This window comes from Curvibacter sp. GW821-FHT09D12 (genome assembly GCF_059416245.1).
Genome location: NZ_JBWKOU010000003.1, coordinates 463,813 through 519,914, shown reverse-complemented (window position 1 = coordinate 519,914; position 56,102 = coordinate 463,813). Strand labels below are relative to the sequence as shown.

51 protein-coding genes (1 of these 51 running past the window's edge) are annotated in these 56,102 nt (G+C 62.9%); 24 read left to right on the top strand and 27 right to left on the bottom strand.

Annotation, left to right across the window (positions count from 1 at the left end; translation table 11 throughout):
* The 6 genes from AC07PT_RS07180 to AC07PT_RS07155 form a co-directional block, all read right to left on the bottom strand.
* Positions 1–746, bottom strand: partial view of an acyltransferase family protein gene (locus AC07PT_RS07180; protein WP_494656269.1) — the 5' portion only. 295 nt of this gene lie to the left of the window's left edge; 746 of the gene's 1,041 nt are visible here — the first part of the coding sequence; it begins with the start codon at positions 744–746; the stop codon falls past the left edge of the window.
* Between the two features lie 113 nt (positions 747–859).
* Complete coding sequence (locus AC07PT_RS07175; protein ID WP_494656268.1) at positions 860–2,041, bottom strand: acyltransferase family protein; 1,182 nt, start codon at positions 2,039–2,041, stop codon at positions 860–862.
* Positions 2,042–2,150: 109 nt separating this feature from the next.
* Positions 2,151–3,287 (bottom strand): GDP-mannose 4,6-dehydratase, encoded by a 1,137-nt coding sequence (gene gmd, locus AC07PT_RS07170; RefSeq protein ID WP_494656267.1) that lies wholly within the window; start codon positions 3,285–3,287, stop codon positions 2,151–2,153.
* A gap of 139 nt (positions 3,288–3,426) precedes the next feature.
* On the bottom strand, positions 3,427–4,404 hold the full coding sequence (locus tag AC07PT_RS07165; protein ID WP_494656266.1) for a GDP-L-fucose synthase family protein: 978 nt from the start codon (positions 4,402–4,404) through the stop codon (positions 3,427–3,429).
* Between the two features lie 65 nt (positions 4,405–4,469).
* Positions 4,470–5,039 carry a GDP-mannose mannosyl hydrolase gene (locus AC07PT_RS07160; RefSeq protein ID WP_494656265.1) on the bottom strand — a complete coding sequence of 190 codons (570 nt, stop codon included), beginning with the start codon at positions 5,037–5,039 and terminating at the stop codon, positions 4,470–4,472.
* 194 nt (positions 5,040–5,233) lie between these two features.
* Positions 5,234–5,545: a hypothetical protein gene (locus AC07PT_RS07155; protein WP_494656264.1), complete on the bottom strand. Its 312-nt coding sequence runs from the start codon at positions 5,543–5,545 to the stop codon at positions 5,234–5,236.
* 913 nt (positions 5,546–6,458) lie between these two features.
* Between AC07PT_RS07155 and AC07PT_RS07150 the strand changes: the two genes are divergently transcribed.
* Entirely contained in the window at positions 6,459–7,073 is a 615-nt protein-coding gene (locus AC07PT_RS07150; protein ID WP_494656263.1) for a Fic/DOC family protein, read from the top strand.
* Here AC07PT_RS07150 and AC07PT_RS07145 read toward each other — a convergent pair.
* On the bottom strand, positions 7,070–7,237 hold the full coding sequence (locus tag AC07PT_RS07145) for a hypothetical protein (RefSeq protein WP_492346590.1): 168 nt from the start codon (positions 7,235–7,237) through the stop codon (positions 7,070–7,072). The two genes, AC07PT_RS07150 and AC07PT_RS07145, sit on opposite strands and share 4 nt — an antisense overlap.
* A gap of 586 nt (positions 7,238–7,823) precedes the next feature.
* A complete protein-coding gene (locus AC07PT_RS07140; RefSeq protein ID WP_494656262.1) occupies positions 7,824–8,072 on the bottom strand; it encodes a helix-turn-helix domain-containing protein in 249 nt (82 codons plus the stop codon).
* Positions 8,073–8,293: 221 nt separating this feature from the next.
* Between AC07PT_RS07140 and AC07PT_RS07135 the strand changes: the two genes are divergently transcribed.
* From AC07PT_RS07135 to AC07PT_RS07090, 10 genes are all read left to right on the top strand, one after another.
* Positions 8,294–9,817: a carboxylesterase family protein gene (locus AC07PT_RS07135; protein WP_494656261.1), complete on the top strand. Its 1,524-nt coding sequence runs from the start codon at positions 8,294–8,296 to the stop codon at positions 9,815–9,817.
* Positions 9,818–9,852: 35 nt separating this feature from the next.
* The gene (locus AC07PT_RS07130; protein WP_494656260.1) at positions 9,853–11,211 is read left to right on the top strand and encodes an MFS transporter; all 1,359 of its coding nucleotides are present in this window, start codon (positions 9,853–9,855) and stop codon (positions 11,209–11,211) included.
* A 151-nt stretch (positions 11,212–11,362) separates the two neighbouring features.
* On the top strand, positions 11,363–12,844 hold the full coding sequence (locus AC07PT_RS07125; RefSeq protein ID WP_494656259.1) for a DcaP family trimeric outer membrane transporter: 1,482 nt from the start codon (positions 11,363–11,365) through the stop codon (positions 12,842–12,844).
* Positions 12,845–13,329: 485 nt separating this feature from the next.
* Positions 13,330–14,226 carry an amino acid ABC transporter substrate-binding protein gene (locus AC07PT_RS07120; RefSeq protein WP_494656258.1) on the top strand — a complete coding sequence of 299 codons (897 nt, stop codon included), beginning with the start codon at positions 13,330–13,332 and terminating at the stop codon, positions 14,224–14,226.
* Between the two features lie 7 nt (positions 14,227–14,233).
* Entirely contained in the window at positions 14,234–14,479 is a 246-nt protein-coding gene (locus AC07PT_RS07115; RefSeq protein WP_494656257.1) for a hypothetical protein, read from the top strand.
* Positions 14,480–14,515: 36 nt separating this feature from the next.
* Positions 14,516–15,019, top strand: coding sequence for a hypothetical protein (locus AC07PT_RS07110; protein WP_494656256.1), 504 nt, complete (start codon positions 14,516–14,518; stop codon positions 15,017–15,019).
* A 177-nt stretch (positions 15,020–15,196) separates the two neighbouring features.
* A complete protein-coding gene (locus AC07PT_RS07105; RefSeq protein ID WP_494656255.1) occupies positions 15,197–16,579 on the top strand; it encodes an O-antigen ligase family protein in 1,383 nt (460 codons plus the stop codon).
* Positions 16,576–18,516 (top strand): bifunctional diguanylate cyclase/phosphodiesterase, encoded by a 1,941-nt coding sequence (locus tag AC07PT_RS07100; protein ID WP_494656254.1) that lies wholly within the window; start codon positions 16,576–16,578, stop codon positions 18,514–18,516. Before AC07PT_RS07105 ends, AC07PT_RS07100 begins: the two co-directional genes overlap by 4 nt.
* Before the next feature lie 21 nt (positions 18,517–18,537).
* Entirely contained in the window at positions 18,538–19,560 is a 1,023-nt protein-coding gene (galE, locus tag AC07PT_RS07095; RefSeq protein ID WP_494656253.1) for a UDP-glucose 4-epimerase GalE, read from the top strand.
* 158 nt (positions 19,561–19,718) lie between these two features.
* Complete coding sequence (locus tag AC07PT_RS07090; protein WP_494656252.1) at positions 19,719–21,224, top strand: putative bifunctional diguanylate cyclase/phosphodiesterase; 1,506 nt, start codon at positions 19,719–19,721, stop codon at positions 21,222–21,224.
* Between the two features lie 32 nt (positions 21,225–21,256).
* Here AC07PT_RS07090 and AC07PT_RS07085 read toward each other — a convergent pair whose 3' ends face one another.
* Positions 21,257–22,051, bottom strand: coding sequence for a DODA-type extradiol aromatic ring-opening family dioxygenase (locus AC07PT_RS07085; RefSeq protein WP_494656251.1), 795 nt, complete (start codon positions 22,049–22,051; stop codon positions 21,257–21,259).
* Between the two features lie 189 nt (positions 22,052–22,240).
* On the opposite strand from AC07PT_RS07085, the gene AC07PT_RS07080 reads away from it, so the two are divergent.
* Entirely contained in the window at positions 22,241–23,440 is a 1,200-nt protein-coding gene (locus AC07PT_RS07080; protein ID WP_494656250.1) for a tetrahydrodipicolinate N-succinyltransferase N-terminal domain-containing protein, read from the top strand.
* 147 nt (positions 23,441–23,587) lie between these two features.
* Here the strand turns inward: AC07PT_RS07080 and AC07PT_RS07075 are convergent, their stop codons facing one another.
* The 5 genes from AC07PT_RS07075 to AC07PT_RS07055 form a co-directional block, all read right to left on the bottom strand.
* On the bottom strand, positions 23,588–24,007 hold the full coding sequence (locus AC07PT_RS07075) for a hypothetical protein (RefSeq protein ID WP_494656249.1): 420 nt from the start codon (positions 24,005–24,007) through the stop codon (positions 23,588–23,590).
* Position 24,008: 1 nt separating this feature from the next.
* On the bottom strand, positions 24,009–26,486 hold the full coding sequence (locus AC07PT_RS07070; RefSeq protein WP_494656248.1) for a M30 family zinc metallopeptidase: 2,478 nt from the start codon (positions 26,484–26,486) through the stop codon (positions 24,009–24,011).
* 205 nt (positions 26,487–26,691) lie between these two features.
* Positions 26,692–27,147, bottom strand: a complete 456-nt coding sequence (locus AC07PT_RS07065) for a hypothetical protein (RefSeq protein ID WP_492346623.1) — start codon at positions 27,145–27,147, stop codon at positions 26,692–26,694.
* 106 nt (positions 27,148–27,253) lie between these two features.
* Positions 27,254–28,168, bottom strand: a complete 915-nt coding sequence (gene yihG / locus AC07PT_RS07060; protein WP_494656247.1) for a 1-acylglycerol-3-phosphate O-acyltransferase, YihG family — start codon at positions 28,166–28,168, stop codon at positions 27,254–27,256.
* Positions 28,169–28,259: 91 nt separating this feature from the next.
* Positions 28,260–29,318, bottom strand: a complete 1,059-nt coding sequence (locus AC07PT_RS07055; RefSeq protein ID WP_494656246.1) for a quinone-dependent dihydroorotate dehydrogenase — start codon at positions 29,316–29,318, stop codon at positions 28,260–28,262.
* 74 nt (positions 29,319–29,392) lie between these two features.
* Here AC07PT_RS07055 and rpiA point away from each other — a divergent pair, with 74 nt between their 5' ends.
* The 4 genes from rpiA to AC07PT_RS07035 all read left to right on the top strand — a co-directional run bounded on the left by rpiA (position 29,393) and on the right by AC07PT_RS07035 (position 33,151).
* Positions 29,393–30,079 carry a ribose-5-phosphate isomerase RpiA gene (gene rpiA, locus AC07PT_RS07050; RefSeq protein WP_494656245.1) on the top strand — a complete coding sequence of 229 codons (687 nt, stop codon included), beginning with the start codon at positions 29,393–29,395 and terminating at the stop codon, positions 30,077–30,079.
* 171 nt (positions 30,080–30,250) lie between these two features.
* Positions 30,251–31,237 carry a TRAP transporter substrate-binding protein gene (locus AC07PT_RS07045; RefSeq protein WP_494656244.1) on the top strand — a complete coding sequence of 329 codons (987 nt, stop codon included), beginning with the start codon at positions 30,251–30,253 and terminating at the stop codon, positions 31,235–31,237.
* Between the two features lie 95 nt (positions 31,238–31,332).
* Positions 31,333–31,848, top strand: a complete 516-nt coding sequence (locus AC07PT_RS07040; RefSeq protein WP_492346632.1) for a TRAP transporter small permease — start codon at positions 31,333–31,335, stop codon at positions 31,846–31,848.
* 19 nt (positions 31,849–31,867) lie between these two features.
* Entirely contained in the window at positions 31,868–33,151 is a 1,284-nt protein-coding gene (locus AC07PT_RS07035; RefSeq protein ID WP_494656243.1) for a TRAP transporter large permease, read from the top strand.
* A gap of 72 nt (positions 33,152–33,223) precedes the next feature.
* Here the strand turns inward: AC07PT_RS07035 and AC07PT_RS07030 are convergent, their stop codons facing one another.
* The 7 genes from AC07PT_RS07030 to AC07PT_RS07000 all read right to left on the bottom strand — a co-directional run bounded on the left by AC07PT_RS07030 (position 33,224) and on the right by AC07PT_RS07000 (position 43,189).
* Positions 33,224–35,182: an ATP-binding protein gene (locus AC07PT_RS07030; RefSeq protein WP_494656242.1), complete on the bottom strand. Its 1,959-nt coding sequence runs from the start codon at positions 35,180–35,182 to the stop codon at positions 33,224–33,226.
* Entirely contained in the window at positions 35,179–35,997 is an 819-nt protein-coding gene (locus AC07PT_RS07025) for a phosphate/phosphite/phosphonate ABC transporter substrate-binding protein (RefSeq protein ID WP_494656241.1), read from the bottom strand. Before AC07PT_RS07025 ends, AC07PT_RS07030 begins: the two co-directional genes overlap by 4 nt.
* Before the next feature lie 282 nt (positions 35,998–36,279).
* A complete protein-coding gene (locus tag AC07PT_RS07020; protein WP_494656240.1) occupies positions 36,280–36,981 on the bottom strand; it encodes a DUF4124 domain-containing protein in 702 nt (233 codons plus the stop codon).
* Positions 36,982–37,017: 36 nt separating this feature from the next.
* Positions 37,018–39,039: a M3 family metallopeptidase gene (locus AC07PT_RS07015; protein ID WP_494656239.1), complete on the bottom strand. Its 2,022-nt coding sequence runs from the start codon at positions 39,037–39,039 to the stop codon at positions 37,018–37,020.
* A 31-nt stretch (positions 39,040–39,070) separates the two neighbouring features.
* Positions 39,071–39,928, bottom strand: coding sequence for a bifunctional methylenetetrahydrofolate dehydrogenase/methenyltetrahydrofolate cyclohydrolase FolD (gene folD, locus AC07PT_RS07010; RefSeq protein WP_494656238.1), 858 nt, complete (start codon positions 39,926–39,928; stop codon positions 39,071–39,073).
* Between the two features lie 87 nt (positions 39,929–40,015).
* Positions 40,016–40,642 (bottom strand): response regulator transcription factor, encoded by a 627-nt coding sequence (locus AC07PT_RS07005; RefSeq protein WP_019576848.1) that lies wholly within the window; start codon positions 40,640–40,642, stop codon positions 40,016–40,018.
* Positions 40,643–40,645: 3 nt separating this feature from the next.
* A complete protein-coding gene (locus AC07PT_RS07000; RefSeq protein ID WP_494656237.1) occupies positions 40,646–43,189 on the bottom strand; it encodes a PAS domain S-box protein in 2,544 nt (847 codons plus the stop codon).
* 166 nt (positions 43,190–43,355) lie between these two features.
* Here AC07PT_RS07000 and aceE point away from each other — a divergent pair, with 166 nt between their 5' ends.
* The 6 genes from aceE (at position 43,356) to AC07PT_RS06970 (ending at position 51,059) form a co-directional block, all read left to right on the top strand.
* On the top strand, positions 43,356–46,070 hold the full coding sequence (aceE, locus tag AC07PT_RS06995; protein ID WP_494656236.1) for a pyruvate dehydrogenase (acetyl-transferring), homodimeric type: 2,715 nt from the start codon (positions 43,356–43,358) through the stop codon (positions 46,068–46,070).
* A gap of 19 nt (positions 46,071–46,089) precedes the next feature.
* Entirely contained in the window at positions 46,090–47,739 is a 1,650-nt protein-coding gene (gene aceF, locus AC07PT_RS06990; protein WP_494656235.1) for a dihydrolipoyllysine-residue acetyltransferase, read from the top strand.
* Positions 47,740–47,824: 85 nt separating this feature from the next.
* The gene (locus AC07PT_RS06985; RefSeq protein WP_492346642.1) at positions 47,825–48,415 is read left to right on the top strand and encodes an MFS transporter; all 591 of its coding nucleotides are present in this window, start codon (positions 47,825–47,827) and stop codon (positions 48,413–48,415) included.
* A complete protein-coding gene (gene lpdA / locus AC07PT_RS06980) occupies positions 48,412–50,223 on the top strand; it encodes a dihydrolipoyl dehydrogenase (RefSeq protein ID WP_494656233.1) in 1,812 nt (603 codons plus the stop codon). Before AC07PT_RS06985 ends, lpdA begins: the two co-directional genes overlap by 4 nt.
* Positions 50,224–50,445: 222 nt before the next feature.
* Positions 50,446–50,769 carry a type II toxin-antitoxin system RelE/ParE family toxin gene (locus AC07PT_RS06975; protein ID WP_494656231.1) on the top strand — a complete coding sequence of 108 codons (324 nt, stop codon included), beginning with the start codon at positions 50,446–50,448 and terminating at the stop codon, positions 50,767–50,769.
* Positions 50,766–51,059 carry a helix-turn-helix domain-containing protein gene (locus AC07PT_RS06970; RefSeq protein ID WP_492346644.1) on the top strand — a complete coding sequence of 98 codons (294 nt, stop codon included), beginning with the start codon at positions 50,766–50,768 and terminating at the stop codon, positions 51,057–51,059. The genes AC07PT_RS06975 and AC07PT_RS06970 overlap by 4 nt, the downstream gene beginning before the upstream one ends.
* A gap of 114 nt (positions 51,060–51,173) precedes the next feature.
* Here the strand turns inward: AC07PT_RS06970 and AC07PT_RS06965 are convergent, their stop codons facing one another.
* From AC07PT_RS06965 to AC07PT_RS06955, 3 genes are all read right to left on the bottom strand, one after another.
* Complete coding sequence (locus AC07PT_RS06965) at positions 51,174–51,593, bottom strand: toxin-antitoxin system HicB family antitoxin (RefSeq protein ID WP_494656229.1); 420 nt, start codon at positions 51,591–51,593, stop codon at positions 51,174–51,176.
* On the bottom strand, positions 51,590–51,838 hold the full coding sequence (locus AC07PT_RS06960; protein WP_494656227.1) for a type II toxin-antitoxin system HicA family toxin: 249 nt from the start codon (positions 51,836–51,838) through the stop codon (positions 51,590–51,592). Before AC07PT_RS06960 ends, AC07PT_RS06965 begins: the two co-directional genes overlap by 4 nt.
* Before the next feature lie 90 nt (positions 51,839–51,928).
* Positions 51,929–52,774 (bottom strand): sterol desaturase family protein, encoded by an 846-nt coding sequence (locus AC07PT_RS06955; protein ID WP_494656283.1) that lies wholly within the window; start codon positions 52,772–52,774, stop codon positions 51,929–51,931.
* 140 nt (positions 52,775–52,914) lie between these two features.
* Between AC07PT_RS06955 and AC07PT_RS06950 the strand changes: the two genes are divergently transcribed.
* Positions 52,915–53,826 carry a LysR family transcriptional regulator gene (locus AC07PT_RS06950; RefSeq protein WP_494656226.1) on the top strand — a complete coding sequence of 304 codons (912 nt, stop codon included), beginning with the start codon at positions 52,915–52,917 and terminating at the stop codon, positions 53,824–53,826.
* On the opposite strand, the gene AC07PT_RS06945 is transcribed toward AC07PT_RS06950, so the two are convergent.
* Positions 53,815–54,294 (bottom strand): EVE domain-containing protein, encoded by a 480-nt coding sequence (locus tag AC07PT_RS06945; RefSeq protein ID WP_494656225.1) that lies wholly within the window; start codon positions 54,292–54,294, stop codon positions 53,815–53,817. The two genes, AC07PT_RS06950 and AC07PT_RS06945, sit on opposite strands and share 12 nt — an antisense overlap.
* A gap of 127 nt (positions 54,295–54,421) precedes the next feature.
* On the opposite strand from AC07PT_RS06945, the gene AC07PT_RS06940 reads away from it, so the two are divergent.
* A complete protein-coding gene (locus AC07PT_RS06940; RefSeq protein ID WP_494656224.1) occupies positions 54,422–55,003 on the top strand; it encodes an NADPH-dependent FMN reductase in 582 nt (193 codons plus the stop codon).
* Between the two features lie 51 nt (positions 55,004–55,054).
* On the opposite strand, the gene AC07PT_RS06935 is transcribed toward AC07PT_RS06940, so the two are convergent.
* Both AC07PT_RS06935 and AC07PT_RS06930 read right to left on the bottom strand, forming a co-directional pair.
* Positions 55,055–55,525, bottom strand: coding sequence for a GNAT family N-acetyltransferase (locus tag AC07PT_RS06935; protein ID WP_494656223.1), 471 nt, complete (start codon positions 55,523–55,525; stop codon positions 55,055–55,057).
* Positions 55,522–56,001, bottom strand: a complete 480-nt coding sequence (locus tag AC07PT_RS06930; RefSeq protein WP_494656222.1) for an OsmC family protein — start codon at positions 55,999–56,001, stop codon at positions 55,522–55,524. Before AC07PT_RS06930 ends, AC07PT_RS06935 begins: the two co-directional genes overlap by 4 nt.
* Positions 56,002–56,102: the final 101 nt, after the last annotated feature.

Genomic DNA, 56,102 nt, shown 5'->3' with positions numbered 1-56,102 from the left:
AATTCAACTTGGCTTGTGTTGAGTCTGGAGTAATCCATGCAGTATGCGATTGGGATTAGTGCTGTGCTCGCAATAATTACAAATTCTCCAGGCACTTTGAATTTTATATTGATGATTTTCTTGTTTGTGAGTATGGCGACCAAACCGCCTGCCAAAAATAATATGTTGAGTGGGTTTATTAGGAATCTTATTATTTCCGGAGCTGTCGTGGACGAGTCCGTTGAGAGTAAGCTTTGTATTATTGGTGCGACTCCCCAGGCAGGCAGTAGCAGGTATCTAAAGAAACTCTTGCTGAATAATGAAAGGCACAATAGATAGAACAAAAACTCATGCCTTAATGTCCAAACTGAATTTGGTTGAACATCACCTATCGGAAACAGTATGAGTGACCTAAGGTAGGGTGCGATTTCTATATTGCCCCGCCCAATGTATTTGAGTAGGCCGTATGATATGACGCAAAGCCATAAAAAAGGAATTATTCTGATGAATCGCCTTTTGACGAACTCTTGAGGTGATATTTTTGGATGGGCACTAATGTTAGGGCAGGTTGTGTGGATTATTATAAAGCCGCTTATGCAGAAGAATAAATCTACACCAATCGATCCAAACTCTAAAAAACTGCCGAATGGACTGACGCCATAATATTTACCTAGTCCAATCATGCCAGATGAATGATCCAATACGACCAAAAGCGCGGCAACTGCTCTGAGGTACTGAATACCAGTAATCTCTTTTGTCGGTGTCATGATTTGAATAATACCATTTCTAATTGTTATGAGGTGCTTGGGTATTCTTTGTCAGAGGTGGTGTGTATTTGGTTGTTTATGACTGCAGCTGCCATGGCACCCCAGTGCATAGATTAATTTGACGATCGAGGCTCAAGTTTTGAGATGAGTGAGCGTAAGGCTGCTGTTAGTTTGTTTGTTTGTTGCATGGCTGGATATTCTATGAATTTATTGGCTGCGAAGCCAGCTATAACCACTACCGGCGTTATTCCAATGATGATTGTCCAGTGTTGGATTGGGGTAAGCGAGCTTGCGGAGGCTATTCCTGTTTGGGTATTGAAGACCAAAAAAAGTAATAGCCCGTGAATTAAGTAGATTCCATATGCGAATTCCCCAAGCAAGCGAGATGTTGGGTTGCTTAGAATTCCGAATAAACTATTTCCTGATGCAATCAGCGTGAAAAATATAGTCAATAAGACGAGTTGGATTGGCCCATTCCCAAGTGGGAAACATGAGACCGTTACAGATATGCATAGAATGCATACGATTGATGAGAGCTTGTTAGATGCAAAATTTGTGAAATTCTCTGATCTCACAAAGAAAGCAGCAATCATCCCACCAATAAAGGCAAGATAGCGAATGTCTGGGTGTCTTGCTATAAAGATGATCGATAATAGTCCAAGAGCCAAGCATGCTACTGGAGCTCGTATCGAGCGGGTCAAGGCCATAATTGGGAGGAGTAGATAAAATGCCCACTCATATGGTAAGGACCAAGTTACACCCGCGATAATTGTGAAGGTGTTGTCTACTCCGTTAAGGTCTGGTGCACCAAACGCTGTAAAAATTAGCCATTTAAACAGTCCAAGACCAAGTTTTGGGATGGATTCATTTAATTGCCAATTGCTAACTGTAAAAGTCAGCAGAAATACAATTATTAGCGCAGAGAAATACAAGGGCGTGAGCCTTAGAAATCTCGATGAATATAATTTCAACCAGTCTATTTTATTATCTTTTGCATCTAATATTTTTTTTGTAAATAAAAATGCTGTTATCATGAAAAATAATGAGACCGCGCTTTGCCCGAAATGTGTGTAAAGCCTTGAGGGGGGGGGTTCCCATTTCCCCGTTCGCAAGTAAAAGTACCAAATGCATGCGTGGTGTAGAAAAACGAAAAATGCCAAAAATCCACGTAACCCATCTATTGACAAAAATCGGCCGCTATTTTCTGGTGGGCCGAATATTTTTCTTAAAATAAATACGGTAAGTACGGCCATCGCCAGAGCAAATATGGCAGGTATTGAGCTGGCTGGGTCCATTGGATCCCTCTCCCTTGAGGTCTTTTTTGATATTCTGAATTAATAAGCAAAATCTAAGTTTTGCTTATTAATGTGGCATTTTTCGGGTCGTATAAATCTAGTCGATTTATCACTCGTGGTGATCGTATGCCTTGAACCCAGCCATCTTCACCAGCGCATCCTTGCGTGCCGAGTCGTAGTCTGAGATCACCATCTCTTTGACCAGCTCCGCCAGCGTGATCTTCGGCTTCCAGCCCAGCTTGGCGTGCGCCTTGGTGGGGTCACCCAACAGCGTTTCCACCTCGGTCGGGCGGTAGTAGCGCGGGTCAACCCGCACCACGACGTCGCCCACCTTGCATTTGGCCTTGTCGCCGGTCACGGCGGTCACCACGCCCACTTCGGCTTCCCCTTCGCCCTCAAAGCGCAGCGTCACGCCCAGTTCGGCCGCTGCAAACTCCACAAACTGGCGCACGCTGTATTGCACCCCGGTGGCAATCACAAAGTCTTCGGCCTGTTGTTGTTGCAGCATCAGCCACTGCATTTCTACATAGTCTTTGGCGTGGCCCCAGTCGCGCAGGGCGCTCATGTTGCCCAGGTACAGGCAGTCTTGCAGGCCCAGGGCAATGCGGGCAATGGCGCGGGTGATTTTGCGGGTAACAAAGGTTTCGCCACGCACGGGGCTTTCGTGATTGAACAAAATGCCATTGCAAGCGTAAATGCCATAGGCCTCACGGTAGTTCACCGTGATCCAGTAGGCATACAGCTTGGCCACTGCGTAGGGGCTGCGGGGGTAAAACGGGGTGCTTTCCTTTTGCGGAATCTCTTGCACCAGGCCGTACAGCTCGCTGGTGCTGGCTTGGTAAAAGCGGGTTTTCTTCTCCAGCTTCAAGATGCGAATGGCCTCCAGAATGCGCAGGGCGCCAATGCCGTCGGCGTTGGCCGTGTACTCGGGCTCTTCAAAGCTCACACCCACATGGCTTTGGGCGGCCAAGTTGTAGATCTCGTCGGGCTGCACCTGCTGAATGATGCGAATCAGGCTGGTCGAATCGGTCAGGTCGCCATGGTGCAAGATGAACTTGCGGTTGCTTTCATGCGGGTCTTGGTACAGGTGGTCAATGCGGTCGGTGTTGAACAGGCTGCTGCGGCGTTTGATGCCGTGCACCTCGTAGCCTTTTTCAAGCAGCAGCTCGGCCAGGTAAGAGCCGTCTTGGCCCGTCACGCCGGTGATCAGCGCTACTTTGCGATTGGTTTGACCCTGATTTGCCATTTTGTGTTCTCTCTTTTCTATCTCTTTGATTCAAAAAATTGAAACCGCTGTGTCCAATGCGGTCAGGTGTTGCTTGGCGGTTGCCTTTGGCTGCCTATTTGCCAGGGCTCGGCCTTGGTCACGAAAGCTTGGGCCTGGCTCAGCTGTTGAATTCGCCAGCGGCCTGGCGCTGCAAAAAGTCGGCATAGGCGCGGGCAATGCCGGCGCGCAAATCCACCTGGGGCTGCCAGCCCATGCTGGTCAGGCGGCCCACGTCCATCAGCTTGCGGGGGGTGCCGTCGGGCTTGGTGGTGTCCCACACCACTTCGCCGTTGAAGCCCACCACCTCGCGCACCAACTCGGTCAGGGCCTTGATACTCAGGTCGTGCCCGCAGCCCACGTTCACCAGGGGCGGGTACACCGACAGCAGGCTGTCAAAGCGCTCATCGGGCAGGTTCATCAGGTACACGCAGGCGTCGGCCATGTCGTCGCTGTACAAAAACTCGCGCAGCGGCGTGCCCGTGCCCCAGGCGGGCACCGTGGCGTCGCCACGTTGCTTGGCTTCGTGAAACTTGCGGATCAGCGCGGGCAGCACATGGCTGTTTTGCAGGTGGTAGTTGTCGCCCGGGCCGTACAGGTTGGTGGGCATGGCCGCCAAAAAGCGGGTGCCGTATTGGCGGTTGTAGGCCGAGCACATCTCGATGCCGGCAATTTTGGCCAGTGCGTAGGGGCGGTTGGTGGGCTCCAGCGGGCCGGTCAGCAAGTATTCTTCGCGCATGGGCTGCGGGCACTCGCGTGGGTAAATGCAGCTGCTGCCCAAAAACAGCAGGCGCTGCACGCCGTGGCGCCAGGCCGAGTGGATCACATTGGTTTGAATGGCCAGGTTGTCGCGAATGAACTCGGCGGGGTAGCTGTTGTTGGCCACAATGCCGCCCACCTTGGCCGCGGCCAGGTACACCTGGGTGGGCTTTTCGGTGGCAAAAAAGGCCTCTACCTGGTCGGCCTGGGTCAGGTCCAGCTCGGCATGGGTGCGGGCCAGCACCTGCTCGCCTTGTGCCTGCAGGCGCCGCACCAGGGCCGAGCCCACCAGGCCACGGTGGCCCGCCACGTAAATACGCTGTTCGTTGCCAGAACTCATCCCTGATTCCCTTGATTTTGTTGAAAATTTCACGCTGCGCCATTATTACCAAAGTCTGTGCACTCTTACTTACAAACCCTAGGTTGTTGTAAATCGCGCAGGTAACTTTGGCTGAAGTAGTGCACCTCGCTGCTGGCCAGGGCCTGCTGCAGCGGCCACCAGCGCCAGGCTTGGTGCTGGGCGTCGCGGTGGGCGGGCTCAAAGCTTTCGGGTACATGCAGCAAATGGGCCAGCGCCACATAATGCGTGCTGGCTGCCTCTTGGGCAGCAAAGCTATCAGCATAAAAATGCTCATATGCCCCAAGCCACTGCGGTTTAAAGCTGTTTTGTATCAAATCGGGCGTAATGCCAATTTCAGATTCAGCAATGCGCTGCGTGGCTTGCTGCATGGTTTCATTTTTATAGATTCGGCCCCCGGGCACAAACCAGTAGCCTTGGGCAGGTCGATTGTTGCGCTGGCCCAGCAACACTTGGCTGTGGTTGCGCACCACAACCAGATCGATCGACACCAATGGTGCAGACTGCACCACGGTGGCAAAGTCGCCCAAGGGCAGATGACCCAGGATGGGGCCTTGGGGGGCGCCGATTGGTGGCGCCGAGGCGATGGTGGCATCTGTTGGGATGGGGGCGGTCATGGTGATGTTCTACCAGAACAAGATGGCCAAGTGGTGAGGGGGGCAGGCGCTGGGGCTTTCAATCAACGCTGGTGGGTTGCCGGCGGGTTGTCGGGTGGTCAGTGCACACAACTGCGAAGCAGGGTTGTGGCCCCAGAGGCCATTGATTGTTGAATGGTGGCCAACAATAATTTGAATTGTTTTGGCTTGAGCCATCAGTCTTCAAGAAAAGTGGTGTCTTGATATTCTTTCTCTTGCTTCGCCGACCGCATTTTTGAAGCGATATAAAGCACCAATACGACAGGCCAGAAAATGGTGTAAAGCACCACCTGAAACACCAATGAAACTACTTTATTGAGTATTTTCAAAAAAAGCATTTTGGTGGGCTTTTCTTTCAAATCGTCGGGCAGGTCAATCGACGAGTGTTTCCACTCGTTGATATGGTTATTGGCCTCTAGAACGATACCCACAATCGAAACCAGCAGCCCGATGGCTGCATAGAGCATCAACATGGCATGCATTGTCATGGTCTACTCCATTTTCACTTTCGGCGATGGCGGGCCGGGGTGATGTCGCTGCTGCCTGCTTTGCCGGGCGGCTGGTGCGTGCAGGGGGCAAGGCGAGTTGATGAATCGTTGGGGCCACGCTGGCCGTGGCGGGTGTGTGGCGCGGGGCCTGCTGCGGTGGCCGGCTGCGCACACCATGGGGTGGCTTGCGCAGCCGCTGGGCGCTGTTGGTAGGGGTGGGCAGGGCGATGGGTTTGTGCCGGCTGCCCCAGGCATTGGCACCACAAAGCGCTGTGGCCGTTGCTGCTGGGCTCACTTGGCTTGGCGGGCCCTGCGGCACCAGGGCGCATGGCCCACGGCAGGCCCTTCGCATGGCCCCGTGCGCGGTGGTGGGCAGGCGCACCTATACATGGTTTGTTGTTAGAACTCATCCCTGATTTCCCTGTTTTTTGTCTAATACTTCACGCTTTGTCATTATTGCCAATGTCTTGGCCGCGTGGCATAAAAACCATCAGTGATGGCCCACAAAGAAAGCAGAGGCTCGGTGAGTGGGGCGAAAACCTATTGATTTTTATAGGTCAAAATTCTTTCAAAACAGCTTATCAAATGTGCTGCTTGCTTGCCGTGGGTGCCTGAGTGGGGGGCTTATGTCGATTTTCTCGCGCAACCTTGGCGTTCAGGTGATGGGCTCTTGCCAGTTGTTGGCGTAGAGGGCAGCAAAAACGGGGCTCAATGAGTTGGGTCACTGTGCTGGTTGTGGGGCGGGGCGTCGCTGCTCATGGGCCGGTATCGTGCAGGCCAGCGCTGCGGCTTGGCCCGTGGGCCTGAGCCTCGGGCGCCGCACAGTACCCCTGAACACGCCGCTGGGCAGATGCAACCCTGAACGGCAAGCCGGGGCCGGCTAGGGCTTGTACTGCTTGCAGATACTGGCTGCATGGGCCGGTACGCGCTACATGCTGCTGACAACGAGGCCCAGCCAGGGTCGGGCGGGCTGGTGCTGCGCAATTTGGCGGGCGTCACCGCCGTCGACGATATCAACGACCTGGAGCTTGAGCTGCTGGCCCAGCTCTATCAAAGCGTGCTGGTTGACGAGCTGCCAGACCGGGCGCTGTCGGTTGCCGACATCAAGCATTGGCACCGCCGCTGGCTTGGCAATGTGTATGCCTGGGCGGGGCAAGAGCGCTCGGTCAACATGAGCAAGGAGGGCTTCAGTTTTGCGGCGGCTGGGCAAATTCCGCGCTTGATGGCGGGCTTTGAAAAAAGTGTGCTCAAGCGCTTCACACCTTGCCACGGCCTCACGCCAGCTGGCCTGGTCGAAGCCATTGCCGTGACGCAGGTCGAGTTGATCTTGATCCACCCGTTTCGTGAGGGCAACGGCCGGCTCTCACGCTTGCTGGCCGATGTGATGGCTGTTCAAGCGGGGCACAACCCCTTGGACTACAGCCGTTGGGAAACCCATAAAGCGGGGTATGTCGCGGCCATTCATGCCGGGTTGGCCCTGAACTACGAACCCATGAAGTTCTGGGTTCGAACCGCCATGAACCCTTAGGCCGCCAGCTTGATGTGCGCAAACCGCTGCTGGCTGGGCTGCTGCAGTTTTTGCTCCAGCTTCTGGATGTTCTGGCCCGTTTCGATGGCGGTTGAACTGGCCACGGCCCGACGCACTGCGGCCATGCTGGGCTTCTTGCGGGCGTTGGTGGGGCGGGGCGGCATGGCGGAACCCAAGTGAAGATCTGCTCAACAGTTTAGCGAAAAGTGCCGGCCAAGACAGCGCGTACCGAACAATGGCCGCCGCGTGCAGGGCCTTCAGGCCATCGGGCGTGTGGGCCTGTAGGCTGAGGTACAGCACGCAGCCCAAGCCTGGGTTGACACCGGGGCCAGCCATTCACCCAGGTAGACTTGCCCCTGATCTTCCACTGGGCCCAGGGAAGCCACAATCTCGACCCTTGTGCCGCATAGTCGCCGCAGCCCGAAAGGGTTGGTGCTAGTAACACCTTCATGTAGCGGCGCAACCTCTCCGAAATGAGGTTTTGTCACGTCAGAATCACGGCCTTCGGCATTGCCGAGGGTTTCGCTTTCGGACGGGATGACCAGAACGGTAACGTCTGGTGCACGGCTACGTACGTGTTACTACATCCCGTCCACCTACATGCCTCTAGTAAAGGCATCAGGTGGTTTCCAGGCTCATGTAGGAGTTCTGAACCATGCCATACGGCCACCATAGGCACAGCAGTCGCGCTGCTGCCGCTCCCCATCCCCCATCCCCTGTTGCTGGGCCCTGCGCCGCGGGCAAGCCACCTTATCCGCCTTGAGAGCCTGCTTCGGCTTGCTGCAGGGCCAGCACGTCGTCGATCAGCGCGCCGGGCGCTTGTTTGACGGCCTGGGCCAGGCTCAGCAGGCTGGTCAGGGTGGGCTGACGTTGGCCGTTTTCAAGCAGGCTGATGTAGTTTTTGCTCAGGCCCGCCTCGTAGCCCAGGGCTTCCTGGGTCAGGCCAGCAGCTTGCCGGTGGCGCTTCAACGCCAAGCCAAATGCGACGGCAATTTCCATTCGTTACTCCAACTGTAGTTGGATTCATTGGATCGCTTGCTTAGCATCAGGTCATCCAACCATAGTTGGATTTTGGTTGCCTTATGGGTGGCCATGTTGCTTGTGCCAGCAGGGCCATGACCAGGGCCTTGCATCAACCTGAATGCGCTGCCGCCAAGGCGCAAAGGGTGCCGCACCCCGTCTGACGGGGCTGTTTTGCAACTCAGTGAATCAAGGTTTTTATGAAACGCTTCTTTCAAGAGGTAGGGATTTCTGTTGCCGAAAACTTGCACGGGGTTTATCGGTACCGCGGGATACGGTATGCCGCACCGCCCACCGGCAGCCGGCGGTTGATGCCTCCGGTGCCCTGGCAAGGGCCGGTGGTGGCCGCTGCGGTGATGCCACCTGGGGGCCAGGCAGTGCAGCAGCCCATGGCACCGCAACTGGCTTCGCGCTTGGCGCACGTGATGGGGCCGCTTTGCGATCGCCCGCAGTCTGAAGACTGCTTGACTTTGACCGTGACTTGCCCGCACCCCGTGGATGACTGGGGTGCTGGGTGCCCCCAGGCTGGGGGCAGCGATGCCTCGCGCACCCGCCTATTGCCCGTGCTGGTTTGGTTGCATGGCGGGGGCTGGTCGTCGGGGGCCGGTGATTTGCCCTGGTATGACGCCGCTTTGCTGGTGCGCGAGGGGCCCATGGTGGTGGTCAGCCCCAATGCCCGCTTGGGCGCTTTGGGCTACTTGGTGGCCGACGGGTTGAGCGATGGCAACCTGGGCTTGCTAGACCAAGAGGCCGTGTTGTTGTGGGTGCAGCAGCACATTGAGCAGTTTGGTGGCAACCCAAAGGCGGTCACGGTGGTGGGGCAATCTGCCGGGGGCAGCGCCGTGGCGCAGTTGCTGGTGCGGCGGGCACTGGGGTGGCAACAGGCCTTGTTTAAGCGCGCTATTTTGCAAAGCCCGGCCTTGGGTGTGTTGCCCTACCAGCCGGCCCAGGCCCGTTTGCTGGGGGCCCAGGTGGTGGGTGCCTTGGGGGCATTGCCCAGGCATGCCACGGTGCCGCAGTGGCTGGGTGCGCAAGCCAAGGCGGGGCCCTGGGCCCGGCAATTGGGCTTGATGGCCGGGCCTGTGCACCCCCCGTTTGCCCCGGTGGCTGATGGCGTGGTGCTGCCGCAGGCATCGGCCTATGGTGCCGCCATAGACCAAGCGGCAGGCCTGGTTGATGTGTTGCTGGGCTGGGGGCACCACGAACTGGGTGCTTTTACAAGCCCTACGCCAACCCATTCAAACCAAGCCGCGGGCCTAGACCCCTGGTTTGCCGCCCCCGCCTGGCGCTGGGCGCAGTGTGCCGCGCAGCAGGGGCGGCGGGCCTGGGTGTACCAGTTTGACTGGGCCCCTGCGGGCAGCGCGCTGGGGGCGTGCCACTGCATTGAGTTGCCTTTTGTGTTTGGCACTTTGGGGGCATTTGCCCGCGCGCCGATGTTGGCGGGCACGGGGGCAGTGACGGGTGCGGGTTTGCCTGCACCCGTCCTAACGCCGGTTGAGCAGGCGCAGCGCTGCAGTTTGTCGCGCCAGGTTCGGCAAGCCTGGGTCAATTTCGTGTGCTCGGGCGACCCCAATCAGGGGCCTGCCTCGGGGCTGCCAAGTTGGCCGCCCGTGGCACAAGGGCGCAGCCCTGTGATGCACCTGCAGCAACGCAGTTATTGCACTGAGGTGGCTGCTGGCTGGGCCAGTGCCGCAAACCTGCAACGGCCTGCCATGGCCGGCTGAGCAGGCCCTTTTAAATTTTTTGTGAAAGCAAGGCCATGACTTCTGAAGATTTGTTGGTGGGCCCCGCAGGCGGGGCCGCAACGCCCTCATGGGCGCGGGCTTGGGGTGTCGCGTTTTTGTGCTTTTTAACGGTCACGCTGGATGGCTACGACACCACGGCGATTGGGTTTGTGGCCCCTACGCTGGCGGCGGTTTGGCAATTGCCGGGGGCCGCGTTCACGCCTGCATTCATGGCAACCAGTGCGGGTGCGGTGTTGGGCTACTTGCTGAGCGGCCACTTGTCGGCACGGCAGGGGCGGCGGCGGGCCATGCTGCTCACCGTGGGCTTGTTTGCACTGGGCTCGTTGGCCACGGCGGCGGCGCAAGGGGTGGTTTCGTTGTCGGTGCTGCGCTTGCTCACGGGGGTGGGTTTGGGCGCGGCCTTGCCCGCCGCCGCATCGCTGGCGGTTGAGCAATTTGCACCGCAGCGCCGCGAGCAGGTGGCCATTGCCGTGGTGGCCGGTTTGTCGGTGGGCGCGGTGTTGGGCGGGTTGACCGGGGGGCTGTTGATTACCCGCTGGGGCTGGGAGTCGGTGTTTGCCTTGGGCGGGCTGTTGCCGCTGGCATTGCTGCCAGTGCTGTACCTGGGCTTGCCCCACGATGCGGCCCAAGGCGCTGGCACCGGCACCGGCACCGGCACCGGCACCGGCACCGGCACCAGCTTACACACTGGCCTTGCCAAAGGGGCGCACAGCGCGGCGGGCACTGTGCATGGCAAGGGCCAGGGCCATGTTGCGGCGCTGTTTACCGCAGGGCAGGGCTGGCTAACCGTGTTGATCTGGATGTTTGCGTTTCTGATCTTCAGTGCTACGTATGCCCTGCAGCTGTGGATGCCCACCTTGCTGGGCAGCTTTGGCTTTACCCCCCAGCAGGCCCCCCAGGCGGTGGGCGCGTTGGGCTTGGGGGGCTTGGCCGGGGCAGGCTTGCTGATGGTCTTGTCGGCGGCGGTGGGGGTGTTTATGGCGTTACCGATTTTGCTGGTGATCACGGTGTTGGCCATTGGCAGTTTGTCGCTGTTACCCCTGGGGGTGCCGATGGTGTTGCTGGCGGTGGCTTGCATGGGCGTGGGCCTGATTGGGGGCTGCCTGGGGCAAGCCGCCATGGCCATATCGCTGTATGCGCCGGCCGAACGCACCAGTGGTGTGGGCTGGGCCGCGGCCTGGGGCCGCATGGGGTCGATTGCTGGGCCTGCTTTGGGGGGCCTGATGCTGGCGGCCCACTGGGGCCCGCGCGAGATCATTTTGTGGGCCTGTGCCCCGGTGGTGGTGGCCGCCGTGGTGGTGTCGTACCTGGGGCTTGCCCTGACCAGGCTGACGGCCCAACGCGGGGCTGCGCAGTTAGGCCCGGCGGCCTAGGCCTGTGAGGCAGTGGGCTGCGGAAGCAGTCGGCTGTCAACGCGAAAGCGAAAGCAACAGCAAAGCCACGCGCTTTCCATCAGCTTGCAGCCCCAGCAGTGGGGCGGGCCCTGGCCTGCGGGCAGGGCTTTTAACCCGAAGAAAGTTAACCATGAAAACGACCATGCTGCTAAGTGCGGCAGGCTGCGCCATGGCCTGTATGGCCCCAAGCGCCCAGGCCCAGATGGCCCAGACAGCCGAGGTGGCCCACACGGCCGAGCTGGCCCAGATAAGCGCACCAGTGGGTAGCCCCACCGACACCCTGCGCGCTCTGCAACAGCAAATGCAGGTGCTGCAGCAGCGCCTGGCCGATGGGCAGCAGGCCCAGCAGCAGCTGTTGGGCTTGCAGCAACGGCTGGATCAGCTTGAGCGGCGCCTGGATGCCCCCACGGGCCTGAGCCCCGCGCCGGCTACGGCCACGCAAGCCACCCAGAACTCAGCCCAGCAAACCGCCCTGCAGCCCGGGGATTTGCCAAAGTCAGTCAAGCTGGGGGCGACCTCGGTGGCGGTAACCGGGGTGGTGTGGCCGATTGCCAGCGTGAGCTCGCGCAGCGCTGGGCCCTTGAGCCCGGGGGACGACTTTTTGATCTTGTCGCAGATACCCGTAGGGCCGGGGGCAGCAGGACAAACACAGAACAAGTTCAAGCTGGGGGCCAAGGCCACGCGCTTTGGGGTCAAAACACTCACGCCCTCGGGCTGGGTGCCGATCAGCACCTTGCTAGAGCTTGATTTTTTTGGCGGCCAGGGCAACGAGGTGGCCACCAACTCGTATGCGCCCCGTCTGCGCCATGCCTGGTTGTCGGTGGGGGGGCTGGGTGCGGGCCAAACCTGGTCGAACCTGTTGAACGTGTCGGCGCTGCCCGAGTTGTTTGACCCAGCCCCACCGATTGGCTGGTTTGGCGGGGGCGTGCGGCAAGCCCAGCTGCGCTGGACATCGCCCACAGCCGCCGATGGATCGTTTTGGGCTGTGTCCGCCGAGAACCCCGAAACCTACTTGGGCACGCCAGCGGCACAAGACAGCGACAAGCTGCCCGATGTGACGGGCAAGGTGCACTTTGGCCTGGGCCAGGGGCAGTTTGAGCTGGCGGGCGCCCTTCGGCGCCTGAGCACGGCCAACCCTGGCGGCGCCCAGGCCACGGGCTATGGCCTGGGTTTTGGCGGTGCCTTGCCTTTGACGGCCAGCACGTCGATGCAGTTCAGCACAGGCTTGGGGCGGGGGCTGGGCCGCTACTGGGGCGGGATCGTGGCCGACGCCACGCGGTCCGACAACAGCCCCCACACGCTGCAGCTGATCAGCCAGAGCGGTGGCTTTGTGTCGGTGCGCCACTTTTTTAGCCCAACGCTGCGCAGCAACCTGATTGCCAGCTGGCTTGTGATGCGCCTGCCCGGCGCTGGCGGATTGGCCAATGCCAATGCAACCGCCAGTGCCTCAACCCTGGATCGCAGTGCGCAAACCCTGCACCTGAACCTGGTTTGGACACCCGTGGCGGGTCTGGATGTGGGCCTTGAGCTGATGCGCGCCCGGCGCGAGCTGGGCAACGGCCAAAAAGGCGATTTGACCCGCTACCTGGTGGGGGCCAAGTACGCCTGGTAGGGGCCCCCAACAGCGCCACCCAACAGCGCCACCCAAGAGCGCCAGAGCTGTTGCCGTGTTGCGTGGCTTTTTAGCGTTGATTTTTAAAAGCGGAGACGTGATGAGCACTCTATTTTCGAAGGCCATGGTGCGCGCGCTTCGCCGCCGGTTGGGCAGCGCTGATGTGCATTCGATCTGGTCAAGCGCACAGAGGCCTGGCCCCGGGGGCCTGGCCGGGCGTGAGATTCAGCTTCTGCACAAGTCGCCACTGCCATGTGGATTTGGCGACAAACCGTGTCTTATGATTCAGGTGGTAAAAGTGCTCACACAGAAGCGCTTGCGCAGCCACCGGGGGGCTCTCAGGGCGCTGCTTGATCAGGGACAGAGGGTTTTCTCTTTGCCAACCAGCCAGTTTGCAGGCCACCGGCCGGGTGCTCCCCGGCGGATGGGCATGAAGCCTGCTTGCTGGGGCGAGGTTGTTTGTTGCCGAGGTTGCCGTGCGCTTCATGATGTCTTTTACCCCTTGTCGAACAAGTGCCGCCGCGGTGGTGCTGGCCCTGGCCACTTTCAATGCCCAGGCCGCCGGTGTGCTGGATCGCGTGAAGGCGGGCGGGCACCTGGTGTTGGCGCACCGCGATGCGTCCATTCCGTTTTCTTACCTTGATGCCGATGGCAAGCCGGTGGGTTATGCCATTGACCTGTGCTTGCGGCTGGCTGAGGTGATTCGCAAAAAGGCGGGTGTGCGCGACCTGCCGATCGACTACGTGAAGGTGACGGCGGCCGACCGCATCGAGGTGATTGCCCAGGGCAAGGCCGACATGGAGTGCGGCTCGACCACCAACAATGCAGAACGTCGCGAGAAGGTGGCGTTCACGGTGCCGCATTTCATCGTGGGGGCGCGAATCCTGGTGCGGGCCAACAGCAGGGTCACCCGGCTGGAGGATCTGTCGGGCAAGACCGTGGTGTCCACCCGGGGCACCACGCCGCTCAAGGTGATGGACCAGTTGAACCGGCAGCACCTGCTGAACCTGAAGATCACCGAGGCCGCCGACCACCAGCAGGCGCTGCAGATGGTGGCGCAGGGCAAGGCCGATGCCTTTGTGATGGACGACGTGCTGCTGTTTGGCCTGGTGGCCAGCAGCCCCACGCCGGCCGACTTCAAGGTGGTGGGCCGTTACCTGACCACCGAGCCGCTGGCCATCATGCTGCCCAAGGGCGATGTGGCGCTGAAGCAGTTGGTGGACGAGGAGATGAAGCACCTGATCGTCAGCCGCGACATCTACCCGGTGTACGAGCGCTGGTTCATGCGCCCGATCCCGCCCGGCAATGTGGCGCTGAACTTGCCAGTGAGCTATTTGCTGAAGGATTTTTGGAAGTACCCGACGGATCAGGTGCCGTTCTGAACCGGGGATGAGCGGTTTTTTGCTGCCAGCAAGAGGGCAGTTTAAAAAATTTTTTCTAATTAATACCCTTGTTTCAATGCACCAAAAACAGAATTGGCAGCAGATTTCTGTCGTTGATTTGGGTGTTGAGGCGACAATTTCAGAGAATTCTCACCAACTTGGTGAATCCGTGCAGCAACTTCATCAGATCATTCAGTTTCGCCAGTTTGTTGCTCCGCACAAAAAAGTTGTTCCGATGAACGGCTTTTGCTAGACTGGCAGCACTTTCAACCAAAGCAGAGAGGTCACTATGAACAGTTTCGCCAAGAAGGCTGTGGTCGCACTGGGCATCGCAGCCCTCGGCTTCGCCGCAAACGCTCAATTTGCCCCGGGTCAGACTGGAACCGTGCTGGCTGATCAGGTTCGCTCGGCGCTGGCCGCCAGCAGCCTGGCAGACGTTGTCCAAGCCGCCATCGCAGCAGGTGTGTCGCCCGCCGCTCTGGCTGTCGAACTGGTTGCTCAAGGCCAATCGGCAACGGCTGTTACAACCGCCGTGCTGACCGTGTCTCCGTCGTCCGCCAACGCTGTGGTGGCTGCACTGACCATCGGCGTGACTGACACCGAGAAGTCTTCCATCATCACCGCCGCCAAGGGCGTGAGCGGTGTGGATGTAGCTTCGCTGGACACCGCAACCGGTGCTGGCAACAACAACACAGGGGCTGCCGCGAGCGGCGGCGTTGGCAACAGCAGCTTCGGTACCTCGGCCGGTTCCACCTTTGGTGGCGGCGGCGGCGGTGGCGCAAGCCGCAGCTGATTGACTGCATAAAATCCCCGAAATGGCAGCTGCGCGCTGCCATTTTTTTTAGTCAGCCGGTTCGGATCAGGGATGGCGCGAATCAATAAGAGCACAAATCGCGGGGTGCGCAATAGCCGTCAAGGCGGCACCACCGTTGTCAGGGATGGATGGATTTTTGGCGGCCTGATCGCCTTGTTGTTTTGGGCGCCTTTGCCTTTGGGCAGCAACCGCACCTTTGCCGTGGGCATTTTGGTGCTGTGGGTGGCTTTGCTGCTGCTGGGGGCGGTGTGGGCATGGCGGCACCAGGCCGACCAGGCTTGGCAGCGCCTGTACACGTTTCGCTGGCCTCTGGGGGTGCTTGCCTTGTTCGTCTTGCTGGTCTGGTTTCAGACCTGGGAGCTGCCGTCGGCCTGGCTGCAGTTCATATCACCCGAGACTTGGCGGGTGCAGGATGGGGTGGCACCGTTCCGTATTTCGCTGGACGTGTTTCAGACCCGCATTTACGCGTCGCTTTCTACCGGGTACTTTTTTGCTTTTCTGCTGGTGTTGCTGACGGTGCGCGACCGGGCCCGGCTGGACACCCTGGCCATGGCCCTGGTGGTGGCGGGCGTGGTGCAGGCGGTGATTGGCGTGATGCTGTTCTCGGCCGGGGCACATTACCAGATCTATTTCTTTGAGGTGATTCACGACCGCGTGAAGGGCACTTTTGGCTACCACAACCATTTTGCGGGTTACATGGAGCTGTGCCTTTCTGTGGGGGTGGGCCTGATGCTGGCGCGCCTGGGCAACGACAGGCAGCAGGGCTCGGGCTGGAAGCACCGGCTGGCACGCATGATGCAATTTGTGCTCAGCCCCAAGATGCGGCTGCGCCTGCTGCTGGTGGTGATGGTGATCGCGCTGGTGCTGACCCGTTCACGCATGGGTAATGCCGGCTTTTTTGCTGCCTTGCTGGTGGTGGGGGTAATCACGCTGGCGCTCACGCGGCGTTCGGCGCCGGCCATGGTCACGCTGATCATCAGCCTGATCATTGTGGACGTGGTGGTGGTGGGCTCTTGGGTGGGGCTGGACAAGGTGGTGCACCGGGTGCAGGAAACCGCCGTGACCGATCAGGCCGGTGGCACCGAAGAGTCGATTGAAGCGCGCCAGGATGCGGCCATGCATGCACTGGATCTGGCCCGTGCGTTCCCGGTGTTTGGCACGGGGGGCGGCAGTTTCTACGGCACCTATATCCGGTATCGCACGCCTCGCCCCTATTATTTTGACCACGCCCATAACGATTACATCGAACTGGCCTGCGATTATGGTTTGGTGGGCCTGGGTATTTTGGGCAGTTTTGTGCTGATGACTTTTGGTGTGGCCGCACGCACCATGGCGCGCAGGCGCACCTCGTTGCCGCGGGGTATTGCCTTTGGGGTGATGATGGCCATCACCGCGCTGGCCATTCACAGCTGGGTCGATTTCAATTTGCAATTGCCGGCCAACGTGCTCACCCTGATGGTGATCATGGCCATGGGGTGGGTGGCGCATGCGCTACCCTCGGGGCGACATCAATCAGGTGACGAAGGGGAGCAGGCATGACTTTGCGCCGTCAGATTCTGGCTGTGATTTCGTTGGTGTTTCTGGGCATTTTGGCGGGCTTGCTGGTGTTCAGTGTGCGCGGCACGCGCGATTACCTGGAGCAGCAACTGGCCTCGCATGCGCAGGATGCGGCCACGGCTTTGTCGCTGCCCCTCGCGCAGTCGATGGGTCGCGACGACATGGTGCTGGTCGAGTTGAATGTGGCCAGTGTGTTCGACCGCGGTTTCTTCAAGCGTGTTGTGGTCACCGATGCCAAGGGCAAGGTGCTGGTGGAGCGTGAACTGCCCGAGAAGGTGGCCGAGGTGCCGCAGTGGTTTACCCGGGCGTTTCCGCTGACGTCGCCAGGGGGCGAGGCGTTTGTGTCGTCGGGCTGGCGCCAGTTGGGCAAGGTGATCGTGCAAAGCCAGCCTGAATATGCTTACCAATACCTCTGGAAGTCGGCCCGAGAAGTGGCCCTGTGGGTGTTTCTGGCTTACTTGGTGGCCTTGTTTTTGTCGCACCTGCTGCTGCAGATCATCTTGAACCCGTTGTACGCCATCGAGCGATCGGCCCGGGCCATCCAGGAGCGGCGTTTCGAGCAGATCGTGACCCAGCCCGCAGCGCGCGAGCTGGCCCGGGTGGTGCGGGCGATGAACGACATGGCCCGGCGCATTGCCGAGATCCTGGACGCAGAAACGGCCAAGGTGGAGGGCTTTCGCAAGCAGGTTTTGCACGATGAGCTGACGGGCCTGGACAACCGGCGCAGTTTTGACCTGCACCTGGGCGAGTTGCTGTCGGGGCCCGAGCCCCACATCCATGGCGTGCTGGTGGGCCTGGAGTTGAACGGCCTCAAAGACCTGAACACCGGCGGCGGCTACCTGCGCGGCAATGCCTTGCTGCAGTCGGTGGCCCGGATCAGCGCCGAGGTGCTGCAGGGGCATGCCCGCATTTCAGCCCGGTTGAGCGGTGCCAGCTTTGGTTTTGTGTTGGTGGATGTGGGGTTTGAGGAAGGGCGCCATCTGGCCCACCAGTTTCTGGCCGGCCTGCACGAGGTGCTGGCCGATGTAGAAGATGCGGGTGTGTCGTGCAGCGTGGGGGCGGTGCCTTTCAACCCCGGCGAGCAGAAGAGCCATCTGATGGCCCGGCTGGATCTGGCGATCGAGGCGGCGCGCCAACAGGGCCGCAACTCGGTGTTTGCCAGCAACCACCTGGACACCGAGCTGGACGCCCTGGGCTCAGAGCGCTGGCGTGCGCTGATTCAGCATGCCCTGAACGACAACCGTTGGCGCCTGCTGGCCCAGCCGGTGGTGTTTCTGAATGATCGGCGCCTGTTGCACCAGGAGCTGATGGTGCGACTGCTTGACGAGCACAACGGCCTGGTGCCGGCCGCTAGCTTTGTGCCCATGGCCATGCGCCACAAGCTGATGCCCGAGGTGGACCGTGCGGTGGTGTTGCTGGCGGTGGCCCGTTTGCGCGGCCACGGTGCCCCGGCCATGCCGATGGCCATCAATGTGTCGCTGCAAAGCGTGCGGCAGCGCAGTTTTGTGGATTGGCTGCGCGGTGTGCTGCGTGAGCAAGGCCTGCAGGCCAAGCTGTTGTCGTTTGAGCTGACGTGTTTTGGCTGCTCGCAAGACATCGAGGCGGCGCGGGCCTTTGCGTCGATGGTGCGTGAGCAGGGGGCCCGCTTTGGTATCGACCGCCTGGGTCTGGATGCGTTGTCCACCCGTGTGCTGCGCCAGGTGCCGCCCGATTACGTGAAGCTCGACAGCGCCTTGATCCACGAGGTGGAGGGCGAAGAGGTGTCGGGTGACTGGGTGAATGCCATTGCGGCGCTGGCCCGTTCGATGGACGTGCAGATCGTGGCCCAGGGCATTGAGTCTGAGATGGATGCCCAACGCCTGGTGGGTATTTACGATGCGGGGCAGGGCTACTTCTTTGGTAAGCCCGAGCCGGTTTGATAAAGAAAAAGGGATGGAATCATGATTTTGTTGACGGGTGGTGCTGGCTACATTGCCAGCCACACGGGCGTGGCCCTGGCCCTGGCAGGCATTCCGTATGTGGTGCTCGACAATTTTTGCAACAGCGTGCCGGCCGTGCTGGAGCGCATGCACGAGGTGGGGGGCCTGAAGCCCGCCCTGGTGCAGGGCGATGTGCGGGATGCAGCCACTCTCGATGCGCTGTTTGCCCGCTACCCGATCCAGGGTGTGATCCACTTTGCGGGCCTCAAGGCGGTGGGTGAGTCGGTGGCCGAGCCGACCTTGTATTACGAAAACAATGTGTCGGGCTCGGTGACCCTGATCCGGGCCATGCAACGGGCTGGCGTGAAGACCCTGGTGTTTTCGTCGTCGGCCACGGTGTATGGCAACTGCGATGCCTCGCCACTGCCCGAGTCGGTACCCTTGGCCCCCATCAACCCCTACGGCCAGAGCAAGCTGATGGTCGAATACATCCTGCGCGACGTGGCCGCTGCCAGCCCCGATTGGCGGGTGGCCTGCCTGCGCTATTTCAACCCGGTGGGGGCGCACATCAGCGGCCTGCTGGGTGAAGACCCGCGGGGCGTGCCGGGCAACCTGATGCCTTTCATTGGGCAGGTGGCGGTGGGGCGCCGGCCGCGACTGAGCGTTTTTGGCAACGATTACCCCACCCCTGATGGCACCGGGGTGCGTGATTACATCCACGTGATGGACTTGGCCGATGGCCACTTGGCGGCCCTGCGTTACCTGCAGGGCGAGTTGACGGGCCGCAACTGCCTGATGGCCAATCTGGGCACGGGGCAGGGCATTTCGGTGCTGCAGATGGTGCAGGCCTTTGAGCAGTACACGGGGCAGAAAATACCGTTCGAGGTGGCACCGCGTCGCGCCGGCGACCTGGCCAGTTACTACGCCGACCCCGGCCTGGCCAACCGCGTGTTGAGTTGGAAGGCGCAGCGTGGCCTGAAAGAAATGTGCGAAGACAGCTGGCGCTGGCAGCATCGCAACCCGATGGGGTATGCCCAAGCCTGAAGGGCTTAGCCCCGGGCGCGGTGCCAAGCACATGCACCGCGCCAACCCGGTGATGGACAGGCCCCGGGGGATGATTCAGCGAATTATTAATGGTTTTTTGACAAGTATTTGACGTTGGCGGGGCAGTGCGCACGGGAATCTGACGCATCATCGTCTGCATGGCAGACTTTCAAATCTCGTTGGAAATCCTGGCCTTCAGTCTGCTGTGTACTTTTGTGGCTCTGGGCTTGCTGTTGCGGGAGCGTTGGCGGTCCAGGCGCATCCGGGCAAAGTTGGCGACGGTGTCCGAAGAAATGGATGCCCTGTCGCTGTACGACAACAACACGGGTTTGCTCAACCGGCATGGCATCGAGACCGCACTGGGTCATTGGATTGCGCGGGCTGATCGAGACGGCAGCGCCTTTTGCGCGGTGTTTCTGAGCATCGATGAGTTCAAATCCCACAATCAGGCCTTCGGCCAGGAGTTTGGCGATCGGCTGATCAAGCTGAGTGCGCAGCGGCTGGGGTCTTCGCTGCCCGACGGTGCTGACCTGAGTTGTTTCAACGACGGTGAGTTTGTGTTGCTGCTGTCGGGCAACGAGGCAGTGGGCTTGGACACGGCCCGCCTGTTGCTTGATCGGTTTGCCCAGGCCCTGACGCACGACGACGGCACCACCGTGCTGACCTGTTCGATCGGGGTGTCGGTCTACCCGGCGCATGGGGGCCGTTCGCGGCTGTTGGTGAATGCGTCGATTGCAGCCCGCCAGGTGGGGCGGCAGGGGGGCGGCGACTTTTGCCTGTATGACCCCCAGATGAGCGCCGATCTGCGTGAGCAGACCCTGTTGGTGGCCGACCTGCGTCAGGCCATCGAACAAGGGCAACTGGAGCTCTATTTCCAACCCAAGGTGGATGCCCGCACCCTGCACATCACTGCAGCCGAGGCCTTGCTGCGCTGGCATCACCCCACGCGCGGGCATGTCAGCCCGGCGGTGTTCATCCCCCTGGCCGAACGCAATGGCCTGATCGGCACCATTGGCAACTGGGTGATCGAAGAAGCCTGCCGGGTCGCGGGGCACTGGCGTGAGCTGGGCCTGCGCATGCGGGTGGCCGTCAATATCTCGGGCTATCAGATGCGGCAGGACGATCTGGTGGAGCGCATCGCGGAGGCATTGCGTCGCCACCGCCTGCAGCCCGGGCGTTTCACCTGCGAGATCACCGAATCGGTGGCCATGGAAGACACCAAGGGCACCCAGCAGACCTTTGAAAAAATGCGCTCGATCGGCCTGCATGTGTCGATCGATGACTTTGGCACCGGGTATTCGAGCCTGGCCACCCTGCGCCGGCTGCCAGCCTCTGAGCTCAAGGTGGACCGGGCCTTTGTGTCTGACCTGGCCGAGAGCGAAGACGCCCGCTCGATTGCGAACTCGATCATCGGGCTGGCCAAGGCCCTGAACCTCAAGGTGGTGGCCGAAGGGGTGGAAACCCAGCAGCAGTGCGACTGGTTGATGAAAATGGGCTGCGATGAGTTGCAGGGCTACCTGTTCTCGCGCCCGATTCCGGCGGCCGAGATGGAGCGCCTGGCCTTGGCGGCCCCCAGCGAACGGCGTGGGCCGGGCTTCAGTGACTCGCTGTTCAATGCCACGGTGGTGGCCGACTTGGCCGAGCTTTCCGACCTTCCTCGCTAGGGCGGCACGCGCAGAGCCGGGGCTTGGCGCACTCAGTCGAAGGCCCAGGCTCCCAGGGCGCTGGGGCCCACCGCGCCACGCCACAGGCTGCGGCCCGGCGCATCAGAGCCGGCCCCGCTGGCCACCATCAAGGGCAGCAAGTGCTCTTCGCGCGGGTGCGACGCCAGACCGCCCGGGGCCCGGTGCCATTGCGCCAGGTGTTCGGTGCGCTGGGCCTGAGGGCCTTGCAGAGCGGTGTCGAGCCAGTCGTGAAAATCGTGCGACCAGGGGGCGGCCAGGGCGAATTGACGCAGGTTGTGATAGCTCATGCCGGCGCCCACGATCAGCACGCCTTCGTCGCGCAGGGGGCTCAGGGCGGCACCCAGCTGGCAATGCAGCGCGGGGTCGAGGCTGGCTTGCAGCGACATGGCCACCACGGGCACGTCAGCCTGTGGGTACATCACCTTGAGCGGTATGAACACGCCATGGTCCCAGCCGTAGTCGGTGTCGACCCGGGCCGGCAGGCCGGCGCCGTGCAGCAGATCGCAGGCGCGCTGCGCCAGCGCGGGCAGGCCGGGCGCCGGGTATTGCAAGGTGTAGGTCTCGGGCGGAAAGCCGTAGTAGTCGTAGATCAGCCCGGGCTGGGGGCCCCCCGTGAAGCTGGGCACATCGGTCTCCCAGTGGGCGGTGATGATCAGGATGGCCTTGGGCGTGGCGGGCAGCAAGCTGTTGACGCTGCGCAGAAAGTCTTCGGTGGCCTGGTAGCGCTGCTTGCGTTCACCGGTCATGAAGAACGAGGGGCCACCGCCATGCGGCAGGTACAGGGCAGGCAGGCGCGTAGAGGTCACGTGGGCTCCGGTGGGGTTCAACTGTGCGGCTGGATGTTACCCCGGCCGATCACCGGGTCGATCCCCAGCCGATCACCCCCAACAGCCCACGGCCATCCGCGTGGGTTGAGGCGGGCAGGGGGCATCGCCCTTATAATTTTGGACATTTTTCGTCAATATCAGCCCGAGCCGGGGCGAAGGAATCAGATAATGAGCCAGACTACCCAAGATTATCCGCAAGACGCCGACGCATTCAAGCGCGTCGTCAGCGATTATCAAGCCACTGCGGCTTATAAGAATCCGATTTTGTTTGCGGTGGGGCGTCAGGTTTATACAGCAAACCGCACGCTGGCTTCGGTGCGTTATCCGGTGGTGAATGGCCTAGGCCAGAATACCGGCAGCGCCGCCATTTTGATGAAGGTGCTGGGCGTTGAGCCCGCGGGTGTGCAAAACGTGGTGCTGAGCGCCGCACAGCTGGCCGAGGCCCTGCGTTACTTTGCCCCGTTTGTGAACGACGGCAAGCAACACCCCAATCTGGTGGCCCTGCAGCAGGCGGCAGCCCAGCTGGCAGCCGCCCCGGCCGGCGCCGCTTCTGAAATCGTGGCCACTTTCATCTTTGATGACATTGATCCGCAAGGCGTTGAAGACAGCACCCTGAAGCTTTATGGCCTGAGCCAGCGCCATTTCAAGCCGAACCAATTGAATCTGACCAAGATTTTCACCAAGTTCCCGAATGTGGCCTGGGTGGGTGATGTGCCGATGGACGCGGCTGAAATTGACCAGGCCTTGATGGGCGCTGCATTTGGCAATACCGAATTTGCCCCGCACATGGTCGACAAGTTTCCGCTGTATGTGCACCGCATCAATACCGTGAAAATGGGCGTGCGCATCACCGACCAGCACAAGGTGCGTCTGGGTGCCTACCTGGGCGAGGGCACGACCCTGATGCCGGGGGCCAGCTACATCAACTTCAACGCGGGCACCGAAGGCCCGTCGATGGTTGAAGGCCGCATCAGTTCGTCGGTGTTCGTGGGCGCGGGCACCGACCTGGGCGGTGGCGCCTCTACGCTGGGGGTGCTCTCGGGGGGCAACAACACGCCGATCTCGGTGGGCCGCAACTGCCTGCTGGAGGTGAACTCGGCTTTGGGCATTCCGGTGGGGGACGCCGTGATCCTGGCGGCTGAAGTGGCCTTGATGGCTTCGTCGCTGGTGAAGGTGGACATCGAAGGCCATCCGCTGAACGGCAAGACCGTGAAGGCCATCGAGCTGGTGGGCATCAATGCCGTGACGTTCCGCCGTCACAACCAGACGGGTGGTCTGGAAGTGGTGCGCACCCGTCGCAACATCGATTTCGCCAAGAAGCTCGACAACGGTGAAGACATCCTGAACGGCGACCTGCACAAGAATTGATCGACGGCTGACACGGCAGGCCTTTCGATAGGCTTGTCGACCCGTTCGACCCAGCCCGCTTGCGCTTGCGCAGAGCGGGCTTTTTTGTATGGGGCCTTGCCGCGGTATGACAGGAGGATCGGCGTGGCTGGCGACCAGCCCGGGGAATCAGCGCAGCTTGAGTGAAAACTGGCAGCGCAGGTTTTCCGGGGCGCCCAGTTCAGGTCGCTGCAAGCCCTTGAGGCTGCTCAACTGCAGAACCCGCTTGCCCAGCATGCCGTTTGATGCGTCGCCGCTGGCCTCGACCTGACAGTTCTGCCTGGGCTCCAGCGTTGCGTCGGGCAGGGCGGCTGGCAGTTCAAGCCGCCAGACCTGGCCTGAGTTGGTCTGCAAGGCCCACCACGAGAAGGGGGCGCTGCCCTTGCGTGTCAGCAGGCCGACCCCTGTCCAGGCCGTGACCGAATCGTTGTCCACGCGCGCAGGCCGGGGGCCTGCGGCGGTGGCGGATTCCGGGCTGGCACAAGCCGCCAGGCCCAGGCCGCAGGCCAGGGCCAGCATCAGGCGCAGCGCCGTGGTGTGTTGGGTCATGTCAGCGGATCACCAGCGTCAGGGTGCTGCCGGCGGGCACGATCACGTTGTTGCGCACATAGCTCACGGCGCCGGCACCGAGGGTGTCCACACTGTAGTAATGGCTGGTTGCCTTGAAGCCGGAGGCGTCAATCGGTGTCGGTTGGGCAGGGAGATAGGACACAAACTGCGATGTGTCCACCGCCCCCAGGGTGTAGCCGCCATCAGTTTTACTGGGCAGACCATAGTGGTCGATGGCCGAGGACAGTGGCAGCGCAGCGAACAGTGCCGCACCGAAATGAGAGAACTCGTCAGCAAAGCCGCTGCCCCCATTGGCCTTGATCAGGGCATCGAGGCAGGTGTAACTGCCATTGCTGGTGCTACCGTCGTTGCAGTTGGTGATCAGCTGCTTGTAGATCGCCAGGCCGTACCGTCGATTGATGAAGGCGCCAAACGAGCCCCCGATGGCGTAATGGGCGTCGGCGAGGTCGAGCCAGTTGATGTACGAGGTGCCGCCCCCGGTCGCCATGTAGGTGGGCACGCGGATCGACGCGATCGGGTTGTAGCCTGCATTGACCACTGGCGTCACGATGTCTTCGGTCATCATCGCGGACGTCTCTTCCAGCCACGTGTCGTGCGCGGTGTCGCGGGCCACGGCGCGCTGGTAGAAATTGGTCATGTGTGTGGCTTCGTGGAGCAACGACGATAGGGCGTAGGCCCGTGAGGCCTGGATCTGATTGGCGTTGATGAAAAACACCAAGGCCTGATTCGAATTGGCCATCGACGCGTCGGCGGATTGCAAGAAGTTGTTCACGCCATAAAAGTAGCCTGCCCAACCGGCGGTGTCGGGGGCGTTGACGATGGCGATGTTGATGTCCTGCAGGTTGCTGCCGTCCTGGATCAACTGGGTCGGGTAGCTGCTGGCCGCTGCCCCCCAGACGTCGCCGAGCAGGCTGTTCATCCGATCAAACCCCCCTGACGTGCCACAGACCGTGGCCTGCATGGCGGTGATGTCACTGGCGGTGACCACGCCGGCCCGCGTGGCATTGGGGTCCAGCCAGAACACCACGTTGCGCCCGGATGGCAGGCCGCACGTGGCCACCACGGTGGTGGCGTAGGGCACGGGCGTGGTCTTGCTGTCGAAGAGGTCATTCCAGGTGCGCGAGGCACCGACCGACGGCGTGGGGCTGGCCTGAGCGGCCCGCCCAGCCGGGGGGGCTATCTTGCCACTCGACAACAGGCGCGACAAGGCTTGGTTCTTGGCCAGCAATTCGCTGTGGAAATGGGCCTCGGTTGCGGCACTGATCAGGCGTTCAGGGGCTTTCACTGTCGCCTTGGTGCCGGCAGCCGTGGTGGTGAGCGAGCTGAGCACTGGGCTGCTCAAGGTGCCCAAGGATGGGCTTTGGGCTGCTGTCGTGGTGCCGGTGTTGGCAAAAAGCAGGGTGGCCCGTTGTCCGGATTTCACGCCCGCGATGTTGATGTTGAGAACCGCGGGTGCGTTGTCGGGGTTGACAAAGCGCCAAGCTCCTACGCCGTTGCCCGAGTAGCTGTTGGCGCTGAGTGCACCGCAGTTGCTGCCACTGCAATCGACGCTGAGGGCATCGCTGGCTGCGGTACCTGCGACGGCTTGTTGAAGCGACGCTGTGGCGCTGCCGCCATTGCTGTCTTGCACCGTCAGGCTCACGGCATAGGTACCGGCGCTGGTGTAGGTGTGGGTGACGCGGCTGCCGGTCCCGGTGCTGCCATCGCCAAAGGCCCATTGGTAGCTCAGGGCCAGGCCTTTGGCACTGGTGGCACTGCCCGTGAAGCTGACCACCTGGCCCACCGTGGGCAAGGTGGCCGAACTGCTGATGGTGGGTGTGGTCACCGCAGGGGAGATGACCGTGATCTGCTGGCTGGCGGTCGTCGACTGGCCGGCCGTATTGGTGGCCCTGACGCTGAGGGTATAGGTACCCGCTGAGCTGAAGGTGTGGCTGACATTGGCGCCTGTGGCACCCTGGCCATCGCCGAAATCCCAGCTGTAGCCCAGGTTGAGACCCAAGGGGTCGGTGCTGCTGGCACTCAGGCTGGTGGACGCCGTGGCATAAATTGCCGCGCCGTTGTTGATCGTCAACTGTGGGGTCGAAGGGGCCGAAGACAGCACCTGGATGGGAAGGGTGCTGGCGGTGGAAACGTTGGCCGTGTTGGTGGCTGTCAGTTTCAGGTTGTAGGTGCCGGCCGCCGCGAAAACGTGGGCCACACTGGTGCCGGTGACGGCGGATGAGCCATCGCCAAAATCCCAGGTGAAGCTGAGGGCGCGGCCTGCGGGGTCGGTGCTGCTGGCCGTGAACTTGACCGTGTTCTGCGCGTAGGCGGCACTGCCATTGGTGATCGCGACCGTGGGGGCGGACGGCGCTGTGCTGGTGCTTTGCCCGCCGTTGCCGGTGTCGTTGCTAGCGCCACTACCGCCGCCGCTGCCGCCGCCGCAGGCACTCAGCCCGATCACAAGGGCCCCCGCCAAGATCATCGAACCGAGCGATCGGCCTGGAGCCCTGAGATTCACGTAACAAACCACCATGAAATTACACCCCTTTTACTCATTGGTAATTTTTAGCACTTGATCATAGTGACAAATATGGGGTAAGTGCCCAACCGCGGTGGCTGGGCAGAGAGGGCGGTCGCAGGCCCGCCTGGGTTCCAGGAGGGCCTGGGCTGCCCAGGGTGGATCAGTACTCCGACGGGTCTTGCATCAGCTCGTAGCCCACCTTGACGCCGATCACGGCGCTCATCTTGATCAGGGTCTTGTGGGCGCACTGCTTCATGAACTCGGCGTCGGCCGGGCCGGCGTTGTGAGCCTCCCACATCACCGAGATGTACTCGGCGTCGCCCAGCTTGAGTTCAACCACATAGCGCAGCACGGTGTAGTCCTCGGCTTCGGCGTCGCCGGTCTCGTCTTCGAGCAGCTCGAAGAAGGTGGCGATGCGGCAGGTGAAGCCGGTGCGTTCGTTGACGAACTCGGCATCCCATTCGGGTTCGCCGAAGCGCTCGATCCAGCTTTCCTGGTGGGCGGTGCCGAAGTTGAAGCCCTCCACGCAACTGGTGAAGATCTCAGCCGGCGTGAGGCCGTTGACCAGGGGCTGATCGAGGGGGATGGACTTGTCGGTGTCCCGAGTGTTGGGCATGGTGGCTCCAGTGTGTGTGGTGCGGGCCGCGGTTGCGGCCCGACGGGGGGATTGTGGCCTGCCGGATGTGGCAGGTGTTTGACGGCGGCCGGGTGGCCGCCGTGGCTCAGCGTTTGCCTGGAGCGGGCTTGGTTGGCAGCAGGGTGTCGATCTCGGCGTCCTTGCGCTCCCAAAGATCACCCAGCCAGCGGTGGAAAGTACCGCGGAATTCAGAATCCTTGTCGTAGTCGCCCTGGGCAAACTCGGGCGGAATGGCCACCTGGTGCACGCGCATGATCACGCGGGGGCAACGCCCGCACAGAAAATCCCAGAAGCTGGGCACGCCATCGGGGTACACGATGGTGGCGTCGATCAGCGAGTGAAACCGCTCGCCCATGGCGTTGAGCGACAGGGCCAGCGCGCCGGCCTTGGGCTTGAGCAGGTGGCGGTAGGGCGACGAGGTGCGGCGGTGCTTGTCGGGGGTGAAGCGCGTGCCTTCGGCGAAGTTCATGATGCTGGTGGGCACCTGGGCAAATTTCTCGCAGGCCTTGCGGGTGGTTTCGCGGTCTTGATCGCGCAGGCCCGGGTTTTTGCGCAGGGCATCGCGCGAGTGGCGCTTCATGAACGGAAAATCCAGCGCCCACCAGGCCAGGCCGATCACCGGCACATAGATCAGCTGCTGCTTGATGAAGAACTTGAGCATCGGGATGCGGTGGTTCAACTGGTGTTGCAACGCAAAGATATCGACCCAGCTCTGGTGATTGGCATTGACCAGGTACCAGCCCTGGTAGGGCAGTTGCTCGACGCCTTGCACATCCCAGCGGGTGCGTTGGGTGAGGGCCATCCAGCCGCTGTTGCAACTGATCCAGGCTGTGGCGATGCGGTTCAGCCAGGGGTCGATGAAGCTGCGCACGCCTTGAAAGGGCAGTACCAGCTTGAACAGCGCCAGGATGAACAGCAGGGCGCACCAGAACAAGGTGTTGAGGACCAGCAGCACAAAGGCGATGACGCCCCTGAGCAGGGGCGGGAGAAAACTGAGCATAGGGAGCTTGGCGAACAAGGGTGAGGGTGGAGCATTGTGCCCAAGCCCAGGAAAGCAAAACCTGAGCTAGGTCAGGCTTTTTCGTGGCGCGTCAATGCGGGTGGTGCGCCTTGAGCGCGGCGGCGGCTTCGCCCACCAGGGCCGGGCCTCGGTAGATCAGGCCCGTGTAGAGCTGCACCAGGCTGGCGCCGGCTTCGAGCTTGCTGACGGCGTCGCGGCCGCTCAACACACCGCCCACGCCGATGATGGGGTAGGTAGGGCCCAGTGTGGCGCGAAGGCGGCGGATCACGCGGTTGCTGGCTTCCAGCACCGGGGCGCCGCTGAGGCCACCGACTTCTTCGGCGTGGGCTTGGCCCTTGACGGCATCACGGCTCAGGGTGGTGTTGGTGGCCACCACACCGTCCATGCCGTGGCGCTGCAGGGTGGCGGCAATCACCTCGATCTGGGCCTCGTCCAGGTCGGGGGCGATTTTCACGAACAAGGGCACGCGGCGGTTCTGGGCGGCTTGCAGTTCGGCGCGCCGGGCGGCCAGGGCCGACAGCAGCTGGTCCAGGGCTTCATCGCTTTGCAGGGCGCGCAGGTTTTTTGTGTTGGGGCTGGAGATGTTGACTGTCACGTAGTCGGCATGGGGGTAGACGCCGTCCAGGCAGGTCAGGTAGTCGCTGGTGGCCTGTTCGATGGGCGTGGCAGCGTTTTTGCCGATGTTCAGACCCAGCAGCATGGGTTGGCTGCCGCCCTGGGTGCGGAAGCGGGCGCGTTTGACGTTGGCGATGAAGGCGTCCAGCCCTTCGTTGTTGAAGCCCAGGCGGTTGATCAGCGCGTTGCTCTGGGGCAGGCGGAACATGCGCGGCTTGGGGTTGCCCGGCTGGCCCTTGGGGGTGACGGTGCCCACTTCGACAAAGCCAAAGCCCAGGGCGCCCAGCGCGTCGATGCAGCGGGCGTTTTTGTCGAGCCCGGCGGCCAGGCCGATGCGGTTGGGAAAGCTCAGGCCAGCCACGGTCACCGGGTCGCTCACCCGGCTGCCAGCCCAGGCCCATTGCAGCGGCGTGCCTTGGGTGCGCGCCAGGGCGTTCAGGGTCAGTTCATGAGCCTTTTCGGCGTCCATGCTGAACAAAAAGGGGCGGGCGAGGGCATAGGGCAGAAGCGACATTGGATAATTCGGGCGTTTTGTAAGTCTTCCCCCGATTTTCCCCCAATCCCTCACCCCACTTCCCCGGATTCCCCATGAGCACCACCACCTACACCCAAGACGAACTCAAGGCCCTGGTTGGCCAGGCCGCGCTGCACTACGTGGTGCCAGGCGAAATCGTGGGGGTGGGCACGGGCTCGACGGTCAACAAGTTCATCGATGCGCTGGCCAGCATGCGCGACCAGATCCCGGGTGCGGTGTCCAGCTCCGAGGCCTCGACGGTGCGACTGAAGGCCCTGGGTATCCCGGTGCTGGATGCCAACCAGGTCAGCAGCCTGTCGGTCTACATTGACGGGGCCGATGAAATCGACGGCAACGGTTACATGATCAAGGGCGGTGGCGCGGCCCTGACGCGCGAAAAAATCGTGGCCAGCCTGTCCAAGCGCTTTGTCTGTATTGCCGACGAGTCGAAGAAGGTGCCGGTGTTGGGCGGCTTTCCGCTGCCTGTCGAGGTGATCCCCATGGCCGCCCAGCGCATCATCCGGCAGTTCGCCGCCCTGGGCGGTGAGGGCAGCGTGCGCCTGAAAGACGGCCAGCCCCTGATCACCGACAACGGCCAGGTGATCGTGGATGTGCGCGGCCTCAAGATCGCCGACCCGCTGGCCTTTGAATCCGAAGTGAACCAGTGGCCTGGCGTGGTGACCGTGGGCGTGTTTGCCCATCAGAAGGCCGCCGTGTGCCTGCTGGGCACGCCGCGTGGTGTGGAAACCCTGAGCTACTGAGACCTGTTTTGAGCCCGGGCACCGGGCTGCAATCTGCATTGGCGATGGCCCCCATGTCGTTTGGGCAAGGGCGGCGCAGCCCTGGGTGAGCCCTGCGGCACACGAGGCTTGTGAATGTGAAACCTACAATTACAGGTTACTTAACATATTCACAACATAGAGATAAACACCATGTTTCTGCGTCGCACGATTCTGTCCGCCTGTGTGGCATCGGCCCTGGCGGCCAGCTCTGGCATGGCCTTAGCCCAACAGGCCAAGGAGGTGAAGCTGGGTTATGCGCTGGCCATCAATTCGCACTACGGTGCCGCCGCCCAGGCCTGGTCTGAATCGGTAGAGAAGGCCACCAACAACGCCTTCAAGTTCAAGCAGTTCCCTTCCAGTGCATTGGGCGGTGAGCGCGAGCTGATCGAAGGCCTGCAGTTGGGCACGGTCGAAGCGGTGATTGTGTCCACGGGGGCCTTGAGCAATTTCGTGCCGGATGTGGGTGTGGTGGACATTCCTTTCCTGTTCCGTGACACCGCACACGCCCGCGCCGTGCTGGACGGCAGCTTCGGCCAGGACCTGCTGGGCAAGTTCAAGGCCCGCGGCCTGATCGCCCTGGCCTGGGGGGAGCAGGGCTTTCGCCACCTGAGCAACAACAAGGTGGCGGTCAGCAAGCCCGAAGACCTCAAGGGCCTGAAGATCCGGGTGACCGAGAACCCGGTGCACATCACGGCCTTCCGCACCCTGGGTGCCTCGCCCACCCCCATGGCCTGGCCCGAAGTGATTGGGGCCCTGCAGCAAGGCACCATCGACGGCCAGGAGAACCCGATCTCGGTGTTTGTGTCGGCCAAGCTGTGGCAGGTGCAGAAGCACCTGACGTTGACCTCGCACGTGTACGCACCGATGGCGCTGATTGTGTCGCCCGGATTCTGGGGCAGCCTGAACGATGCCCAGAAGGCCGCCTTCACGCAAGGTGCCAAGGCCGGTGCGCTGGCATCGCGCAAGTTTGTGGATGAGGTCGAGAAGAAGGGCGTTGAAGAGATCAAGTCGCATGGCGTGCAAGTGGTGACCCAGGTGGATCGTGCGGCCTTCCAGGCGGCCCTGGCCCCGGCCTACAAGCAGTACGCCAGCAAGTTCGGCCAGAAGACGCTGGACGAGATCAGCCACGCCAAGTAAGCCGGTCCGCCTGGCCGCCGCAGGTGGCCGGGGCCCGTCTTTTCCCCCACCTTCACGGCGCCCCAGTGGCGCCGTGTTCACCTGTTCCATTGCCTATGTTCAATCGCCTTGAACGCGTCCTGGTGGCCTGCAACCGCTGGGTGCTGATTCTGTTGTTGCTGGTCATGGCCTGCATCGTGTTTGCCAATGTGGTGCTGCGCTACACCACAGGCGACTCCATCGTCTGGGCCGAAGAGGTGGCCCGCCACCTGATGATCTGGGGCACTTTTCTGGGGGCCGGCCTGGTGCTGCGTTTTGGTGGCCATGTGGCCATCGACAACCTGCATCAGGTGGTCAGCACCCCGCTGGCCCGGTTGCTGCGCACGGTGGTGGTGGTGGGCATGGGCTTGTTCTGTGCCGTGATGACGTACTTCTCCATCCTGTATGTGTGGGCCACGCGGTTTCAGACCACGGCGGCCACCGACATCCCGATTGCCTACATCTACACGGCCATGCCGATCGGTTTTGTGCTGATGCTGCTGCACCTGATGTTTGTGGCGCGTGGCTACATCTCGGCGGGCCGCTTTGAAGAGTCGGACGAGATGGATGCCGAATCGGCAGCCTCGCTGTGAACGGCCGGAGACAACACCCATGACCCTGACTCTTTTCATTGCCGCCATCGTCTTGATGACGCTCGGTTTCCCGGTGGCCTTTGCGTTGGCCATGTCGGCCTCGCTGGCCGTGTTTGTCGGCGGGCGCTACCCGCAGTTGATCGTCTTCAAGGAGATGTTCACCGGCATCGACAGTTTTCCGCTGATGGCGGTGCCCTTTTTCATCCTGGCCGCCGAGATCATGTCGGGCGGTGCGCTGACGACGGTGCTGTTGCGCTTTGCCGCCCAGTTTGTGGGCCACCTGCGCGGCGGCCTGGGTTATGCCAACATCCTGTCGCTGACGCTGTTCTCGGGCATCTCGGGCTCGGCCCTGGCCGATGCGGCCGGCCCGGGCTCGATGATGGTGAAGATGATGGAAAAGGCGGGCTACTCGCGTGCCTACGCGGCGGCACTGACGGCCAGCACGGCCATCGTAGGGCCCATCATCCCGCCGTCGATCATCATGATCATCTACGCTTTGCAGGATGAGCAGGTCTCTGTGGGCGGGCTGTTCATCGCGGGGTTCATCCCCGGCCTGCTGATTGCGCTGGCCATGGCAGTGGTGAACTGGCGGGTTTGCCGCGAGCGTGACTACCGCTCGCGCGAGCCGCAGCCTTCGGGCCGCGAGATGCTGGTCAACAGTTTCAAGGCCATCCCGGCACTGGGCCTGGTGGTGTTGATCCTGGTGGGCATCCGCTTCGGGATCTTCACCCCCACCGAGGCGTCGGTGGTGGCGGTGTTCTATGCCCTGGTCTGCGGCAAATGGGTGTATCGCACGCTGGAGTGGAAGGCGCTGCCGCACATTGCGGCCCGCTCGGCCTTGCTGACGGCTTCGGTGTTGTTGGTGGTGGCGGCGTCGGCGGCCTTTGCCTGGGTGCTGACCGTGGAAGGCGTGCCTCAGCAACTGGCACAGACCATCGTGGGCTGGAACCTCTCGCCTGTCACCTTCCTGATCGCGGTGAACGTGCTGTTGCTGCTGTTCGGCATTTTCATGGAGCCCTTGCCGGGGGTGATGATCATGGTGCCCATCCTGGCACCGATCTCGGCGGCGCTGGGCATCGACCCGATCCATTTCGCGATGGTGGTGATCGTGAACCTGACGCTGGGCATGATCACGCCCCCGGTGGGAGGGCTGCTGTTCGTGACCTCGGTGGCCACCAAGGTGCCGCTGAAGGACCTGACCCGCGAGCTGCCCTGGTTTTTGCTGGCGCACCTGATCGTGCTGATCCTGTTGACTTTTGTACCGGCCATCTCGACCTGGTTGCCGCACGTCTTGGGGTTTTGAGCCGCAAGGTGTTTTGAGTTGCCAAGAAGAAGGGCCCCGCGGGGCCCTTCTGTTTGGGGGGATGCTTCGACATCAGGCCGAGGGAGGTGCAGGTGCCGGACCTTCCGTCACAGGCACCCACAGGGTTACTTCGGTTCCTTGGCCCAACTCGCTGTGCAGCTCGACCGTGCCGCCGTGCAGCTCGATGATCTCTTTGACCAGGCTCATGCCCAGGCCGGTGCCCGGGATCTGGCCCGAGGTGTCGGCGCGGTAGAAGCGCTCGAACACGCGAGCCACTTGCTCGGGCGTCATGCCCAGGCCCTGGTCGCGCACCCGGATGCCCAGGCGGCCGGGCTGGTCGGGGTGGGCCTGCAGCAGGCTCACGCTCACGTCGCCCCCGTCGGGCGAATACTTGTAGGCATTGGAGACGATGTTGCGCACCGCCTGCATCAGCTTCTTGCGGTCGGCCCGCACCCACATCGGGCCGGCTTCGGCCGGCAACAGCGGGCCTTGCCGGCCTGCGGGCACACCGAAATCGACCACCACCTGCCGGGTCAGCGCGTCGGCATCGACAGCCTGAAAGTCGAAGTCCTGGCCGCGGCGCTCCTCGATGCGCACCAGGTCCAGCAGTTCGTTGATGATGGCAATCATCAGTTCGGACTGGCGGTAGATGATGCCCAGCACCTCTTTGCGCTTTTCTTCCTTGAAAGGCATGTGCAGCATCAGCTCGGTGTAGCCAAAGATGCTGACCATGGGGGTGCGCAACTCATGGGCCGCGTGTGAGAGGAACTCACTCTTCATGCGGTCCACTTCGGTTTCGTGGGTCACGTCGCGCAGGTACAGGATCTGCGACACCGATTCGGCGGCCGATTCGCGCAGGGCCACCTGCAAGACCCGGTGGAGGGGCGCCGCCAGTTCGATCTGATGGCGCGGGCCGGCGCCCGGGCCACGCCCGGTATGGGACGGCTCCAGCAAGGCTGCCAGCCCCGGAAAGCGGGCCTTGGGCTGGCAGGCCTGGGCCAGGCGCGCTGAAAAGCAGGCTTCGTCCAGGCCCACCACGTCACTGGTGCTGAGGCCAGTCAGGCGGTGGAAGGCCGGGTTGGCGTACTTCACGTGTTGCTCGCTGTCGAAGGCCACAAAGCCATCGGGGCTCAGCTCGAAGATGGCATTGAGCTGCTCGTTGCGGTCACCGATGCGCTGCAGGGCGTCTTCCAGCTCTTGCTGGGTTTTGAGCCGGATGGCGTTCTCGGCGCTCAGTTGGGCGTGGCTCAGGGCCAGTTCGCGGTTGCGCTCTTGCAGCGAGGCAGCAATGTCGGCGGTCTCCTGGTTGGCACGGGTGAGTTGTTCCACCCGCTCGGCAATGGCCCGCGACATCACGTTGAAGGCGGCACCCAGGCGGCCGACATCATCCTGGCCTTCGGGCACGGGCTGCATGGTGAGCTGCCCCTGGGCCACGCGCAGGCTGGCGGTCGTCAGCACCGACAACTGCCGCGTGATCAGCAGGCCCAGCAGCGTCAGCAGGCCCGCCGACAGCAGCAGCTCGGACAGCGCAATCAGCACGCCCTGGGTGACCAGCTGCTGGCGTGCCACCAGGATGCGGGTCAGGTCCAGGCCGAACTGCAGCTTGCCCAGCGTCTGGCCTGACTGGCGGATGGGCAGGGCCATGTCGTAGCGGGGCGGGGTGTTGGCGGCATCGAGGTTGAACTCACCCGTGACCGGGGGCAGGGCCTTGCCAGTGGGCCAGCCACTGGTGGCCACCACCTCGCCACTGGCATCGGTCACGGCCAGGTATTCGATGCCATGGATGGCATGGCTTTCATCGAGCACGGCCTGCACGGTGGCGTAGTCATACTGCGCGAGCGGGGCCACCAATGCCGCCGACAGCACGGGGGCGATCTGGTCGGCTTGCTCGCGGGCCTGGTCGCCCATGGCGTCGTGCAGCAGCCGCAGGCTGTTGCCCACCAGCAAGGCGAGCATCACCATTTCGACGAGCAGGGCGGCCATGAGCAGGCGCCCGCGCACAGTGCGCCAAGGCAGGTGCAGGCGCATCATTTGCCTTGCTTGAGCGCCAGCCGGACCTCGTTGGCGTAGGGCTCCAGGGCCACCAGCTCACGCGGCTCCAGGGCCCGGTACCCGCCCAGGTTGTAGCGGTTGAAATACTGCTTGGCTTCGGGGGTGTCGGCAAATGCACGCAGATGCGCCAGGATCTCGTCATAGCGTTTGGCGTGGCGCTGGTTCAGCACGTAGACGCGGCCGGCCATGGGCAGGCTTTCGGCCACCACGCGCAGGCGGTCGCGCACGGCGGGCTGAAGGTTCTGGAAGTTGGCTAGCGACATGAAGCCCACGCTGCCTTCGCCCTTGAGCAGCAATTGGCCCACGCTGTCTGACGCGCTGACGTAGCGCATGGTGGTGTTGCTGACGCTGTTGCGGATCAGCCAGTGCTGCCCCCACAGGGTGACCAGCGAGCTGGCCGACAGGCCGATCACGGGTTTGCCGTTGAGGTCTTGTGGGTTGCGGTAGTCGCTGTCAGGGCCCACCAGGGCCACGGCCTTGAAGTCGTTCTGGTAGGTGAGCAGAGGGCGGTAGGCGGCGTCGGTCTGCAGCAGCCGGGCCTGGTGGCCGGTGGTGATGGCCATGTCGTATTGCTGGGCTAGGGCCCGGCGTGCGAATTCTGTGAAGTCGGGCGCGGTCACGATCTCGACCGGGTGTTCCAGGGCTTTTTCAAGGTACAGACGCAGGGGCTGGTACATCTCCAGAATCACCCGGGCGCTGGAGTGGGGGGCCACCCCGATGCGGAAGGGGGCCGCGCCCGTGGGGCCTGGGGCTGCCGAGGCCAAACCGGCCAAGCCCAGCAGGGGGAGGAGCATGAGCAGGGCCAGAGCCCGCAGGAAAGTGCGCATGAGAAACCTTGAAGAAGACAGCCGGCAGCGGTGAGCCCGCCGCGGCGGCATCACCCGCTCATTTCTGACGACGGACGGGTTCCGAGTTTAGTGGCTTCGTGAGCCCTTGGCACGCTTTGGAGGCCCCTGCTGTTGACCAAGGTCGTCTTGAAGGCGCTTGAATCCAGCCTGAGCCGAGAGGGGGCCCCGACCCAAAAGCGCAGGCTTGAAAGTGCCGACTGCAAAAGAGCCGACGGCAAAGGCGCAGGCTCAGAACTGAAGCCCTGCGGGGTTGTTTTCAGTGGCGCGTCTGGGGGCCACCGGCAATTCAGGGGCGGGCTTCGCTTTGGGCTTGGTGTCACTGAGGGGCTTGGCTGGGGCATCGCCCGCGGGCACCAGTGGCTCAGGGGCCGGGCGGCGGTAGGCGGCAGGCAGCTGGATCTGGGGCGGGTAGCCGGCAGCATCCAGGTAGCTCTTCCATTCGTTCTCCTGCAGGCCACGCAGGAACTGGCTGCTGATGCTCAGCGCGGGCAGGGTGTCGCTGCCGCTGAGCTGCTTGAACGCGCTGATGTCGGCGTTGGAAATGATGGTTTTTTCGGCAAACGGGATGCCACGGCTAGTCAGCACCTGGCGTGCGGCGCTGCAGACATCGCAGTCACGGGTCACATAGAGGGTGACGGGGTACTGGTTGGCCATGCGCCGAAGGTCGGGTGGCAGGGTGGCATTGGCCTCGGCCTGGCTGCTGCCGGAGCGCACGGTGGCGACCTTGGCATCGGGTTTTTCGGGCGGCCGGTCTGAAAACGTGACTTTGCCGTCAGGGCCCACGATGCGGTAGACCTGCTGCGCCTGTACGGGGGGGGCCGCCATCAGCCCCGCTCCCAGGGCCAGCAGAGCCCCCAGCAGCAGGGGGCCGGACACCCGCAGGTGTCTGACCGAGGTCGAGGTCTGAAAGGCTGAAGTGGGGGCGGCCATGGTCAGTGAGCAGGGGTTGTCTGCAGGGGCAGGGTCTCAGTTCATGCCCTGGTGGCGCAGCAGCGCATCCAGGCTGGGTTCACGGCCCCGGAAGGCCTTGAACGATTCCATGGCCGGGCGGCTGCCACCGGCCTCAAGAATGGACTGGCGATAGCGCCGGCCGGTCTCGGGGTTGGGGCTGCCATCGGGCAGCACGCTTTCTTCGAAGGCGGCGTAGGCATCGGCACTCAGCACTTCGGCCCACTTGTAGCTGTAGTAGCCGGCGGCATAGCCACCGGCAAAGATGTGGCTGAAGGTGTGGGCGGTACGGCTGAAGGCCGGCGGTTGCAGCACGGCCACTTCGCGGCGCACGGCGGCCAGCACGTCCATGAAGGCGTCGGGTGCGTCGGCCCGGGTGTGCAACTCCATGTCGAACAGCGAGAACTCGATCTGGCGCAGGGTGCCCAGGCCGCTCTGGAAGTTCTTGCCCGCGATCATCTTGTCGAACAGGGCGCGCGGCAGGGGCTCGCCGGTGTCCACGTGGGCGGTCATGTGGCGCAGCACGTCCCACTCCCAGCAGAAGTTCTCCATGAACTGGCTGGGCAGTTCGACGGCGTCCCACTCGACCCCGCTGATGCCTGATACGTCGCGCTCGCTGACCTGGGTCAGCAGGTGGTGCAGGCCGTGGCCGAATTCATGGAACAGGGTGATCACGTCGTCGTGCGTGAGCAGGGCCGGCTTGTCGCCCACGCCGGAGGCAAAGTTGCACACCAGATGGGCCACCGGGGTTTGCAACTGGCCGTTGTCGGGCCGCAGCCAGCGGGCGCGCACGTCGTCCATCCAGGCGCCACCGCGCTTGCCGGTGCGGGCGGGTTGGTCGAGGTAGAACTGGCCCACCAGTTGCCCGTTGCGTTCAATGCGGTAGAACTCGACGGCTGGGTTCCAGACCGGGGCCTGGTCACGCCGGATGTTGACTTCGAACAAGGTCTCGATGATCTTGAACAGGCCTGCCAGCACCTTGGGGGCGGTGAAGTACTCTTTGACCTCTTGCTCGCTGAAGGCGTAGCGCGCTTCCTTGAGCTTTTCGCCGATGTAGGGCCAATCCCAGGGCTGGGGATCGGCCAGGCCCAGTTCGGTGGCGGCGAACTGGCGCATGTCGGCCAGGTCTTGCTCGGCGTAGGGCCGGGCCTTGCGGCTGAGGTCACGCAGAAACTCGCTGACCTGGGCCGGCGAATGGGCCATCTTGGGCACCAGGGACACCTCGCCAAAGTTGGCGTAACCCAGCAGCTGGGCTTCTTCGTGGCGCAGGGCCAGGATCTCGCGGATCAGCGGGGTGTTGTCAAAGCGGGCATCACCCAGCTCGCTGGCGCGTGTGACATAGGCGGTGTAGAGCTTTTCGCGCAAGGCGCTGCTGTGGGCGTACTGCATCACGGGCAGGTAGCACGGCATCTTGAGCGTGAGTCGGTAGCCTGCCTGGCCTTCGGCCTCGGCGCCCTGGCGGACCGCCTGCACCACGTCGGCCGGTACGCCGGCCAGCTCGTCTTCGCTGGCGTAGTAGGCGAAGGCATCGGTGGCGTCGAGCGCGTTCTCGCTGAACTTCTGGGTGACCTCGGCGTGACGTTCCTGGATCTGGGCGAAACGCTCACGGGCAGGGCCCTGCAGCTCGGCGCCTGAAAGCACGAAATTGCGCACGGCATTCAGGTGGGCCTGGCGCTGCTCGGTGTTGAGGCTGGCCACGTCGATGGCCTTGTACTTGGCGTACAGGCGTTCGTCGGCGCCCAGGCGGGTCCAGAACTCGGTGACGCGGGGCAGGGCCTCGTTGTAGGCGGCACGCAGCTCGGGCGTGTCGGCCACGGCGTTCAGGTGGCTGATGGCACCCCAGGCGCGGCCCAGGCGTTCAGTGGCCACATCCAGCACCCGCGCGATGGCCAGCCAGTCGGCTGGAAACCCGGGGGCGGTGACGGTTTCAAGGGCCTGGTTGGCATCGGCGAGCAAGGCGTCGATGGCCGGGGCCGCGTCGTCAGGCTGGATCCGGTCGAACAGGGGCAGGTCGGAGAAGTCGAGGAGTGGATTGCTCATGCTTTGGATGGTGGCGCCGAAAGGGCTGGCTTCAAGCCCCAGAGGCCGCACGTTCTGCGGCTTCGAGGGTGTTGACGAGAAGCATGGTGATGGTCATGGGGCCCACGCCGCCGGGCACGGGGGTGATGTGGCTGGCGACTTCGCGCACGCCGTCGAAGTCGACGTCGCCGCACAGCTTGCCTTCGTCATTGCGGTTCATGCCCACGTCGAGCACGACGGCACCGGGCTTGACCATGTCGGCGGTGAGCACGTTGCGCTTGCCCACGGCAGCCACGATCACGTCGGCCTGCAGGGTCTGGGCCTTCAGGTCGCGGGTGGCGCTGTGGCAGATGGTGACGGTGGCGTTCTTCTGCAGCAGCATCAGGGCCATGGGCTTGCCCACGATGTTGCTGCGCCCGATCACCACGGCGTGCTTGCCCTTGAGGTCGTAGCCGATGGATTCGAGCATCTTCATGCAGCCGTAGGGGGTGCAGGGCCAGAAGCCGGGCATGCCTGTCATCAGGGCACCGGCGCTGGCGATGTGGAAACCGTCCACGTCTTTCAGGGGCGAGATGGCTTCGATCACCTTCTGGGCGTCGATGTGCGCGGGCAGCGGCAGTTGCACCAGGATGCCGTGGATGCTGGGGTCGTTGTTCAGGGCCTCGACGCGGGCCAGCAGGTCGGCCTCGCTCATGTCGGCTTCGTATTTCTCGAGCACCGAGTGCAGGCCGCTGTCCTGGCAGGCCTTGACCTTGTTGCGCACATACACCTGGCTGGCCGGGTTGTCACCCACCAGCACCACGGCCAGGCCGGGGGTGACGCCCTGGGCCTTGAGGGCAGAGGCGCGTTCGGCCACCTGGGCGCGCAGTTGCTTGGAGAGGGCGTTGCCGTCGATGAGTTGTGCGGTCATGTTTTCGGATTCTCAAGTAAAAACGCCCGCTGGAAGCAATCAGGCGGGCGAAGTTGGCTATGACGTTGATAGCAAAAATGGGGGTGATCAGGCTTTCGGGGCGTTTTGTCCCAGCGCGATCTTCAGCAGGTCGGCCACGGTGTTGGCATTGAGCTTTTCCATGATGTTGGCGCGGTGGGCCTCGACCGTCTTGATGCTGATGCCCAGGTCGTCGGCGATCTGCTTGTTCAGGCGGCCGGCGACGATGCGCTCCAGCACCTGGGCTTCGCGCGAGGTCAGCTTGGACAGCAGGGCGTCGCGGCTGGCGGCCTGCTGGTACTCGCTGAAGGCGCCCTTGGCGTGTTCGAGCATGCGCTCGACCAGGCCCAGCAATTCTTCTTCCTTGAAGGGCTTCTGGATGAAATCCATGGCGCCCTTTTTCATGGTGTTGACAGCCATGGGCACGTCGCCGTGGCCGGTGATGAAGACGATGGGCAGGGGGGAGCGGCGCTCCAGCAGGCGGTCTTGCAGTTCGAGACCGGTCATGCCGCCCATGCGGATGTCGACGATCAGGCAGGCGACCTCACGCGGGTCGTAGCGGCTCAGAAAGGCTTCAGCGGATTCGAAGCAGCGAACCCGGTAATCCTTGCCTTCGAGCAACCATTGCAGGGAATCACGGACGGCTTCGTCATCGTCAACAACGTAAACAGTGCCCTTCTTTGGAATCAAACTCATGCGTTACCCCGGGATCCTTGTCTGTTCAGCAGAACGTGCAGCGCCCTCAATGGGCTGTTGGGCCACAGGTAACCAGAAGGAAAACCGGCAACCTGTGATGTCGGCGCCATTGTAGAGGTTCTCAGCCTCCATTCGGCCGCTGTGCGACTCGATGATGGAGCGGCACAGATTGAGGCCGATGCCCATGCCTTCGGCCTTGGTCGAGAAGAAGGCTTCGTACAGGCGCTCCAGCACCTCGGGGGCTAGGCCCTGCCCGGTATCGACCACCGAGAATTCGACCGCGTTCTGGCCATCGACCTGGCGCGGTACCACGCGCAACTCCACACTGCGGCGCGGGGAGGGGCGGTCGGCGGCGTCGATGGACTCGGAGGCGTTCTTCATCAGGTTGACCAATACCTGCTCGATCAGGATGGGGTCGACCAGCAGGCGTGGCAGGCGGGCGGCCACGTAGTAGCTCAGGCGCACGTTGCGCCGGCGCAGTTCGATTTCGGCCAGCTCGACCGCCTCGCTGACCATGCCGCCAATGTCCGACAGGGTGCGGTTGGGTTCGCTGCGCTTCACGAAAGATCGGATGCGCTGGATGATCTGGCCAGCCCGCTGTGCCTGCTTGGAGGTCTTTTCCAGCGCGGCCAGCAAGGCTTCTTCGGTGATCTGCTGGTCTTTGATGCGCGAGACCATGCCATTGCAGTAGTTGTTGATGGCGGTCAGCGGCTGGTTGAGCTCGTGCGCCACGCTGGAGGCCATTTCACCCATGGTGATCAGGCGGCTGGCGTTTTGCGCCCGCTCGGCCTGGGCTGCAGCCTGTTCCTCGGCCTGGCGGCGGGGGGTGATGTCGGTGGCGATCACCATCTGGGCCAGGCGGCCGTCCACCCAGTTCAGGTAGCGTGAACGCACTTCCAGCCATTTGCCCAGCTCGGGCACGAAGATTTCGGCGTTTTCGGCCTGGGCCGTGGTGAGCGATTCGGTGGGCAGGCCGGCCAGGCCGTCCACGTCATCGAGCGATTGCTCCTGCGACTGGCTGGTGGGCACGCCAGCCTGGACCACCAGCTGCAGGTGGCCACCCGTGTGGGCGCCAAACCACAGTCGGTAAAGCTTGTTGGCAAACAGCAGCTCTTCGCTGCCCAGCGGTGCGACGGACACCGAGGCGTCGAGCGCCTCCAGCACGATGGTGAAGCGCTCGTACGAGGCCGAGAGCTGCTCCCGGATGCGGTTGGGTTCGGTGATGTCGGTCATCGACGTCATCCAGCCGGTCTGGTGGCCATGGGCGTCGATCAGGGGCGACACATACAGGCGCGCATCGAACAGGGCGCCGCTCTTGCGCTTGACCTTTACCTGGAAGCCGCCCTGGATGGTCTTGCCTGACAGTTCGTCGCGCAGGCGCGCAGCCAGTGCGGCGTGGTCCTCTTCGGGCCAGTAAGAGAAGGGCGGGGTCTGGCCGACCAGCTCCTGGGCTGTCCAGCCCGTCATCTGGCAGAACGCGGCGTTCACATAGCTGACCTTGCCGTCCATGTCCATGGCCCGCATGCCGGTGAGGATCGAGTTTTCCATGGCGCGGCGGAAATTGGTCTCGGCCACCAGGGCCTCTTGTGTGCGCACGCGTCGGCGTGTGTGGCGCCAGTTGGCGATCAGCATCCAGGCCGTCATCACGCTGAGCACGCCCACCAGCCAGAACTGCCCGCTGCCGATCAGGCCCAGCGAGGTGCGGTAACCCTGGGCACGCAGCAGCAGACTGTTGCCGATGGGCGACACGGGCACCTCGAATTCATTGGCCTTGACCGTCCAGGGCAGCAGGCGGCTGGCTTTGCTGTGCGGGGGCAGCACGGCCCCAGCCAGCAAATGGCCCTTGGCATCGATCAGAGAGACCGCGTACTTGGCCAGCACCTCGGTGGGGGCGCCATAACGCAGCAGGCCGTCGACCGAGTATTCCGCAGCCACCACACCGGCAAAGCGACCCTGTTCATTGAGGGGAACGTGTAGCTGCAACTGGGCTGACTCCTCATTGCCCACCGGTTGAGAGTAGACCGGCTGCTGCAGGTCCTTGGTCAGGCCATAGGTCTCGTCGGTCTCGCCGGCGCGCAGGGTGTCGCCCGGGTTCAGCAGCCGCGAGCCCGGCACGGTGGGGGCCGCGCGAGAGGCGCGCACCCGCCGCTTGTCGTCGATCCAGCTCAGGGTCTGCAGCTCGGGGTATTGGTTGATCAGGTTGTCGGCGCGGGCGTTGAAGTCGTTGCGGTTGAGCTCGCGGTTGGAGACGTCGCGGGCCAGGCGCATCAGTTGCTCCTGTCGCTCCAGCAGGCGCAGGCGCAGGCGCTGCTGGGCGTATTCCACATCTCGTTTCACGGCTTCGTGCTCGCGCTCGATTTCCTCGGCCCTCAGGTACCAGAATGCAGAACCGATGGCTGCCAAAAACATCACCACGGCCACCAGCGGGGCCAGCATGGCAAAGCGGTCCTGCCGGTTGGGGGATTGTTGACCCCACCAATGGCGGATCCAGGCGACAGTGCGCAGTTTGCCGGCGCTGGACGGCACGGCGGAATCAGACGGTTGCATGCCCTCAAGTGTAGGGGAGGGGGCTCAAGTGTCAGGTCATGTATCGGAGGTGGAAAACATGTGAGTTCATAATGCGAAATCGAAGGTCATAATTTGAAATTTGAATTTTTTGTGAGACACTCGCCCCGTCAAAATCATGACGCAACCCCTTTAGCAGGAGACAAGCATGTCAGCCCAACCCGAGCACGTGCCCGGCATTGCTGCCAACCCGGCACAAGACCTGGACAACCAAGAAACCCGTGAGTGGATGGACGCACTGTCCGCCGTGATCGACGCTGAGGGCCCAGAGCGCGCCCACTTCCTGCTTGAGCAATTGCTCGAACATGCGCGTGAGCACAGCATCGACATGCCGTTTTCGGCCACCACCGGTTATGTCAACACCCTCGAGCCCGACCAGGAAGAGCGCTGCCCTGGCAACATCGAAATCGAAGAACGTCTGCGCGCCTACATGCGCTGGAACGCCATGGCCATGGTGGTCAAGGCCAACCGCCACCACCCGTTGGATGGCGGTGATCTGGGCGGCCACATTGGCTCGTTCGCCTCGCTGGCCCACATGTTTGGCGCCGGCTTCAACCATTTCTGGCACGCCGAGAGCGAAAACCATGGCGGTGACTGCCTCTACATCCAGGGTCACGTGTCGCCTGGCGTTTACGCCCGCGCCTACCTGGAAGGCCGCCTGACCGAAGAGCAATTGCTGCATTTCCGCCAGGAAGTGGACGGCAAGGGCCTGTCGAGCTACCCCCACCCCAAGCTGATGCCCGAGTTCTGGCAGTTCCCGACCGTCTCGATGGGCCTGGGCCCGCTGATGGCGATCTACCAAGCCCGGTTCCTGAAGTACCTGCATGCCCGCGGCATTGCCAACACCGAAAACCGCAAGGTGTGGGTGTTCTGTGGCGACGGCGAGATGGACGAAGTGGAATCGCTGGGCGCGATCGGTCTGGCGGCGCGCGAAAAGCTCGACAACCTGATCTTCGTGGTCAACTGCAACCTGCAGCGCCTGGACGGCCCGGTGCGCGGCAACGGCAAGATCGTGCAAGAGCTCGAAGGCGAGTTCCGCGGTGCTGGCTGGAACGTGATCAAGCTGCTGTGGGGCTCTGACTGGGATCCGCTGCTGGCCCGCGACAAGGACGGCGCGCTGCGCAAGGTCATGATGGAAACCCTGGACGGCGACTACCAGTCGTTCAAGGCCAACGACGGCGCCTATGTGCGCAAGCATTTCTTCGGCCGCGATCCGCGCACCCTCGAAATGGTGTCGAAGATGAGCGACGAGCAAATCTGGGCGCTGCGCCGCGGCGGCCACGATCCACAGAAGGTGTATGCCGCCTACGCCGCCGCCACCAAGCACAAGGGCCAGCCCACCGTGCTGCTGATCAAGACCGTCAAGGGCTTTGGCATGGGCAAGGCCGGTGAAGGCAAAAACAACGTTCACCAGACCAAGAAGCTGACCGACGAAGACATCAAGATCTTCCGCGACCGCTTCAACATCCCGATTTCGGACAGCGACCTGCCGAGCATCCCGTTCTACAAGCCGGCCGACGACACCCCGGAAATGCAGTACCTGCACGAGCGCCGCAAGGCCCTGGGGGGTTACCTGCCGCACCGCCGCACCAAGGCCGACGAGCAGTTCACCGTGCCCTCGCTGGAGGTGTTCAAGTCGGTGATGGAGCCCACGGCCGAAGGCCGCGAGATCTCCACCACCCAGGCTTATGTGCGTTTCCTGACCCAGTTGCTGCGTGACCAGGCCCTGGGCCCGCGCGTGGTGCCGATTCTGGTGGACGAAGCCCGTACCTTCGGTATGGAAGGCTTGTTCCGTCAGGTGGGCATCTACAACCCGGCAGGTCAGCAGTACACCCCGGTCGACAAGGACCAGGTGATGTACTACCGCGAAGACAAGGCCGGTCAGATCCTGCAAGAGGGCATCAACGAGGCCGGCGGCATGAGCAGCTGGATTGCTGCGGCCACCAGCTACAGCACCAGCAACCGCATCATGGTGCCGTTCTACGTGTACTACTCGATGTTCGGCTTCCAGCGCATTGGCGATTTGGCCTGGGCGGCTGGCGACATGCAGGCCCGCGGCTTCTTGCTGGGCGGCACCTCGGGCCGCACCACGCTGAACGGCGAAGGCTTGCAGCACGAAGATGGTCACAGCCACATCCTGGCCGGCACCATCCCGAACTGTGTCAGCTACGACCCGACCTTCGCACACGAAGTGGGCGTGATCCTGCACCATGGCTTGAAGCGCATGGTTGAAAAGCAGGACAACGTCTTCTATTACCTGACCCTGCTGAACGAAAACTACGCCATGCCCGGCCTGACGCCCGGCACCGAAGAGCAGATCATCAAGGGCATGTACCTGTGCAAGGAAGGCGCCAAGCTGACCCCGCGCGTGCAATTGCTGGGTTCGGGCACCATCCTGCGTGAAAGCATTGCTGCGCAAGAGCTGCTGGAGAAGGACTGGGGCGTGGCCGCCAACGTCTGGAGCTGCCCGAGCTTCAACGAACTGACCCGCGACGGTCAGGAAGCCGAGCGCTTCAACCTGCTGCACCCGCTGGAAACCCCGCGTGTGCCGTTCGTGGCCCAGCAACTCGGCGCCCACAATGGCCCGGTGGTGGCTTCGACCGACTACATGAAGGCTTACGCCGAGCAGATCCGCCCCTTCATCCCCAAGGGCCGCACCTACAAGGTGCTGGGCACCGACGGTTTTGGTCGCAGCGACTTCCGCAGCAAGCTGCGCGAGCACTTCGAGATCAACCGCCATTACATTGTGGTGGCTGCACTGAAGGCGCTGAGCGAAGAAGGCACCGTGCCCGTGGCCAAGGTGGCCGAGGCCATTGCCAAGTACGGCATCCAGGCCGACAAGATCAACCCGCTGTACGCCTGATACGGCCAGGAGACACAACATGGCATTGGTAGATATCAAGGTCCCCGACATCGGTGATTTCGACGAAGTGGGCGTCATCGAGCTGTTGGTCAAGGTGGGCGACACGGTCAAGGCCGAGCAGTCGCTGATCACCGTCGAATCCGACAAGGCCTCGATGGAAATCCCCTCGTCGCATGCCGGCGTGGTGAAGGAAATCAAGGTCAAGCTCGGTGACAAGGTCTCCGAAGGCTCGGTGGTGGTGGCGCTGGAGGTGGCGGGTGTCGCCGAAGCCCCGGCTGCAGCACCCGCCGCGCCGGCTGCTGCGGCGTCGGCCCCTGCCGCACCCGCTCCGGTGGCGGCACCTGTGGCGGCCCCGGCCGCTGCGGCCGGCCCGGTCAATGTGATGGTGCCCGACATCGGCGACTTCAAGGACGTGGCCGTGATCGAACTGCTGGTCAAGCCCGGCGACACCGTGAAGGCCGAGCAATCGCTGATCACGGTCGAATCCGACAAGGCTTCGATGGAGATCCCCTCGTCGCATGCCGGCGTGCTCAAGGAGCTCAAGGTCAAGATCGGCGACAAGGTCAACATCGGTGACCTGATCGCCGTGCTGGAAGGCGTCGCTGGCGCCGCGGCCCCGGCCGCCGCTCCCGCCGCAGCTGCTGCCCCGGTAGCTGCTGCTGCTGTGGCTGCCGTGGCCGCCGCGCCCGCTGCCCTGGCCGTGCCGGCCCACCAGCCGGGCACGCCTTCGGCTGCGCTGCCGCATGCTTCGCCCTCGGTGCGCAAGTTCGCCCGCGAACTGGGTGTGCCGCTCGAAGAGGTCAAGGGCACGGGCCTGAAGGGCCGCATCACCCCGGCCGACGTGCAGTCCTTCACCAAGGCTGTGATGGCCGGTGCGGTGCAGACCAAGGCACAGGCCGCCAAGGCTCCGGCTTCGACCGGTGGTGGTGGCTCTGAGCTGGGCCTGATCCCCTGGCCCAAGGTCGACTTCGCCAAGTTCGGCCCGATCGAGCGCAAGGAACTGGGTCGCATCAAGAAGATCAGCGGCGCCAACCTGCTGCGCAACGCCATCATGATCCCGGCCGTCACCAACCATGACGATGCCGACATCACCGACCTCGAAGCCTTCCGCGTCTCCACCAACAAGGAGAACGAGAAGAGCGGCGTCAAGGTGACCATGCTGGCCTTCCTGATCAAGGCCTCGGTGGCCGCGCTCAAGAAGTTCCCCGAGTTCAACAGCAGCCTCGACGGCGACTCGCTGGTCTACAAGCAGTACTACCACATCGGTTTTGCCGCCGACACCCCGAACGGCCTGGTTGTTCCGGTGATCAAGGACGCCGACAAGAAGGGCGTGCTGCAGATCAGCCAGGAAATGGGCGAACTGGCCAAGAAGGCCCGTGATGGCAAGCTGGGCCCGGCCGACATGAGCGGTGCCACCTTCACCATCTCCAGCCTGGGCGGCATTGGTGGGCGTTACTTCACGCCCATCATCAATGCGCCTGAGGTGGCGATCCTGGGCGTGTGCAAGAGCCAGATCGAACCCAAGTGGGACGGCAAGGCCTTCCAGCCGCGCCTGATGCTGCCGCTGTCGCTGACCTGGGATCACCGCGTGATCGACGGGGCGGCTGCCGCGCGCTTCAACGCCTTCCTGGGTCAGATCCTGGCCGACTTCCGTCGCGTCCTGCTGTGACGGCACGGCACCCCACGCTCGCTGTGGTGTGGGCTGGCGGCGCCCGGCAGGCCGGCGTGTGCCCGATGGGGCAGGGGGCCTGCGCATGACGACCGTGGTCGTCGTGCGCAAGGGTGGGCAGGTGGCCATTGCGGCCGATACCCTGGTCACCTTTGGCGATACCCGGCTGTCGCAGCGCTTTGAAGAGAATGAAAAGCTCTTCAAGGTCGATGCGATGGGCGGCCCCAGCTACATCGGCATGGCCGGCACCGTGGCGCATTTCCCGGTGCTGCGCAAGGCGCTGAATGCCTTGCCCAAGGATCAGTTGCGTCTGGGCAGCCGCGACGAGGTGTTTGACACCTTCACGCGACTGCACCCGCTGCTGAAAGAAACCTTCTTTCTGCAGACCAAGGAAGACGACAACGACCCCTACGAGTCCAGCCAGTTCAGCGTGCTGATTGCCAACGCAAGCGGCATCTATGGCTTGTACAGCTACCGCGAGGTGTTCGAGTTCAAAGAGTTTTGGGGCATCGGCTCCGGACGCAGCTTTGCCCTCGGCGCCATGCATGCCACCTACGCCCGGGCCAAGACCGCCCGCGAGGTGGCCGAGGCCGGCCTGGCCGCCAGTTGCGAATTCGACCGCAACTCGGCCGCGCCCATCAACATCTTCACGATCAAATTGAAAGGTTCCATATGAGCCTGATAGACATCAAGGTCCCCGACATCGGTGACTTTTCCGAAGTGGCCATCATCGAACTGCTGGTCAAGCCCGGCGATACGGTCAAGGCTGAGCAATCGTTGATCACGGTCGAGTCCGACAAGGCCTCGATGGAGATCCCCTCGTCGCACGCCGGCGTGGTGAAGGAACTCAAGGTCAAGCTCGGCGACAAGGTGGCGGAGGGTTCGGTGATCCTGTCGCTCGAAGTGGCCGGTGCTGCCGCTGCAGCGCCTGCTGCCGCAGCCCAGGCACCCGCTGCCGCAGCCCCTGCGCCGGTGGCTGCCGCCCCGGCCCCGGTGGCCGCAGCGCCCACGGGCAGCAACGACATCGATTGCGACGTGATCGTGATCGGTGGCGGCCCCGGTGGCTACTCGGCCGCCTTCCGCGCGGCCGACCTGGGCCTCAAGGTGGTGCTGGTCGAGCGCTATGCCACCCTGGGTGGCGTGTGCCTGAACGTGGGCTGCATCCCCTCCAAGGCGCTGCTGCACGTGGCGGCGGTGATGGACGAGGTCAGCCACATGGCCGATCTGGGCGTCGATTTCGGGGCCCCCACGGTCAACATCGACAAGCTGCGCGGCCACAAGGAAAAGGTCATCGGCAAGCTGACCGGCGGTCTGGCCGCCATGGCCAAGATGCGCAAGGTGACGGTGGTGCGGGGCTACGGCAACTTCATCAGCAGCCACCAGCTGCAGGTGGAAGAAACCAGCGGCGAAGCCCAGGTGCGCACGGGCAAGGCCCAGACCATCGGCTTTCAGCGCGCCATCATCGCGGCCGGCTCGCAAGCCGTGCGCCTGCCCTTCATGCCTGACGATCCGCGTGTGGTCGACAGCACCGGCGCGCTGGCGCTCAAGGAAGTGCCCAAGCGCATGCTGATCCTGGGTGGCGGCATCATCGGCCTCGAAATGGGCACGGTATACAGCACCCTGGGCGCGCGCCTGGACGTGGTGGAGATGATGGACGGCCTGATGCAGGGCGCTGACCGCGATCTGGTCAAGGTCTGGCAGAAGATGAACGCCCACCGCTTCGACAACATCATGCTCAAGACCAAGACGGTGTCGGCCAAGGCCACGCCCGAAGGCATCGAGGTGACGTTTGCCGCGGCCGAAGAAGGCGGCACGGCGCCCGCACCGCAGACCTACGACCTGGTGCTGCAGGCCGTGGGCCGCACGCCCAATGGCAAGAAGATCAGCGCCGACAAGGCCGGCGTGGCCGTGACCGACCGGGGCTTCATCAACGTCGACATCCAGATGCGCACCAATGTGCCGCACATCTTCGCCATCGGCGACATCGTGGGCCAGCCCATGCTGGCGCACAAGGCGGTGCATGAGGCGCACGTGGCGGCCGAGGTGATTGCCGGCGAACTCAAGGGCGACAAGGAACTGGCCAGCGCCACCTTCAATGCCCGCGTGATCCCCAGCGTGGCCTACACCGACCCCGAAGTGGCCTGGGTGGGCCTGACCGAAGACCAGGCCAAGGCCCAGGGCATCAAGGTCAAGAAGGGCCTGTTCCCCTGGAGCGCCTCGGGCCGTGCGATTGCCAACGGCCGCGACGAAGGCTTCACCAAGCTGCTGTTCGACGCCGAGACCCACCGCATCCTGGGTGGCGGCATGGTGGGCACGCACGCTGGCGACATGATCGGCGAGGTGGCCCTGGCCATCGAGATGGGCGCCGACGAGATCGACATCGGCAAGACCATCCACCCGCACCCCACGCTGGGCGAAAGCATCGGCCTGTGCGCCGAAGCCGCCCACGGCAGCTGCACCGACCTGCCGCCAGCGCGCAAGTAAGGAGCAGGGGCCTGATGGCCCCGCCCCGCTTCGCCCTTCCACCCTGACCTTCAGGGCGGGATGCGGCCTGGGCTCTGGCTGCCGTGCAGCCCTGCGTCTGAAAATGCCTCCTAAGCCTCATGCGACGTTTCGTCCCATGAGGCTTTTTCATTGGGGTTTTGACGCAGGTCTTCTGGCACAGGTGTTGACCGCGACCTCAAAAAATACCCAAAAGGATATAATTTGAGCGCTTGGACCGTTGTGATTCACCCGTTGGCAGAGCCCGAATTGGGAGCGTTACCTGCGGACATGAAGGCCCGCTTCCTGCGGATTGCCGAGTTGCTGGAGGACCTGGGGCCCCAGCAAGTCGGCTTGCCGCACGTGCGGCCGCTTGAAAACAAACGGTGGGAAATGCGGCTGCGGGGGCGCGATGGCATTTCTCGGGCCGTCGATGCCGTGATCAGCGGGCAAAGATTGATCGTGCTGCATGTGTTCGTGAAGAAGACCCAGGCCACACCCCGAAAAGCGATTGAGATGGCCTTAGACAGATCAGAGGCGGTGATATGAAAAGCTTGAAAGATTTCAAACCCAGCCTGCTCGCTGAGGCAGAAGCTCAAGCCGAGTACGACAGATTGGCCGATGAGTTCGAAATGGCGCGAGAACTCATCGCGGCTCGTCATCGTGCAGGCCTGACCCAGGCCGAGGTGGCCCAGCGCATGGGCACAAGCCAAAGCACGATTGCCAGGTTGGAGAGTGGCGGGCGCCAGCCTTCGATGCAAACAGTACAGCGCTACGCCAAAGCTTTGGGGTATCGAGCTGTGATCAAGTTGGAGCTGCCCCAGGGCAGTGGTGCCTGAGCCCGCAGTGGTGTGTGCAACGTGGGCTCGTCCGAGCCTGGCACCGCAAGGTACCACCCATGATCCAAGGCGGTGGCTTTTTTCATGAACTTATGGTGCGTTAAGCCGGCTCGGTCAGGGGGTGAGGTCGACAGCGCTGCGTCGCCCCAGGCCTTCGGCGATCAGGGTGAGGACCAGGGTGTTCAGCGACACCCCCTCGGTTTTGGCACGTGCGGCCAGTTGGCGGTGCATGGATTTGGGCACGCGGGTCAGCAATCGGCCTGATGCGGCAACCGGCGCAAAATCCTGGATCTTGAACTGTGGCGCCGGAATCGGGAGCCCTTGGTCCACAAGGGCGCTCACAACCGCCAGGAAAGCCTCGCGTCCGTCGGCAATGGCTTCCATCTCGGAGTCTCCATCCGCCAGCAGGCCCGGAAAATCGGGCATGCTGAACTGATAGCCGCCGCCATCCTCCGCTGCGATGGGGCCCAGCACATGGCTGTAGGCCTCAAAAGGGAAAGGGGGCTGCACGGAGGGGATTCGCACGGGACTCATGATGAAGACGATGCCTGGACTTGATCAATCAGTGTGACCAACCTCTTGATGTAGAGGGGTTTGATGGGGCGCCGAGCCGGTATGGTCAGGTGCTCGGCCAGCAGCGGGTGAGAGAAAACACAGTGGCTACCACCATTGTTTCTGACTTCCAAGCCATGGTGCCGGGCCAGGCGCAGCACGTTTGGCATGGACCAATCGCTCGGGTTGCGCCGCATGGCACTCAGCAGTTTGGCTGCGGTATTCATTTTGCCATGATATTGCCCAAGATATCATGATCGGGTGCCGCTGCCGCCCCCCATGGGGCAAGTCGTCGGCTTGAACAGGGAGCTTCCAGCTCAAGCTTGTTTGCTCGCCAAGTCGCCCCTTTCCTCATAAGCCTTGCCACCCGCCCTCAGCGCGCTGTGCGCCCGCTGGCTTTGCAGCACCGGGTAGAACATCTGGTGCTGCCACTTTTCCTCACCAAACAGCCGGTCGTCGATCAGGCCCACCTGGGCAGGGTAGCGGCGGGTGATGTGGGCGGAACCAAACAGCACGTCCCAGAAGAACAGCAGGTTGCCGAAATTGCCCTTGTAGTGGCCGATGCCGTCCTCATTGGTGATGGCATGGTGGGCCCAGTGCGTGGCCGGGGTGGAGACGGTGCGCTCCAGCAGCCACACCAGCGGGTGCAGGGCGCGGATGCGGTACAGCGGCTCGTCCCAGCGCCAGGCGCAATGGGCGCCCAGGATCACCAGCAGCTTCACGATCATGTAGCTGGCATAGACCATGCCCCCCACGCCCAGGTACAGCAGGGCGCCGCCAATCCACAGGCCCGGCATCATCAGGTAGTAGAAAAAGTTGTTGCGGTAGGTGATGCGGATGCTCATGTAGCTGGCCGAGTGGTGGGCCCGGTGCAGGGGCCACATCAGGGGCGAGTGCGACAGGCGATGCCACCAGTACTGGGTCATGTCGTCGCCGACCAGCAGCAGGCCCACCATGGCCCAGGCGGGCAGGTCGGCCAGTCGGTTGTGCCAGTCGGGGGCCAGCCAGGAGCCCAGCTTGGCGGTGGCCAGCAAGGCCAGGGGCTGGGTGATGGCCAGCAGGCTCAGGAACATCAGCAGTTCCAGCTTGGTGTCGTTGGCATTGGCGGTCACCGTGCGTTGGTAGCGTCGGGTGATGAACTCCATCAGCGCGAAGCCGATCATGAAGCACAGGATGAGGGTGTTCTGGAACTGGTTGGCAGTCACGGGCAAGTCTCCATTCGTTTTTTTGCGAATGTAAGACGGGTGTTTTAATGTGTCTATTGCATTGTCTGCATCATCATGATGTGATTGCTGCATTGACCATGATCAACCTGAACCAATACCGTCATGTGCTGGCCTTGGCCGAGGAGCGCCATTTCGCGCGTGCGGCGGCGCGGGTGCACCTGAGCCAGCCAGCCTTCAGCCGCAGCATCCAGGCCATCGAGGCCCAGCTGGGCCTGCGGTTGTTCGAGCGCCAGCCCGGGGAGGTGCGACCGACACCGGCCGGTGCCTTTTTGCTGGAGCGTGCGCGCCGTCTGTTGTTTGAGGCCCGCTGCCTGGAGCGTGACCTGGCCCTCTACCTCGAACACCAACTCGGGGATGTGGCCTTTGGCATGGGGCCCATGCCCAATGTGACCCTGGGGCCCCACGTGGTGGCCGAGGTTCGCCAGGTCTATCCCCAGATCAGGATGCGCTTGGAGATCAACAACTGGGCTTTGCTGCTGGAGCGCTTGCGGCTGGAGCAGATCGAGTTCTTTGTGGCCGAGGTGCGCGACCTGCCGACCGACCCGGCCTTGCAGGTCGAGCCGTTGATGCGGCAGGCCGGGCGTTTTTATGTGCGGGCCGAGCACCCCCTGGGCCCGGGAACGCATCGCCTGGCCGAGGTCTGGCCCTACGGCGTCGGGACCACCCGCCTGCCCGAAGCACTCAAGACCGTGCTGGCCAAGCTGGGAGGTGGCGACGCACTGACCCAGCCTGCGCTGGAGTGCGATGACCCCAGGCTGTTGCAGCAGATCGGCCTGGGCACGGACACCGTGATTGCCACCACCGAATTGGCGGTGGCCGACTTGGTGGCGCAAGGTCTGCTGCGTGCGTTGGAGCTGCCCGAACTGCCGGTGGTGTACGCCGACATGGGCATCGTGCGCCTGCGCCATCGCACGCCGGCCCCGATGGCCTTGAAGGTGATCGAACTGTTTCAGCGCTTTGCGCTGGAGGGTCAAGGCTCAGGCGCCTGACAGCAGGCGGCTTTCGATGAACGCCCATTGTTCAGGCGTGACTTCGGTGATGGACAGGCGATTGCCTCGCTGCAACACCGTCATCTCGGCCAGTTCGGGCTGGGCACGCAACTCACCCAGGCCGACCACCCGGGTCTTGCGCAAGGCCTGCACATCCAGCAGCAGCCAGCGTGGTGCCGTGGGCGGCGATTTGGGATCGAAGTAGGGCGAGGTGGCGTCGAATTGGGTGGGGTCGGGGCGCACGCCCGAGGCCACCCGGGCCAGACCCGCGATGCCGGGCTCGGCGCAGCTCGAGTGGTAGAACAGCACGCCGTCACCGAGTTGCATCTGGTCACACATGAAGTTGCGGGCCTGGTAGTTGCGTACCCCGGTCCAGGGCACGGTGGCCTCTGGGGCGGCCAGGGCGTCGTCGATCGAGCATTCTTCGGGCTCGGATTTCATCAACCAATAACGGGGGGCAGGGTTCATGGGCGGGATTCTGATCAACGTTAGTTTTGTCTGACAGACGGCGGACGATGGGGGCTGCACAATGGCGCAGCCCGGTGCATATGCACTGTCTGGCATTGTCGCCAATCCCCGCCTTGGAGCCTTGTTCATGTCCACCCCATCTCCGCGTCTTCTGATCATTTCCGGCAGCGCCCGCCAGGGTTCGCTGAATCGCCGACTGGCCCATGCCGTGGCGCTGGGTGCCACCCAGGCCGGCTTTGTGCCCCATGAACTGGATCTGCGGGCCCTGGACCTGCCCCTGTACGACGGTGACGCCGAGGCCGCCTCCGGCGTGCCCGCCGGGGCCACGGCCCTGCAGCAGGCCTTGCTCGACAGCGATGCCCTGGTGGTGGTCACGCCCGAGTACAACGGGTTCCCGACGCCCTTGTTCATCAACGCCTTCGACTGGCTGTCGCGCCTGCCCACGGGTGTCGCGGCCACGGCCAACAAGCCCACGGCGCTGCTGTCGGCCTCGCCCGGCCCCATGGGGGGCTTGCGAGCGCTCAACTACGTGCGCCAGTATCTGCAGATGAACTTTGCATCACTGGTGGTGCCGCAGCAGTACGCGCTGGGGCGTGCAGCCGAGGCCTTCACGGCCGAGGGTGCCCTGAGCGACGACAAGACCCGTCAGGCCGTGCAGGGGGTGCTGGAGGCCTTGAGCCGCCTGACCCGTGCCGTGCAGGGCGACTGAGCGCGCCTCTTTGGCTCGTTGCTTCAGCCTGGCTTCTTCGGCCCGGTCTCTTCAGCCGGGCAGTGGGTGGTCGTAGCGGATGAAGCCCCGGTGTTCGGCCACCCGGTCATACAGGCGGCGTGCCCGCAGGTTGTCCGACTGGGTCAGCCAGTACAGGCGTTGCGCGCCGCCGTGCTGCGCCGCCTTGGCCACGGCCTCGATCAGCGCGGCTGCCGTGCCTTGTCCGCGGTGGGCTTCCGACACGTACAGATCTTGCAGGTAGCAGACCCGGGGTGCCCAGGTGCTGGTGTGGAACAGGTAGTGGGTGATGCCCACCAATTGCCCCTGCACGCGGGCGCCCAGGCCCTGCACACCGTCGCCGGCCAGCAAGCGCTCCCAGGCCCGCTGGTACTCGGCGTCTCGGGTGGGGGTCTGGTAGAACGCCTTGTAGGCCTGTGCCAGCGGCAGCCAGTCGGTCCGGTCGCCGGCCTGCAAGGGCGCAATGACGATGCCTCCGCTGTTCGTGGTGCTGCCGGTGTTCATGGCGCCTCCATGGCAAAGCTGGGTTCGCACTCGATGCGGGTGCGCACTGAGTTGGCCAGAAAGCAGGCCTCGTGGGCCCGGTGGTGCAAGGCCTGCAGGGCCGCCTGATCGCGCTCGACGCCCGCTGCCAGGCGTACCACCGGCCGCAAAGTCACCTCGGTCATCACTTGCCGGCCTTGGGCATCGGCGGCCATCACGCCGCTGGCCTCGTCGTCATACGACACGATGTCCCAGCCGGCCCGTGCCGCCAGGTCCAGAAACCACAGCATGTGGCAGCTGGACAAGGCCGCCACAAAGGCCTCCTCAGGGTCGACCGCCGCTGGATCGGACCAAGGCAGCGGCACAACATGGGGCGATGACGAGGCCGGTACGCTCACACCGCCATCAAAGTGCCATAGGTGGCGCCGGCTGTAGCGCCGCTGGCTGAAGCTGCTGCCATCGAGTTGCCAGCGCACGCTGGCGGTGTAATGGGCCATGGGGTTTCCGTTTCGCTCTGATTGGTGAAATGATCCCCCAGTCTATTTTGATCATGATCCGTTCAAGGAGCCAATTGACCATGAAACAGGGGAGCCATCGG

Bases quoted from the DNA above. Each gene is read 5' to 3' on its own strand.
- AC07PT_RS07175 (WP_494656268.1), bottom strand. From the start codon at position 2,041: ATGGACCCAGCCAGCTCAATACCTGCCATATTTGCTCTGGCGATGGCC.
- gmd (WP_494656267.1), bottom strand. From the start codon at position 3,287: ATGGCAAATCAGGGTCAAACCAATCGCAAAGTAGCGCTGATCACCGGC.
- AC07PT_RS07165 (WP_494656266.1), bottom strand. From the start codon at position 4,404: ATGAGTTCTGGCAACGAACAGCGTATTTACGTGGCGGGCCACCGTGGC.
- AC07PT_RS07160 (WP_494656265.1), bottom strand. From the start codon at position 5,039: ATGACCGCCCCCATCCCAACAGATGCCACCATCGCCTCGGCGCCACCA.
- AC07PT_RS07155 (WP_494656264.1), bottom strand. From the start codon at position 5,545: ATGACAATGCATGCCATGTTGATGCTCTATGCAGCCATCGGGCTGCTG.
- AC07PT_RS07150 (WP_494656263.1), top strand. From the start codon at position 6,459: ATGGGCCGGTACGCGCTACATGCTGCTGACAACGAGGCCCAGCCAGGG.
- AC07PT_RS07145 (WP_492346590.1), bottom strand. From the start codon at position 7,237: ATGCCGCCCCGCCCCACCAACGCCCGCAAGAAGCCCAGCATGGCCGCA.
- AC07PT_RS07140 (WP_494656262.1), bottom strand. From the start codon at position 8,072: ATGGAAATTGCCGTCGCATTTGGCTTGGCGTTGAAGCGCCACCGGCAA.
- AC07PT_RS07135 (WP_494656261.1), top strand. From the start codon at position 8,294: ATGAAACGCTTCTTTCAAGAGGTAGGGATTTCTGTTGCCGAAAACTTG.
- AC07PT_RS07130 (WP_494656260.1), top strand. From the start codon at position 9,853: ATGACTTCTGAAGATTTGTTGGTGGGCCCCGCAGGCGGGGCCGCAACG.
- AC07PT_RS07125 (WP_494656259.1), top strand. From the start codon at position 11,363: ATGAAAACGACCATGCTGCTAAGTGCGGCAGGCTGCGCCATGGCCTGT.
- AC07PT_RS07120 (WP_494656258.1), top strand. From the start codon at position 13,330: ATGATGTCTTTTACCCCTTGTCGAACAAGTGCCGCCGCGGTGGTGCTG.
- AC07PT_RS07115 (WP_494656257.1), top strand. From the start codon at position 14,234: ATGAGCGGTTTTTTGCTGCCAGCAAGAGGGCAGTTTAAAAAATTTTTT.
- AC07PT_RS07110 (WP_494656256.1), top strand. From the start codon at position 14,516: ATGAACAGTTTCGCCAAGAAGGCTGTGGTCGCACTGGGCATCGCAGCC.
- AC07PT_RS07100 (WP_494656254.1), top strand. From the start codon at position 16,576: ATGACTTTGCGCCGTCAGATTCTGGCTGTGATTTCGTTGGTGTTTCTG.
- galE (WP_494656253.1), top strand. From the start codon at position 18,538: ATGATTTTGTTGACGGGTGGTGCTGGCTACATTGCCAGCCACACGGGC.
- AC07PT_RS07090 (WP_494656252.1), top strand. From the start codon at position 19,719: ATGGCAGACTTTCAAATCTCGTTGGAAATCCTGGCCTTCAGTCTGCTG.
- AC07PT_RS07080 (WP_494656250.1), top strand. From the start codon at position 22,241: ATGAGCCAGACTACCCAAGATTATCCGCAAGACGCCGACGCATTCAAG.
- AC07PT_RS07075 (WP_494656249.1), bottom strand. From the start codon at position 24,007: ATGACCCAACACACCACGGCGCTGCGCCTGATGCTGGCCCTGGCCTGC.
- AC07PT_RS07065 (WP_492346623.1), bottom strand. From the start codon at position 27,147: ATGCCCAACACTCGGGACACCGACAAGTCCATCCCCCTCGATCAGCCC.
- yihG (WP_494656247.1), bottom strand. From the start codon at position 28,168: ATGCTCAGTTTTCTCCCGCCCCTGCTCAGGGGCGTCATCGCCTTTGTG.
- AC07PT_RS07055 (WP_494656246.1), bottom strand. From the start codon at position 29,318: ATGTCGCTTCTGCCCTATGCCCTCGCCCGCCCCTTTTTGTTCAGCATG.
- rpiA (WP_494656245.1), top strand. From the start codon at position 29,393: ATGAGCACCACCACCTACACCCAAGACGAACTCAAGGCCCTGGTTGGC.
- AC07PT_RS07045 (WP_494656244.1), top strand. From the start codon at position 30,251: ATGTTTCTGCGTCGCACGATTCTGTCCGCCTGTGTGGCATCGGCCCTG.
- AC07PT_RS07040 (WP_492346632.1), top strand. From the start codon at position 31,333: ATGTTCAATCGCCTTGAACGCGTCCTGGTGGCCTGCAACCGCTGGGTG.
- AC07PT_RS07035 (WP_494656243.1), top strand. From the start codon at position 31,868: ATGACCCTGACTCTTTTCATTGCCGCCATCGTCTTGATGACGCTCGGT.
- AC07PT_RS07030 (WP_494656242.1), bottom strand. From the start codon at position 35,182: ATGATGCGCCTGCACCTGCCTTGGCGCACTGTGCGCGGGCGCCTGCTC.
- AC07PT_RS07025 (WP_494656241.1), bottom strand. From the start codon at position 35,997: ATGCTCCTCCCCCTGCTGGGCTTGGCCGGTTTGGCCTCGGCAGCCCCA.
- AC07PT_RS07020 (WP_494656240.1), bottom strand. From the start codon at position 36,981: ATGGCCGCCCCCACTTCAGCCTTTCAGACCTCGACCTCGGTCAGACAC.
- AC07PT_RS07015 (WP_494656239.1), bottom strand. From the start codon at position 39,039: ATGAGCAATCCACTCCTCGACTTCTCCGACCTGCCCCTGTTCGACCGG.
- folD (WP_494656238.1), bottom strand. From the start codon at position 39,928: ATGACCGCACAACTCATCGACGGCAACGCCCTCTCCAAGCAACTGCGC.
- AC07PT_RS07005 (WP_019576848.1), bottom strand. From the start codon at position 40,642: ATGAGTTTGATTCCAAAGAAGGGCACTGTTTACGTTGTTGACGATGAC.
- AC07PT_RS07000 (WP_494656237.1), bottom strand. From the start codon at position 43,189: ATGCAACCGTCTGATTCCGCCGTGCCGTCCAGCGCCGGCAAACTGCGC.
- aceE (WP_494656236.1), top strand. From the start codon at position 43,356: ATGTCAGCCCAACCCGAGCACGTGCCCGGCATTGCTGCCAACCCGGCA.
- aceF (WP_494656235.1), top strand. From the start codon at position 46,090: ATGGCATTGGTAGATATCAAGGTCCCCGACATCGGTGATTTCGACGAA.
- AC07PT_RS06985 (WP_492346642.1), top strand. From the start codon at position 47,825: ATGACGACCGTGGTCGTCGTGCGCAAGGGTGGGCAGGTGGCCATTGCG.
- lpdA (WP_494656233.1), top strand. From the start codon at position 48,412: ATGAGCCTGATAGACATCAAGGTCCCCGACATCGGTGACTTTTCCGAA.
- AC07PT_RS06970 (WP_492346644.1), top strand. From the start codon at position 50,766: ATGAAAAGCTTGAAAGATTTCAAACCCAGCCTGCTCGCTGAGGCAGAA.
- AC07PT_RS06965 (WP_494656229.1), bottom strand. From the start codon at position 51,593: ATGAGTCCCGTGCGAATCCCCTCCGTGCAGCCCCCTTTCCCTTTTGAG.
- AC07PT_RS06960 (WP_494656227.1), bottom strand. From the start codon at position 51,838: ATGAATACCGCAGCCAAACTGCTGAGTGCCATGCGGCGCAACCCGAGC.
- AC07PT_RS06955 (WP_494656283.1), bottom strand. From the start codon at position 52,774: ATGATCGGCTTCGCGCTGATGGAGTTCATCACCCGACGCTACCAACGC.
- AC07PT_RS06950 (WP_494656226.1), top strand. From the start codon at position 52,915: ATGATCAACCTGAACCAATACCGTCATGTGCTGGCCTTGGCCGAGGAG.
- AC07PT_RS06945 (WP_494656225.1), bottom strand. From the start codon at position 54,294: ATGAACCCTGCCCCCCGTTATTGGTTGATGAAATCCGAGCCCGAAGAA.
- AC07PT_RS06940 (WP_494656224.1), top strand. From the start codon at position 54,422: ATGTCCACCCCATCTCCGCGTCTTCTGATCATTTCCGGCAGCGCCCGC.
- AC07PT_RS06935 (WP_494656223.1), bottom strand. From the start codon at position 55,525: ATGAACACCGGCAGCACCACGAACAGCGGAGGCATCGTCATTGCGCCC.
- AC07PT_RS06930 (WP_494656222.1), bottom strand. From the start codon at position 56,001: ATGGCCCATTACACCGCCAGCGTGCGCTGGCAACTCGATGGCAGCAGC.